The 55,212-nt window shown below is 66.2% G+C and carries 55 protein-coding genes and 1 pseudogene (2 of these 56 only partly in view); 27 read left to right on the plus strand and 29 right to left on the minus strand.

What is annotated here, in order from left to right; all coding sequences use genetic code 11:
• On the plus strand, window positions 1-674 hold the 3' portion of the coding sequence (locus MAAFP003_RS00495) for a zinc-binding dehydrogenase (RefSeq protein WP_096283476.1). The gene continues 406 nt to the left of window position 1, outside the view; only the last 674 of its 1,080 coding nucleotides appear in the window; its start codon lies beyond the left edge, outside the window; it ends in the stop codon at window positions 672-674.
• 26 nt (window positions 675-700) lie between these two features.
• Window positions 701-1,846: an alpha-D-ribose 1-methylphosphonate 5-triphosphate diphosphatase gene (locus tag MAAFP003_RS00500; protein ID WP_165796267.1), complete on the plus strand. Its 1,146-nt coding sequence runs from the start codon at window positions 701-703 to the stop codon at window positions 1,844-1,846.
• 25 nt (window positions 1,847-1,871) lie between these two features.
• Here MAAFP003_RS00500 and MAAFP003_RS00505 read toward each other — a convergent pair whose 3' ends face one another.
• Both MAAFP003_RS00505 and MAAFP003_RS00510 read right to left on the minus strand, forming a co-directional pair.
• Window positions 1,872-2,252 (minus strand): hypothetical protein, encoded by a 381-nt coding sequence (locus MAAFP003_RS00505; protein ID WP_243393722.1) that lies wholly within the window; start codon window positions 2,250-2,252, stop codon window positions 1,872-1,874.
• A gap of 408 nt (window positions 2,253-2,660) precedes the next feature.
• On the minus strand, window positions 2,661-3,260 hold the full coding sequence (locus MAAFP003_RS00510; protein WP_096283482.1) for a TetR/AcrR family transcriptional regulator: 600 nt from the start codon (window positions 3,258-3,260) through the stop codon (window positions 2,661-2,663).
• 190 nt (window positions 3,261-3,450) lie between these two features.
• On the opposite strand from MAAFP003_RS00510, the gene MAAFP003_RS00515 reads away from it, so the two are divergent.
• From MAAFP003_RS00515 to MAAFP003_RS00525, 3 genes are read left to right on the plus strand one after another with little or no spacing between them, the layout of a single operon-like run.
• The gene (locus MAAFP003_RS00515; RefSeq protein ID WP_096283484.1) at window positions 3,451-5,676 is read left to right on the plus strand and encodes an acyl-CoA dehydrogenase family protein; all 2,226 of its coding nucleotides are present in this window, start codon (window positions 3,451-3,453) and stop codon (window positions 5,674-5,676) included.
• A 22-nt stretch (window positions 5,677-5,698) separates the two neighbouring features.
• Window positions 5,699-6,907, plus strand: coding sequence for a thiolase family protein (locus tag MAAFP003_RS00520; protein ID WP_096283486.1), 1,209 nt, complete (start codon window positions 5,699-5,701; stop codon window positions 6,905-6,907).
• Entirely contained in the window at window positions 6,908-7,321 is a 414-nt protein-coding gene (locus MAAFP003_RS00525) for a Zn-ribbon domain-containing OB-fold protein (protein ID WP_096283488.1), read from the plus strand.
• Between the two features lie 90 nt (window positions 7,322-7,411).
• On the opposite strand, the gene MAAFP003_RS00530 is transcribed toward MAAFP003_RS00525, so the two are convergent.
• The 4 genes from MAAFP003_RS00530 to MAAFP003_RS29010 form a co-directional block, all read right to left on the minus strand.
• The gene (locus MAAFP003_RS00530) at window positions 7,412-8,596 is read right to left on the minus strand and encodes a sulfotransferase family protein (protein ID WP_096283489.1); all 1,185 of its coding nucleotides are present in this window, start codon (window positions 8,594-8,596) and stop codon (window positions 7,412-7,414) included.
• Window positions 8,593-9,693: a DUF1214 domain-containing protein gene (locus tag MAAFP003_RS00535; RefSeq protein ID WP_243393723.1), complete on the minus strand. Its 1,101-nt coding sequence runs from the start codon at window positions 9,691-9,693 to the stop codon at window positions 8,593-8,595. The genes MAAFP003_RS00530 and MAAFP003_RS00535 overlap by 4 nt, the downstream gene beginning before the upstream one ends.
• A 63-nt stretch (window positions 9,694-9,756) precedes the next feature.
• A complete protein-coding gene (locus MAAFP003_RS00540; protein WP_096283491.1) occupies window positions 9,757-11,100 on the minus strand; it encodes an acetamidase/formamidase family protein in 1,344 nt (447 codons plus the stop codon).
• Window positions 10,995-11,396 (minus strand): hypothetical protein, encoded by a 402-nt coding sequence (locus tag MAAFP003_RS29010; protein WP_165796258.1) that lies wholly within the window; start codon window positions 11,394-11,396, stop codon window positions 10,995-10,997. The genes MAAFP003_RS00540 and MAAFP003_RS29010 overlap by 106 nt, the downstream gene beginning before the upstream one ends.
• Window positions 11,397-11,413: 17 nt before the next feature.
• On the opposite strand from MAAFP003_RS29010, the gene MAAFP003_RS00545 reads away from it, so the two are divergent.
• Entirely contained in the window at window positions 11,414-12,010 is a 597-nt protein-coding gene (locus MAAFP003_RS00545; protein ID WP_096283493.1) for a TetR family transcriptional regulator, read from the plus strand.
• On the opposite strand, the gene MAAFP003_RS00550 is transcribed toward MAAFP003_RS00545, so the two are convergent.
• Both MAAFP003_RS00550 and MAAFP003_RS00555 read right to left on the minus strand, forming a co-directional pair.
• Window positions 12,007-12,846: an amidohydrolase family protein gene (locus tag MAAFP003_RS00550; protein WP_096283495.1), complete on the minus strand. Its 840-nt coding sequence runs from the start codon at window positions 12,844-12,846 to the stop codon at window positions 12,007-12,009. The genes MAAFP003_RS00545 and MAAFP003_RS00550 overlap by 4 nt on opposite strands.
• A 52-nt stretch (window positions 12,847-12,898) precedes the next feature.
• Window positions 12,899-13,891: a LacI family DNA-binding transcriptional regulator gene (locus tag MAAFP003_RS00555; protein WP_096283497.1), complete on the minus strand. Its 993-nt coding sequence runs from the start codon at window positions 13,889-13,891 to the stop codon at window positions 12,899-12,901.
• 246 nt (window positions 13,892-14,137) lie between these two features.
• Here MAAFP003_RS00555 and MAAFP003_RS00560 point away from each other — a divergent pair, with 246 nt between their 5' ends.
• Genes MAAFP003_RS00560 through MAAFP003_RS00585 form a run of 6 tightly spaced genes read left to right on the plus strand, consistent with a single transcriptional unit; the run spans window position 14,138 to window position 20,439 of the window.
• On the plus strand, window positions 14,138-15,493 hold the full coding sequence (locus MAAFP003_RS00560) for an amidohydrolase family protein (RefSeq protein ID WP_096283499.1): 1,356 nt from the start codon (window positions 14,138-14,140) through the stop codon (window positions 15,491-15,493).
• A gap of 2 nt (window positions 15,494-15,495) precedes the next feature.
• The gene (locus tag MAAFP003_RS00565; RefSeq protein ID WP_096283501.1) at window positions 15,496-17,835 is read left to right on the plus strand and encodes a CaiB/BaiF CoA-transferase family protein; all 2,340 of its coding nucleotides are present in this window, start codon (window positions 15,496-15,498) and stop codon (window positions 17,833-17,835) included.
• Between the two features lies 1 nt (window position 17,836).
• Window positions 17,837-18,178 (plus strand): hypothetical protein, encoded by a 342-nt coding sequence (locus MAAFP003_RS00570; RefSeq protein ID WP_096283503.1) that lies wholly within the window; start codon window positions 17,837-17,839, stop codon window positions 18,176-18,178.
• Window positions 18,179-18,202: 24 nt separating this feature from the next.
• Window positions 18,203-19,372 carry a thiolase family protein gene (locus tag MAAFP003_RS00575; RefSeq protein ID WP_096283505.1) on the plus strand — a complete coding sequence of 390 codons (1,170 nt, stop codon included), beginning with the start codon at window positions 18,203-18,205 and terminating at the stop codon, window positions 19,370-19,372.
• On the plus strand, window positions 19,369-19,785 hold the full coding sequence (locus MAAFP003_RS00580; protein WP_096283507.1) for a Zn-ribbon domain-containing OB-fold protein: 417 nt from the start codon (window positions 19,369-19,371) through the stop codon (window positions 19,783-19,785). Before MAAFP003_RS00575 ends, MAAFP003_RS00580 begins: the two co-directional genes overlap by 4 nt.
• A 6-nt stretch (window positions 19,786-19,791) precedes the next feature.
• Entirely contained in the window at window positions 19,792-20,439 is a 648-nt protein-coding gene (locus tag MAAFP003_RS00585) for a MarR family transcriptional regulator (protein ID WP_096283509.1), read from the plus strand.
• On the opposite strand, the gene fadD1 is transcribed toward MAAFP003_RS00585, so the two are convergent.
• The 4 genes from fadD1 to MAAFP003_RS00605 all read right to left on the minus strand — a co-directional run bounded on the left by fadD1 (window position 20,384) and on the right by MAAFP003_RS00605 (window position 24,246).
• Window positions 20,384-22,018, minus strand: coding sequence for a fatty-acid--CoA ligase FadD1 (gene fadD1, locus MAAFP003_RS00590; RefSeq protein WP_096283511.1), 1,635 nt, complete (start codon window positions 22,016-22,018; stop codon window positions 20,384-20,386). The genes MAAFP003_RS00585 and fadD1 overlap by 56 nt on opposite strands.
• 78 nt (window positions 22,019-22,096) lie before the next feature.
• Window positions 22,097-22,867: an SDR family NAD(P)-dependent oxidoreductase gene (locus tag MAAFP003_RS00595; protein ID WP_096283513.1), complete on the minus strand. Its 771-nt coding sequence runs from the start codon at window positions 22,865-22,867 to the stop codon at window positions 22,097-22,099.
• A 68-nt stretch (window positions 22,868-22,935) separates the two neighbouring features.
• Complete coding sequence (locus MAAFP003_RS00600; RefSeq protein WP_096283515.1) at window positions 22,936-23,373, minus strand: VOC family protein; 438 nt, start codon at window positions 23,371-23,373, stop codon at window positions 22,936-22,938.
• Between the two features lie 42 nt (window positions 23,374-23,415).
• Window positions 23,416-24,246: an alpha/beta fold hydrolase gene (locus MAAFP003_RS00605; RefSeq protein ID WP_096283517.1), complete on the minus strand. Its 831-nt coding sequence runs from the start codon at window positions 24,244-24,246 to the stop codon at window positions 23,416-23,418.
• A gap of 68 nt (window positions 24,247-24,314) precedes the next feature.
• Between MAAFP003_RS00605 and MAAFP003_RS00610 the strand changes: the two genes are divergently transcribed.
• Window positions 24,315-24,929 carry a TetR/AcrR family transcriptional regulator gene (locus MAAFP003_RS00610; RefSeq protein ID WP_096283519.1) on the plus strand — a complete coding sequence of 205 codons (615 nt, stop codon included), beginning with the start codon at window positions 24,315-24,317 and terminating at the stop codon, window positions 24,927-24,929.
• A gap of 7 nt (window positions 24,930-24,936) precedes the next feature.
• Here MAAFP003_RS00610 and MAAFP003_RS00615 read toward each other — a convergent pair whose 3' ends face one another.
• Window positions 24,937-25,881 (minus strand): CE1 family esterase, encoded by a 945-nt coding sequence (locus MAAFP003_RS00615; RefSeq protein WP_096283521.1) that lies wholly within the window; start codon window positions 25,879-25,881, stop codon window positions 24,937-24,939.
• A 75-nt stretch (window positions 25,882-25,956) separates the two neighbouring features.
• Between MAAFP003_RS00615 and MAAFP003_RS00620 the strand changes: the two genes are divergently transcribed.
• The 4 genes from MAAFP003_RS00620 to MAAFP003_RS00635 all read left to right on the plus strand — a co-directional run bounded on the left by MAAFP003_RS00620 (window position 25,957) and on the right by MAAFP003_RS00635 (window position 28,758).
• Window positions 25,957-26,409, plus strand: a complete 453-nt coding sequence (locus tag MAAFP003_RS00620) for a MarR family winged helix-turn-helix transcriptional regulator (protein ID WP_096283523.1) — start codon at window positions 25,957-25,959, stop codon at window positions 26,407-26,409.
• An 80-nt stretch (window positions 26,410-26,489) separates the two neighbouring features.
• Window positions 26,490-27,362, plus strand: a complete 873-nt coding sequence (locus MAAFP003_RS00625; protein ID WP_133160810.1) for a pyridoxamine 5'-phosphate oxidase family protein — start codon at window positions 26,490-26,492, stop codon at window positions 27,360-27,362.
• A gap of 34 nt (window positions 27,363-27,396) precedes the next feature.
• Window positions 27,397-28,071, plus strand: a complete 675-nt coding sequence (locus MAAFP003_RS00630) for an SRPBCC family protein (RefSeq protein ID WP_096283527.1) — start codon at window positions 27,397-27,399, stop codon at window positions 28,069-28,071.
• Between the two features lie 39 nt (window positions 28,072-28,110).
• Entirely contained in the window at window positions 28,111-28,758 is a 648-nt protein-coding gene (locus MAAFP003_RS00635) for a hypothetical protein (protein ID WP_133160811.1), read from the plus strand.
• Here the strand turns inward: MAAFP003_RS00635 and MAAFP003_RS00640 are convergent.
• The 5 genes from MAAFP003_RS00640 to MAAFP003_RS00660 form a co-directional block, all read right to left on the minus strand.
• Window positions 28,726-29,487, minus strand: coding sequence for an HD domain-containing protein (locus tag MAAFP003_RS00640; protein WP_096283531.1), 762 nt, complete (start codon window positions 29,485-29,487; stop codon window positions 28,726-28,728). The two genes, MAAFP003_RS00635 and MAAFP003_RS00640, sit on opposite strands and share 33 nt — an antisense overlap.
• 23 nt (window positions 29,488-29,510) lie before the next feature.
• Entirely contained in the window at window positions 29,511-30,326 is an 816-nt protein-coding gene (locus tag MAAFP003_RS00645) for a polysaccharide deacetylase family protein (protein WP_096283533.1), read from the minus strand.
• 204 nt (window positions 30,327-30,530) lie between these two features.
• Window positions 30,531-31,913 carry an alpha/beta hydrolase gene (locus MAAFP003_RS00650; RefSeq protein ID WP_096283535.1) on the minus strand — a complete coding sequence of 461 codons (1,383 nt, stop codon included), beginning with the start codon at window positions 31,911-31,913 and terminating at the stop codon, window positions 30,531-30,533.
• A gap of 43 nt (window positions 31,914-31,956) precedes the next feature.
• Window positions 31,957-34,236, minus strand: coding sequence for a heavy metal translocating P-type ATPase (locus tag MAAFP003_RS00655; RefSeq protein ID WP_096283537.1), 2,280 nt, complete (start codon window positions 34,234-34,236; stop codon window positions 31,957-31,959).
• A 141-nt stretch (window positions 34,237-34,377) separates the two neighbouring features.
• Window positions 34,378-35,454 carry a hypothetical protein gene (locus tag MAAFP003_RS00660; protein ID WP_096283539.1) on the minus strand — a complete coding sequence of 359 codons (1,077 nt, stop codon included), beginning with the start codon at window positions 35,452-35,454 and terminating at the stop codon, window positions 34,378-34,380.
• A 298-nt stretch (window positions 35,455-35,752) separates the two neighbouring features.
• Here MAAFP003_RS00660 and MAAFP003_RS00665 point away from each other — a divergent pair.
• Together MAAFP003_RS00665 and MAAFP003_RS00670 are read left to right on the plus strand one after the other, a co-directional pair.
• Window positions 35,753-36,229: pseudogene (locus MAAFP003_RS00665) on the plus strand (SRPBCC family protein).
• Window positions 36,230-36,295: 66 nt separating this feature from the next.
• Window positions 36,296-36,799: a YkgB family protein gene (locus tag MAAFP003_RS00670; RefSeq protein ID WP_096283541.1), complete on the plus strand. Its 504-nt coding sequence runs from the start codon at window positions 36,296-36,298 to the stop codon at window positions 36,797-36,799.
• Here the strand turns inward: MAAFP003_RS00670 and MAAFP003_RS00675 are convergent.
• Complete coding sequence (locus MAAFP003_RS00675; RefSeq protein ID WP_243393724.1) at window positions 36,740-37,348, minus strand: TetR/AcrR family transcriptional regulator; 609 nt, start codon at window positions 37,346-37,348, stop codon at window positions 36,740-36,742. The two genes, MAAFP003_RS00670 and MAAFP003_RS00675, sit on opposite strands and share 60 nt — an antisense overlap.
• Entirely contained in the window at window positions 37,345-38,043 is a 699-nt protein-coding gene (locus MAAFP003_RS00680) for a trimeric intracellular cation channel family protein (RefSeq protein ID WP_096283543.1), read from the minus strand. Before MAAFP003_RS00680 ends, MAAFP003_RS00675 begins: the two co-directional genes overlap by 4 nt.
• 79 nt (window positions 38,044-38,122) lie before the next feature.
• On the opposite strand from MAAFP003_RS00680, the gene MAAFP003_RS00685 reads away from it, so the two are divergent.
• The 3 genes from MAAFP003_RS00685 to MAAFP003_RS00695 are packed head-to-tail and all read left to right on the plus strand — an operon-like array spanning window position 38,123 to window position 42,175.
• The gene (locus MAAFP003_RS00685; RefSeq protein WP_096283545.1) at window positions 38,123-38,770 is read left to right on the plus strand and encodes a TetR/AcrR family transcriptional regulator; all 648 of its coding nucleotides are present in this window, start codon (window positions 38,123-38,125) and stop codon (window positions 38,768-38,770) included.
• A gap of 52 nt (window positions 38,771-38,822) precedes the next feature.
• Window positions 38,823-40,616, plus strand: coding sequence for a flavin-containing monooxygenase (locus tag MAAFP003_RS00690; protein ID WP_096283547.1), 1,794 nt, complete (start codon window positions 38,823-38,825; stop codon window positions 40,614-40,616).
• A gap of 53 nt (window positions 40,617-40,669) precedes the next feature.
• Window positions 40,670-42,175, plus strand: coding sequence for a flavin-containing monooxygenase (locus tag MAAFP003_RS00695; RefSeq protein WP_096290785.1), 1,506 nt, complete (start codon window positions 40,670-40,672; stop codon window positions 42,173-42,175).
• A gap of 38 nt (window positions 42,176-42,213) precedes the next feature.
• On the opposite strand, the gene MAAFP003_RS00700 is transcribed toward MAAFP003_RS00695, so the two are convergent.
• The 3 genes from MAAFP003_RS00700 to MAAFP003_RS29015 form a co-directional block, all read right to left on the minus strand.
• On the minus strand, window positions 42,214-43,614 hold the full coding sequence (locus MAAFP003_RS00700) for a DUF2252 domain-containing protein (RefSeq protein WP_096283549.1): 1,401 nt from the start codon (window positions 43,612-43,614) through the stop codon (window positions 42,214-42,216).
• A 216-nt stretch (window positions 43,615-43,830) separates the two neighbouring features.
• Window positions 43,831-45,147 carry a DUF2254 domain-containing protein gene (locus tag MAAFP003_RS00705; RefSeq protein WP_096283551.1) on the minus strand — a complete coding sequence of 439 codons (1,317 nt, stop codon included), beginning with the start codon at window positions 45,145-45,147 and terminating at the stop codon, window positions 43,831-43,833.
• Window positions 45,144-45,314 carry a hypothetical protein gene (locus tag MAAFP003_RS29015; RefSeq protein ID WP_165796268.1) on the minus strand — a complete coding sequence of 57 codons (171 nt, stop codon included), beginning with the start codon at window positions 45,312-45,314 and terminating at the stop codon, window positions 45,144-45,146. The genes MAAFP003_RS00705 and MAAFP003_RS29015 overlap by 4 nt, the downstream gene beginning before the upstream one ends.
• A 117-nt stretch (window positions 45,315-45,431) precedes the next feature.
• Here MAAFP003_RS29015 and MAAFP003_RS00710 point away from each other — a divergent pair, with 117 nt between their 5' ends.
• Complete coding sequence (locus MAAFP003_RS00710) at window positions 45,432-45,761, plus strand: hypothetical protein (RefSeq protein ID WP_096283553.1); 330 nt, start codon at window positions 45,432-45,434, stop codon at window positions 45,759-45,761.
• Between the two features lie 55 nt (window positions 45,762-45,816).
• On the opposite strand, the gene MAAFP003_RS00715 is transcribed toward MAAFP003_RS00710, so the two are convergent.
• Complete coding sequence (locus tag MAAFP003_RS00715; protein ID WP_096283555.1) at window positions 45,817-46,656, minus strand: SDR family oxidoreductase; 840 nt, start codon at window positions 46,654-46,656, stop codon at window positions 45,817-45,819.
• A 41-nt stretch (window positions 46,657-46,697) separates the two neighbouring features.
• The gene (locus MAAFP003_RS00720) at window positions 46,698-47,999 is read right to left on the minus strand and encodes a sodium:proton exchanger (protein ID WP_096290786.1); all 1,302 of its coding nucleotides are present in this window, start codon (window positions 47,997-47,999) and stop codon (window positions 46,698-46,700) included.
• 246 nt (window positions 48,000-48,245) lie between these two features.
• On the opposite strand from MAAFP003_RS00720, the gene MAAFP003_RS00725 reads away from it, so the two are divergent.
• Window positions 48,246-48,854 (plus strand): class I SAM-dependent methyltransferase, encoded by a 609-nt coding sequence (locus MAAFP003_RS00725; RefSeq protein WP_096283557.1) that lies wholly within the window; start codon window positions 48,246-48,248, stop codon window positions 48,852-48,854.
• On the opposite strand, the gene MAAFP003_RS00730 is transcribed toward MAAFP003_RS00725, so the two are convergent.
• The 3 genes from MAAFP003_RS00730 to MAAFP003_RS00740 are packed head-to-tail and all read right to left on the minus strand — an operon-like array spanning window position 48,851 to window position 51,140.
• On the minus strand, window positions 48,851-49,669 hold the full coding sequence (locus tag MAAFP003_RS00730) for an SDR family NAD(P)-dependent oxidoreductase (RefSeq protein ID WP_096283559.1): 819 nt from the start codon (window positions 49,667-49,669) through the stop codon (window positions 48,851-48,853). The two genes, MAAFP003_RS00725 and MAAFP003_RS00730, sit on opposite strands and share 4 nt — an antisense overlap.
• Window positions 49,670-49,678: 9 nt before the next feature.
• The gene (locus tag MAAFP003_RS00735) at window positions 49,679-50,089 is read right to left on the minus strand and encodes a nuclear transport factor 2 family protein (RefSeq protein ID WP_096283561.1); all 411 of its coding nucleotides are present in this window, start codon (window positions 50,087-50,089) and stop codon (window positions 49,679-49,681) included.
• Window positions 50,090-50,096: 7 nt separating this feature from the next.
• Window positions 50,097-51,140: a zinc-binding dehydrogenase gene (locus MAAFP003_RS00740; RefSeq protein ID WP_096283563.1), complete on the minus strand. Its 1,044-nt coding sequence runs from the start codon at window positions 51,138-51,140 to the stop codon at window positions 50,097-50,099.
• A gap of 51 nt (window positions 51,141-51,191) precedes the next feature.
• Here MAAFP003_RS00740 and MAAFP003_RS00745 point away from each other — a divergent pair, with 51 nt between their 5' ends.
• On the plus strand, window positions 51,192-52,151 hold the full coding sequence (locus MAAFP003_RS00745; protein WP_096283565.1) for an IclR family transcriptional regulator: 960 nt from the start codon (window positions 51,192-51,194) through the stop codon (window positions 52,149-52,151).
• A gap of 2 nt (window positions 52,152-52,153) precedes the next feature.
• On the opposite strand, the gene MAAFP003_RS00750 is transcribed toward MAAFP003_RS00745, so the two are convergent.
• The gene (locus tag MAAFP003_RS00750) at window positions 52,154-52,729 is read right to left on the minus strand and encodes a carboxymuconolactone decarboxylase family protein (RefSeq protein ID WP_096283567.1); all 576 of its coding nucleotides are present in this window, start codon (window positions 52,727-52,729) and stop codon (window positions 52,154-52,156) included.
• Between the two features lie 131 nt (window positions 52,730-52,860).
• Here MAAFP003_RS00750 and MAAFP003_RS29840 point away from each other — a divergent pair, with 131 nt between their 5' ends.
• Both MAAFP003_RS29840 and MAAFP003_RS00760 read left to right on the plus strand, forming a co-directional pair.
• On the plus strand, window positions 52,861-53,814 hold the full coding sequence (locus tag MAAFP003_RS29840; RefSeq protein WP_096283569.1) for a LysR family transcriptional regulator: 954 nt from the start codon (window positions 52,861-52,863) through the stop codon (window positions 53,812-53,814).
• A 110-nt stretch (window positions 53,815-53,924) separates the two neighbouring features.
• On the plus strand, window positions 53,925-55,212 hold the 5' portion of the coding sequence (locus tag MAAFP003_RS00760; RefSeq protein WP_096283571.1) for an MmgE/PrpD family protein. Its footprint extends 101 nt past the window's final position; the window shows 1,288 of its 1,389 coding nt (coding positions 1-1,288); its start codon is at window positions 53,925-53,927; its stop codon lies off the right edge, out of view.

Raw genomic sequence — 55,212 nt, forward strand, 5'->3', positions numbered from 1 at the left:
CGCTCAATGGCGGCTTCGCCAGTCACTGTGTGCTGTTGCCGGGCACCACGATTGTCGAGGTACCCGATAGCGTGCCGGATGCCGTGGCCGCACCCGCGTCGTGCGCTACCGCGACGGTCGCGGCGGTGTTCGACGCAGCCGAACTCGATCGCCACCGCGATCCCGCCCGGATCCTGATCACCGGTGCGGGCATGCTGGGAGTCACGGCCGCGGCGATGGCCGATGCAATCGGTGCCTGGGTTGCGGTATGCGATCCGGACCCGGCGCGTCAGGAAACGGCGTACAGCTTCGGTGCCGACCTGGTTGTCGGTGATCCCGAGGACGTGCCGCCGGTGGACGTGGCGCTGGAATTGTCGGGAAGCCCGTCGGCCGTCGAAGCCTGCATCTCCAGCTTGGATGTGGGGGGCCGGGCCGTCCTCGCGGGATCGGTGGCCGCCAGTCAGCCCATATCGATCGACCCGGAGTATCTGGTCCGAAATCTCATGACAATCACCGGAGTGCACAACTATCGCCCCCAACATCTTCGAGCTGCCGTCGATTTCCTCGCCGCTCACCACGACCGCTATCCCTTTGCCGAGCTCGTGTCGGCGGCGGCCGATCTGGATCACCTCGACGACGCGTTGCGCAGTGCGGCAGCGTCGCGATCCCTACGCCAATCGGTTTGCCCCACATAATGATTAGTCTGCGAGCTGCCCGGGTGATGACCGGGACTACGGAACAAGTAGACCGCGACGAAGCCGTCGGGCCCCGTTGGGTGACGATCGAAGACGGCTGCATCAGCTCCGTCGACACCCAGCCACCACCCCATTCGAACCAAGTCGATCTGCGCCCATTGCAGCTTTGGCCCGCGTTCACCGACCTGCACGCGGATTCGTTGCCACGCTTCGAATCACCCCGGCCGGGAACGGTGATACCGCTCGATGCCGCGTTGGAGGACTTCGCGACAGACGCGGTCGCCCACGGCGTCGTGCGTCCCTACTTGTGCATCTCGGTGGGCGAAGGGCCCGATACGGCCGACGGATATCGTCGTGCCCATTGCGTGCTGCAGACCCTGCACCGTGTCGCGGGTGATCTCCCGGTGACGGTGCCGGTCCATCTTCGCGTCGACGTCAGTGATCCCGAATCAGTGGACGGCACAGCCGAACTGCTGCGCCAGCACGGCCGCCGGATCGGGCTGCTGTCGGTGATGGATCACACCCCAGGTCAGGGGCAATATCAAACCGAACGGGCATGGCGCCCGGCGATGGGGACCAGGCTGTTCCTGGACGACGACGAACTCAACCGCTGGCTGGCGACGTTGCATCGGCATGCCACCGGAACCCCGTTGCGCCGCAGACAGATTGCCCGGTTCGCCGCAGCACACAACACGGTCTTCGCGACGCACGACCCGGACAGCGAAGGCGCTGTCATCGAGGCGGCCGCGATGCGGGCCAGCATCTGCGAGTTCCCCCTGACCTTGGATGCTGCTGCGGCAGCGCGCCATAACGGACTTGCCGTCGTCATGGGCGCACCTAACGCGTGGCGGGGCTCCTCGCATTTGAGCAACCTGTCCGCGCGGGATGCCATCGAAGCCGGCGTGGTGGATGTGCTGACCTCGGACTACCACAGCGGGTCACTGGCCCGGGCCGCCGTGGCGATCAGCGAAGCGGGGGTGGCGTCGATCGACTCCGCGGTGGCCATGCTCACCACGCATCCGCGCCACGTCGTCGCATCCTCGAGCTGCGATGCCGGGGGGCTGACACCGGGTCAACCCGCCGACCTGGTCGCGGTCCGCACCGAGCCGATGGCCGCGGTGGTGGCGACCTGGTCATCGGGCCGGCAGGTCAGCGGTCCAGCCCTTTGGTGACGTGCCCCTGCGGATTCGCGACCCGTCAGTACGGTGAGGACTGCTGGGCCAGGTTCAGCAGCGCGTAGGCCGCGCACAGCAGGAAATTCAATGCGAGCAGCGTCATGCCGGCGATCAGTAACGATCGCGCGCCCTCGCGTCTCATCTGGCGGTACTTCGCGGTGCGGGCTTCACGGTCGAGTTCGGCTGCGATCAAAGCGAATCGGAGATTGGCCTCTTCACTCGCCGCACACGGTGCGCCGGCCAGCATCGCGCGCAAGCGGGCCGGCGAAGTTTCGACGCCGACGCGCGCGAAGCGGTGGCAAAGCCGCCGCGCGTGCCGGCGGCCGAGATCCTCACCGCGCATGTCCAACTGATGTGAGAGTTTCGCTCGCTCATTCCCCCACGGACTCGGCCGGTTGGTCATGCTCCGAAGCCTAATTCGCTCGCGCGGGGTTTGGGGTAGCCGCGTGACTACCACCCTCGGTACCGCGCCAATCGGCGATGCAGTTGCTCGGCGTAGCAGTTTGCGAGTTCGGCACCCGCTGAATAGACAGATCCATTGCAGGACTCCTGGATAGTCGTCCGATCGAAGTACTCAACGAATCTTTACATCCGGCCGGATCGAGGTCCAATCCGAATTGGTGATACCGATAATCCGTATAGATGATGCTCTATGCCAGCCACTTTCGCGGCGACCGGCGCGCAGCCACGCAACGTTTGAACGAAGCCGCAAATCTCGCATTGGGCCGCGATATGGCTCGGCGATCTAGCTATTTTTCGGGGCTCGCGGACGGCATTTCAACATGGATCCCGATCACGCCATACCGCGTCTTCAGCATTTGCGCTTCAAGGACTCGACGATGATTTGCGTGGTCAATTCGGCTCGGTGCCGTGAATACTGCCGCGCGTCCGAGAGGATCGGATAAACCACGCCGCCGACAATGGCATCGGCCGCCGACTCGGCGGTGGCGGCATCGATGCCGTCAGCCAACAGCCGGGTGCGAACGCTGTCGTGCAGCGGCAAACTGAATCCGGCGCGCAACTTGACCGCGGTCTCCTCGTGCTCCATGCAGGCGACGGTCAACGTCCGCAGCATCGCCGAACCGCGCTCCGTCGTCAGCGTCGAGGTCAGCTTGCGCACCCACCCCAACAGGTCGGCGGTCAGGTCATCGGTGTGGTCGACCGACGCGAGGATCTTGTCGGCGTCCTCCAGCATGACGTCGGCCACCAACGCCGGACGACTGGGCCACCACCGATAGATCGTCTGCTTGCCCACCCCGGCGCGCGCGGCGACCGCCTCGATCGTCAACCCGTCGAATCCGCGTTCGAGAAGGAGCTCGCGGGTGGCGGTGACGATGGCCGTCCGCGACTTCTCGCTGCGGCGTCGTGGTGAGCCGGCCGGTGGACCCGCCTGGGTGAGATCGGTTGGCATCTGGTGATCCTCGTCTGTCAGGTCCCTCGCCGTCCTCGCCGCGGGCCGCGGGCCGCGGGGCCCGGGGTCGCTTTGCAGATCTCGACCCGCCCCGGTAATCTTCCACAAGACGAGACGGTTCGTCTTGTAAGACGGAAGGATATCAGCCGGTGCGGCCGAAGCCCATGTTCGCCACTGCGCGGACGCGGTCATGACCCTGGGACTGACCCCCGAGCAGCAGGATCTCAGCGAAGCCGTCGGCCAGTTCGCCGCCCGGCACGCACCGATCGCTTCGACACGAGACACCTTCGACGCGCTGGCGGCCGGTCAGCTTCCCGAATGGTGGGACGCATTGGTCGCCAACGGTTTCCACGCCGTGCATCTTCCGGAGAATCTCGGTGGCCAGGACGGGCGGCTGATCGATGCCGCGTGCGTCCTGGAGTCGGCGGCCAAGGCGCTACTGCCCGGACCGCTGGTGCCGACGGTAATCACGGGAGCCGTTGCGCTGCTGGCCGATCCGAAACCGGCGGCGGAATCGCTGCTGCGAGAGCTGGCGTCCGGGGCACCCGCCGCAGTCGTCCTGCCCGACGGCGGAGACTTTCGGGCGCGCCCCGACGGCCAGGGTTGGCTGATCTCCGGGACCTCCGAGGTGACCGCGGGCGCGTGCTCGGCGCGGGTGCTGCTGGTCGCCGCCCGCAGCGACGGTGGTGACGTCGTATGGGCCGTTGTCCGTGGCGGAAAGCCCACGACGACAATAGAATCCGTCCCCGGTACGGACCTGGTCACCGATATCGGAATCGTGCGGCTGGCCGAGTATCCGGTGACCGACTCGGATGTCCTCACCGGTATCGACCCCGATCGCGCCGGATGCCTCGCGGTAGGACTGGTGGCCAGTACCACCGCCGGCATCGTGCAGTGGTGCGTCGAGGCGGTCACCGCGCACCTGCGCACCCGGGAACAGTTCGGCAAGGTGATCGGCACTTTCCAGGCGTTACAGCACAGCGCCGCAATGTTGTTGGTCAACAGCGAGCTGGCCACCGCGGCGGCCTGGGACGCGGTTCGTGCCGCGGACGAGTCACTCGAACAGCACCAGCTTGCGGCGGCCGGCGCGGCGACGATAGCGGTCTCGCCGGTGCCGGACCTGGTGCTGGACGCGTTGACGATGCTCGGCGCGATCGGGTTCACCTGGGAACACGACATGCACCTGTACTGGCGGCGGGCCATCAGCCTGGCCGGATCGATCGGACCCGCGAACCGCTGGGCGCGTCGGCTGGGCGAGGCTACGTGTACCGGGACGCGCGACATGTCGGTGAACCTGGGCGATGCGGAGGCCGAATTCCGGTCGTGGGTCGCCGAGACGCTGGATGCCGCGATGCAGCTGCGCAACGACACGCCGGCCCCGCACGGCGACTACGAGGACCAGGCCTCCGGGCCGCAGCGCACGCTGATCGCCGACGCCGGTCTGATGGCGCCGCACTGGCCGGCACCGTGGGGCGTCGACGCGGATCCGCTCAAGCAGCTCATCATCGACGAAGAGTTCGCCAAGCGACCCGGTCTGGTGCGGCCCTCGCTGAACATTGCCGAATGGATTCTGCCCTCGGTACTGGCTGCCGGTTCAAAAGACCTGCAGGAGCGCTTGATACCGGCGACCCAACGCGGTGAGATCCATTGGTGCCAGCTGTTCAGCGAGCCGGGAGCCGGTTCCGACCTCGCGTCGCTGGCCACCAGGGCGACCAAGGTCGACGGCGGCTGGAAGATCAACGGCCACAAGATCTGGACGTCGCTGGCGCAATACGCCGACTTGGGCGCCCTGTTGGCGCGCACCGACCCGGAAGCCAGCAAGCACCGTGGCATCGGTTACTTCCTGATCGATATGCGCTCGCGCGGCATCGAAATCCAGCCCATCAAGACGGCCACCGGGCAGGCACATTTCAACGAAGTGTTTCTCAACGACGTCTTCGTCCCCGACGAGATGCTGCTGGGCGGTCCGACCGACGGCTGGAGCCTCGCGATTGCCACCATGGCCGAAGAGCGTTCGGCCATCAGTGGATACGTCAAATTCGACCGGGCCATAGCGCTGCGCCGCCTCGCATCGCAACCCGGGCCGGACCGTGACGACGCGCTACGCGAGCTCGGTGAGCTTGACGCCTACACCAACGCCATCCGGGCACTCGGGGTGCGCGAAACGATCCGGCTGCTCGACGGCCAGGCCTCCGGCCCGGCGTCCAGCATCGCCAAGGTCGCGATGAACGTGCTGCTGCGGCGGACCTTCCAGGCGACCCTGCAGCTGACCGGTCAGGTCGCAATGGTCGACGACGACGATGCCGCGGTTGTCGAGCCCTACCTGCATCTGCCGGCCGAGCTGATCGGTGGCGGGACGAGGGAGATCCAGCTGAACATCATCGCGCAGATGATTCTGGGACTGCCCCGCAAGTAAAATCCGAAAATAAGGACACGCCATGGGATTACGCGGAGAGGCCGCGATCGTCGGATACGTCGAGCTGCCTCCCGAGCGGCTGAACAAGGCGTCGCCCGCGCCCTTCGTCCTTGAGCAATGGGCCGAGCTCTCCGCCGCGGCACTCGACGACGCGGGACTACCGGGTGAGGTCGTCAACGGGATCGTCGCGTCCCACCTGGCCGAGTCGGAGATCTTCGTCCCCTCCACGATCGCCGAATACCTCGGCGTGGGTGCACGATTCGCCGAGCATGTCGATCTCGGGGGAGCCAGCGCCGCGGCCATGGTGTGGCGGGCGGCCGCGGCTGTCGAGCTCGGCATCTGCGACGCCGTGCTGTGCGCGTTGCCGGCCCGCTACATCACACCGATGTCGAAGCAGAAGCCCCGGCCGATGGTCGATGCCATGTTCTTCGGCTCGTCGAGCAACCAATACGGCTCTCCGCAAGCCGAATTCGAGATTCCCTACGGAAACCTCGGGCAGAACGGGCCGTATGGCCAGGTGGCCCAGCGTTATGCGGCGATCTACGGCTACGACGAGCGGGCGATGGCCAAGATCGTCGTCGATACCCGCACCAACGCCAACCACACCGACGGCGCGATCTGGAAGGACAAGCCACTCACGGTCGAGGACGTGCTGGCCAGCCCGGTGATCGCCGACCCGCTGCACATGCTGGAGATCGTCATGCCGTGTGTCGGGGGCGCCGCGGTAGTCGTGGCCAACGCCGACGTCGCCCGGCGCTCGCGCCATCGGCCGGTGTGGATCAAGGGATTTGGCGAACACGTGCCGTTCAAGACGCCCACCTACGCCGAAGACCTGCTGTCGACACCGATCGCGGCAGCGGCTGACACCGCATTCGCGATGACCGACCTGACCCGTGGGCAGATGGACATGGTGTCGATCTACGACTGCTACACGATCACGGTGCTGCTGTCGCTGGAGGACGCGGGGTTCTGCGAGAAGGGCACGGGGATGGAGTTCGTCGCCAACCACGACTTGACGTTCCGGGGTGACTTTCCGCTCAACACCGCCGGCGGTCAGCTCGGCTTCGGCCAAGCGGGACTGGCCGGCGGCATGCACCACGTCTGCGACGCCACCCGCCAGATCATGGGCCGCGCGGGCGCGGCGCAGGTCGCCGACTGCAACCGGGCCTTCGTGTCCGGCAACGGCGGAATCCTGTCCGAGCAGACGACGCTCATCCTGCAAGGGGACTGACTGATGAAGTTCGACCGCCCGATGCCCGTCAAAACGCCTACCACCGCGCCGTTTTGGGACGCGCTGGCCCAGCACCGCATCGTGATTCAGTACTCGCCGTCGTCGGACAGCTACGTGTTCTATCCGCGGGTACGCGCCCCGCGCACGCTGGCCAACGACCTGGAATGGCGCGAGATTTCCGGAATGGGGACGTTGTATTCGTTCACCGTGGCGCACCGGCCCGTCAGCCCGCATTTCGCCGACGCCGTTCCGCAGCTGCTCGCGATCGTCGAATGGGACGAAGGCCCAAGGTTTTCCACCGAGATGGTCAACGTCGATCCGGTGGATCTCAACGTCGGCATGCGGGTGCGCCCGGTGTTCTTCGACTATCCCGAGCACGACGTCACGATGCTGCGGTACGAGCCGGCGGAGTAGACCGGCCACGTTGCCGAGTGCCCGGCCAGCCGGGCCCACACGCTCGAGCGCCCGGCTAGCCGGGCGCTCGGCTTGACCAACAGGCGGAAGTTACTTCAGCACCTCGGTCGGCACGTCGTAGCGCTCCTGGTAATCGCGCACCCGCTCCCGCACTTCGTCGGCGTCCAGGCCGGTGTCGGACCAGGTGTAGCGCCCGCGCCCGCCGTCACCGGGGTGGGCGGCCAGGAAGTCACGCATCCTCTGTTCGGCCTCGGGCTTGAGCTCGCGGCCCAGCTTCTGATAAATGTCTCCGATCGTGCGCCACGGGTCCTTCACGAAATCCGTGAACTGAACGTCGATCATCCGGCCCTCGGGCACAACACCCTTGTCGCGCATCGCCATCCCGCGCTCGAGGCCGACGACGATTTCCTCATACGACTGCGCGGCGCACTCGGCGATGTTCGTTTCGTCGCTGCCCATCCGCCGCAGGTGATTGGTCAGCGCGGCGATCGACGAGATGACGTTGAGCGGGTCGCGGTGCGTCTGCACTACCAGCGCGTCGGGGTATTCGGCCATCAACTTGTCCAGCTGCCACAGGTGTGCCGGCGACTTCAGCAGCCACTGCCCGGATACTCCAGACTGTAGGTGCTGCAGGAAGATTCGATGGAAGCGGTAGGCTCCGGTGTGGTCCGCGTCGTACATCAGCCAATGGGCGTAGCTCGGCAGGCGGTACTGCACGGGGAAGATCATGCTGGTGAATTCGCTGGCCGTGATGCGCACACACTCCTGGCCGACGAGCGCACCCATCGGGTGAAACGCCAGGAACCCGGGGATGATCTGCTCGGACATCTCGATCGTGGCCTGCGTCTGCGCAATCCGCGGATCGGTTTGATACGTCTCGGGTTGGGGAACCGGACAGGGCGCGTCGACCTCCCACGTCAACGGTGCCCGCAGCTCGGGGTCCTGGGCCAGCAGGTCGTAGAGGATGGTGGTCCCGGTGCGGGGCTGGCCGACGATGAAGATCGGCGAAGTGATTGTCTCCGCGGCGATTTCGGGGTGCTCTTTGCGCCACGCGGTCACGCCCAGCCGGCTGGTCAGAGCGCGGATGATGTCCAGGTAGGCGACCTCCACGCCGATCGCCGACAATCGCGCCTCGTTGACCAGGCCGTCGGTGACACGCTCCAGCCCGGAGCGCCAACCCTGGTCACTAGAGGTGTCACCGAAGTCGTCACAGCCGGCCTGTTCGCAGGCGGCGGCTATCAGGTTGTCCGGGTCGAACCGCTGCTGCCACGTCATGGCTGCTCCGCGGCCTCACGTACCGACACCTTCACGTCGGGCGCGTTGGGGTTGTCCAGCCAGCGCAGGACAACGAAGCCGCGATGCCGGCCTCCGGTGTCGAGCCAATGCCCAAATCCTAAGTCCTGCGCGGAGATCGCGATACGCACCCGCCCGTCGGCATCCGGGCGCACCCCGCGATTCGTCACCGAACTGTGCCGGCGGCGCGGTTCGAAGCACTCGTGCCAAACACTTTCCAGCGTGACGTTCCAGTAGCGGGTATCGGGCGGCTCGATGTCGAGTACCAGCGCCTGGCCGGGGTCGAGCCGGAAGGTGCCCAGCATGTACAGGTTGTCCGGCGTCGTGTCGGCCGCACCCAGGTCGGCGGCCTCGGCGGTCAACAGTGTGTTCGGCTGCCGCAGCAGCTCCGGCTTGATCGTGCGGTGCAGCGTGGTCAGCTTCATCAGCGACCACGCCATCGCGGTGAACTGTTCGGCCAGTTCGTCATCGGACAGCACGCCCACCGGATCGGGGTCGAGCGCCTCGATGCGCATCGTGGCCGGTTCCTCGGCGTTGCGATCGGCGATGTACTCGCGGACCACGACCGACGACGCGTCATCCGGGATCTGTATCCACTGCGCACCCCCGAGGTCGGCCGGCTCGTCGGCGGACAGCACCAGTGCGAACTGGCCGGAGTTGAGCTCCAGGTTGGTGTCGCCGAGGTAGTTCGACATTCGCCTTGGGGTCAGGCCGGTGCCCGCCAGGACCTGGAAGCCGAGGTAGGTTGTCGTGCCGCGGGTACCGGTGATGCGATAGCGGCGATCGCCTCGGATCATCGCCAGGAAATAGTTGCCGTCGGGGTTGGGCCCGCCGATCATCCGGGTGTCCGAACACATATCGAAGAACGCCGGGCGTGCGGTGTCGGCCTCGACGGCCATCTGTGAACACAGCGACGACACCCGGGCGATCACCCGTAACCCCTCGAGAAGCTCGCGCTCGGTCTCGGCGTCCTCGGTCACGATGTTGGTGACGTCGGTGATCATCTGCTGAAAGAACTGCCACGCGGCACGCGCTTGCGGCGCGCTCTCGGTCGGCGACACTGCCGGATTTTGAGACATAGTCTCATGCTAGGGCTATGGTCAGCCTCCTGAACAGGATTCACGCGAATTGCGCGGCATGGCTCACCTGAAGTGCGACTTGTCGATTTGCGCGTGCACGCCGACCGTGCGGTCGACCACCTGAGAGACACAGAAGTCGGCCGCGGCGGACAGGTATGCGTATGCCGTGGCCCGATCCATCCCCCGGTCGGATTCGAGAAAGTCCAGGGCGTTGACGACCGCCCTGCGCATCGCCACGTTGAGATCACTGATCTGTCCGTTGACGCTGGCATCGGGATCGGACAGCCCGATGGGCACCCAGAGATCGGCGGTCTCGGCGAAGGGGTAGCGGTATGCCACCGAGGGTGCATCGCCGGTTTTCGGTTTGCACACCGTGAGCCGAAAGGTTCCTCGCAGCGATCCTTCCATCGCGGTGAGCGCGACCTCGCCACTGCCCATCGCGTGGTGGGGGTCACCGACGTAAAACAGTGCGCCTTCGGCGAACACAGGTAGGTAGAAAGTGGAACCCACGCCCAGCAACCGGATGTCGATGTTGCCGCCACCCAGGGTCGGCGGTATCGAGTTGGCGCTTGCCGCCGTCAGATCCGAGTCCTGAGAAAAGGCGACGCCCATCATGCCCATGAACGGGTTGAGCGGAAATCGCACCGACGCTTTCCCGTAGCGCATCACGCCACGGCCTTCCTCGATGGACGTGAACGTGAAGGAGTCGCCGTATTTCGTCGGGTCGGGGTTGGGTCGGTGATCGTCGCTGACCGGCGGCATCACTTCCGCGAGGGTGATTCCCGCGGGTGCCTTCCCGTCCGTCGTGCTGGCCAACGCGCCCTTGCCGTGCCGACTCGAGACGACGCCGTAAGGCACTCGCGGCGTCGCCTCCAGCGTCTCGATCTTGAGCACGTCTCCTGGCTGCGCTCCTTCGACGAACACCGGACCGGTCACCACGTGGGGACCGTCCTTGTCGAAATTCCTTGGTGTGCGCCGATATTCCGCAGCGATCGCGATGGCGTCGGTGAGAACCTCGGATTGGTGGACGCCCTTCGACCCGAAGTAGGCGACGGGATTACGTCCCTGATCCTCCAGGATGCCCTCGTGTGAGACGGCGTCGACTGTGAGCGTTTCCCCCGACTTCATCTGCAGCACCGGTTTGGCATGCACGTTGGGGACATAACCCCAGAGCACCTGGTCTGGCGTGGACTGCAGGTAGTGGTTGCCCCCGATATTGCCCTGGCCTGGCTGCAGAACCTGAGTGGCACTGAAAGTCGCCGCCACCGAACGGGTTCTGGTGCAACCGGCTGCGATGCCCGCTACGCCGACACCGGCACCGATTGCCGCGAATGCCCTGACGAAATCGCGTCGGCCAACACCGTCGACGATGGTGTCACGTGCACTCTGCATAAAGGTTTGATCCATCGCTTGGTCTCCAGGAATACGAGTTGGTCGACGTGTTCAACGGATCTTCGCAGCCAGAAATAATTGAGGTCCAATACGAATTCGTGATGAGGGCCATCGGCACCGATGATGCTGTTGCACAACAGCTTTGGATACAAAGCATAAATGCCATCGCCGTGTTCCAGACAAATTAATACTCGGTTACGATAATTTGGATCGGGCCGGATGCGGTGTGTGATGTGGGCCCGGACGGGCGAACCCGCAGCGCCGTCGGCGAAACGCCCGCCGCAGCCGACTGGAGCAACGACACGATTCACCCGGATATGGTGGGCGAATGTCTGCGACGTCTTCGTCGATGTCCCTCGCGGAGCAAAAGCGCACGGCGACACGACAGCGTATCGCCACGGCCGCCGCGCAGCTGGTGATCAGCCGCGGCCTGGCGGGGGCGACGGTAGACGACATCGCCGACACGGCCGAGATCGGACGGGCAACGTTCTTTCGCTATTTCAACTCCAAAGAAGACGCCGTCGCGGAGGGCATGAACACCCATTGGCTGGATCGGATCATCGCCGCGTTGGCTGTCCAACCCGCGGGGTTGGGCGCGGCGGAAGCTGTCATCGGCGCCTTCGGTGACCTCGGCAAGGGATTCGCCGAGATCGAGGACCAGGTGCGCGAGTTGGCCACCCTGACCCGCTCGTCGGAAACCCTGGAGGCATGGACGCATGGACGCATCTACGTGCGCTATGAATCGGCGATCGCCGACCTGATCGCGCCCCGGTTACCCCGGCTGGAACCCCACGACCCCAGGCCCCGACTGATCGGTGCGCTGGCGATGGCGGCCGTGCGCATCGCACTGGACGATTGGCTCAGCGACGGGGGATCGCTGCCCGAGCGGGTGCGCGACGGCCTGGCCGCCATCGCGATCGCTTAAAGCGACGAATTATCTTCCGTCGCTGGCCATTTGAGAATTCGGCGGGCTGTCCCACCAAGAATCCAGGTCTTCTCGTCCTGCGACAGCGACGAGGAGTCGCGGATGCTGAACAGGTTCTCGGCCCAGGTGGCGCGGTGCCGCGTCATTGTGTAGTCGCTGGCCCACATCACGCGCTCGGGTCCGAAAGCGTCGATCACGCGGCGCAGTTTCGGTTCGAGGTCGCCGAAGGGGTAGGGCTCGGTCGACAATAAGGACGGCGCGTGCGCCCATTTGTAGGCCACGTTGGCGTAGCCCGACATCGCCACCGCATCGTCGATGCCGGCTTGGCCGGGTGGCGCATCGAAAGCGGCGCCGCAGTGATCGATGACGAATTGCACGTCGGGAAAGCGCTCCACATATTGCGTCAGGTGCGTCACCTTGCCGGGACACGTGACGAACACCGGCAGGCTGTGCGAGCCCGCGGCTCTCAGTAACCGATCGTGGCCGCCCTGCTCGAACACCGCGGCCTCGGCCGGGGTGAAGATCGTGGTGCGCAGGGCCTTGAACCCGGGTGCGGCGGTCAGCGTTTCAATCCAGGATTCGATGCCCGGATCCCTCGGATCTGCTCGCATCAGGAACGCGAAACGCCCGGGATGGCGTATCGACGCAGCTTCGGCATTGGGCCCCACACAGCGAAAGGCGCCGCTGGCCAGTCGATAGCCCGGCTGCAATCCTTCGTCGGTGAACGTGTCGAACTCGTCGAACAGCACGCCCGCAATGCCCAGGGCGTCCATGATCGCGAGGGTGACCTCGGTGCCGAGCATGTTGGCATGGACCTGGGCGTCGACGATGTCCATCGGATCGCTCCTCTCCGGCGGTGCGCTCAGACCGGAGTATGCCAGCGCGGCGCTAGGTCGAGGAACGCACGATCAGGCGGGCGATATCGGTGGGCTCGCCGGCCGGCGGCGGGGGATATCCCAACCGTTCGAGGAGTGCGCCCAGCGCGAAGTCGGCGACGGCGCGCGGGTCGAACTGCACGGTGGTCAGCGGCGGGCTGCTCACCATACCCATCGGACTGGCGTCGACGCCGATGACGGCGAGATCGCTCGGGCAGCGCAGTCCCGCTTCATGAATGCCGTGCAAGACGAGGCAGGCGATTTCGTCGCTCTGCGCGCACACCGCAGTTACGCCGTCGCCCACCCAGCCCCTGACCACATCCGCGGCGTTGTCCACCGTCACCTCGGCGACGGCCACTCGCGGCAAGTCCCGCGACTTGGCCGCACGCAGCACGCCCTCGATCCAGTAGTCGCCGAGGGCCCGCCATCGCTGAATTGCGGTGTAGGCGAACGCGATCCTCCGGTGGCCACGCGACACCAGATGTTCGACGCGCATTTCACCAATGGCGAGGTGCGGATCGCCGAGTGCGGGCAACGTCCCCATCTCGATGTTGGGTATGCCGGCGGCTTTGACCGCGCGGGCCGCGGCAGCGCTGAGCGGGAACAGGCTGGTGACCGCAATCGGGTCGAGGTTCTCGATCGCATCGACGACGTGCTGATCGTCCTCGGTCTCGAAGATCTGCACCTGAAGCAGGCCCAGGCGCGCCAGCTCGGTGGTCATTCGGCTGCCGGCTTGCATCGGCATGTCGCCCACGGCTACATACGGCACGATGTAGAGCACCACGCCGCTCTTGCCCCGGGCCAGGTTGCGCGCGGCCAGGTTGGGCCGGTAGCCAAGGAGCTCGGCGGCGCGTTGTACCGCCTCGCGTGTTTGCGCCGAGATTCTGCGGCCCGCAGCATTGTTGAGGACATAGCTGACCGTCGCGGTCGACACGCTGGCCAACCGCGCCACGTCCGCGTTGGTGGGCCGCGCCACCTTGTTCGCGTTCGCCTCGGGCCCAGCCATGACCCATGGTGGCATGCGGTGACCAGCGGCAACCACGATCAGGCCATCCCAGGCCGCGTCGGGCGCTGTCAACAGATGGACTATTAGTCCGTCTGTGACCATCGGGTGAGCAAACGACTGCTTGTCCACGACCCGGCGGTATGTTACCGCCGTTAAGCCGGTTTACCACCCGGAGGCAGCAATACCGGGCGTTGACGATGTGACTGGGATCATTGTCTACTAGTCGCTGTATCCAAGGAGTGCGACATGAATAAAGACGACCTGATCCTGATCAGCGTGGATGACCATATCGCCGAGCCGGCGGACATGTTCGACGCGCATGTTCCGGCGAAGTACAAAGACCTCGCTCCGCGGGTGGTCATGGAGCCCGACGGCGTCCAGCAGTGGTACTACGGCGAGGTGCGCGGGCGAAACATGGGCCTGAACGCCGTCGCGGGCAAGCCCCGCGACATGTACAACATCGACGCCTCGCGCTACGACGAGATGCGGCCCGGTTGCTTCAACGTCGACGAGCGGGTCCGCGACATGAACGCCGGTGGGCAGCTGGCGGGGCTGAACTTCCCGAACTTCACCGGATTCTCCGGCCAGGTCCTCAACCAGGGCCCCGACCGCGACGTCAACCTGGTGATGATCAAGGCCTACAACGACTGGCACGTCGACGAATGGTGCGCGGCATACCCCGGGCGGTTCATCCCGTGCGGAATTCTCCCCTTGTATGACGTCGCCGAGTCGGCCAAGGAAGTCAAGCGCCTGGCGGACAAGGGATGTCACGCGGTGACGTTCTCGGAGAATCCAGAAGCGTTGCAAATGCCCAGCATTCACACCGAATACTGGTATCCGTTGTTCGAGGCTGTGTGCGAGAACAAAACGGTGCTGTGCACCCACGTCGGCTCCGCGTCCCGGTCCCCACAGGTGTCGACGGACGCGCCGCCCAGTGTCCAGATGACGGCATCCTCAATGATGAGCATGTTCACCTTCACCGAGCTGATCTGGGCCGAGTTCTGGGCTGACTTCCCGCAATTGAAATTCTCGCTCACCGAGGGTGACGTCGGTTGGATCCCATACTTCCTGTGGCGGGCCGAGCATGTCTACAACCGTCACTCGGGCTGGACACTGGCAAAGTTTCCGCCCGGTTACAGCGGGCCGATAGACGTGTTCAAGCGGCACTTCTACACCTGCTTCATCAGCGACAAAGTCGGCGTGCACAACATGGAATGGTTCAACGCGGACATGCTGTGCTGGGAATCCGACTTCCCGCATTCCGACAGCAACTGGCCGTTCGCGCCCGAAGACATCATCGAGACGATGGGTCACCTCGACGACGCGCTGATCAACAAGATCACGCACGAAAACGCCATGGCTGCTTATTCTTTCGATCCGTTCCGGTACATCCCGAAGGAGCACGCCCGGGCCGGCCAGCTGCGCGCACAGGCCACCGACGTCGACGTGGTCACCCATGTCGGGCGGCAGGCCAGCCAGCGTGACCGTGACGCGTGGACGCGGATGACGCAATTCGCGCTGCAGGCCCAGGCCTCGGCGCAGGTACCGGTGACGGCCGAGGCGTCCGGCATCGCGGGCCGCGCGACCACGCTGGGCAATTGAGCGTGGCGGCCCGGGCACCGTTCACCGATTGGCGGGTGCTGGAGCTGTCCAACGGGATCGCGGTCTCCTACTGCGCCAAGATGTTCGCCGACGCCGGCGCCGAGGTGGTGAAGATCGAATCCCCGCAGGGTGATTCGATGCGGAGATGGTCTGCCGGCGGACCACCGGGGGCATTGTTCGGCTACCTGGCCGCGGGCAAGAAATCGGTGGTGCGCCGCGACGACGCCGAGATCACCGGACTCTTGGCCGGGGCCGACGTCGTGCTCACCGACCTGACCGACGGCTGGGCGCTCGACGACATCACCGCGCACACCGGCTCTTCGGCGGTGGTCGTCGCGGTGACGCCGTTCGGAACGACGGGCCCCTACGTCGACGACCAACTAGTCGCCAACGAGTTCATCCTGCAAGCGCTGTGCGGCTCGACCTCCGGTAGAGGCTGGCCGGGCGACGAACCGGTACAGGCGGGCGGACGGCTCGGGGAGTGGCTGGCGGCCTCGTTCGCCGCTCCGGTCGCCGCCGCCGCGGCCCGTCACGCCGCGCGGGGTGGTGGCGGTGAAGTCATCGACGTCTCGACGTACGAGGCGATGGCGATCGCGATGGGCGGGCTGTCGGCCATGTCGGCCAGCGTCTTGGGCGCGGATTCCCTGCTGCACCAACGCAGTCTGGAACTGCCGTCGATCGTTCCCACGGCCGACGGCAATGTCGGGTTCTGCACGATCACCGCCCAGCAGTTCCAGGATTTCTTGATCATGATCGACCGCGCTGATCTGGTCGACGACGCCGAGCTGGCATCGTTCGTCGGTCGAGTCGAGCGCCGCGACGAGTTCCTGGGCATGGTGACCGACTGGACTCAGACTCGGACCACGCAGGAGATCGTCGACCTCGCGGTGGCGTTCCGTATCCCGGTGGCGCCCATCGGTACTCCCGCCACGCTCTCGACCGTCGACCACTTCGTCGAGCGGGGCGTGTTCGTCGAATCCGAGTCCGGGGTGCTGCAGCCGCGGGTGCCGTACCGCAGCGACGTCATCGCGACGCGGGCACCCGGGCGAGCCCCGCTGCTGGGCGCCGACAACGGCCGCGTGCACTGGCCGCCGCGGCCCGGCCGGCCGAAAGCCGATCATCCTGATGCACTTCCGCTGTCCGACATCCGGATTACCGACTTCACCGCATTCTGGGCCGGGCCGGTGGCCACCCAATTCCTCGGCTCCCTGGGCGCCGACGTGATCAAACTCGAGGGCGTTCGCCGCCCCGACGGCATGCGGTTCTCCGCGGGCCGCCCACCCGATTGGAACCAGTGGTGGGAATGGGGTCCGGTCTTCCTGTGCAGCAACAACAATAAGCGCGGTATCAGTGTCGAGCTCAGCACCGACGCCGGTCGCGAGCTGGCGTTGCAGCTGATCGCGGCAAGTGATCTGGTGATCGAGAACTTCTCCCCGAGGGTGATGGAGAACTTCGGGCTGCAATGGGACGCGGTCCGGGCTGCCAATCCGCGCGCCGTGATGGTACGGATGCCGGCATTCGGTCTCGACGGTCCATGGCGCGACCGCGTCGGGTTCGCGCAGACGATGGAACAGGCGACCGGAATGGCGTGGATGACGGGGCATGCCGACGGGCCGCCGGTGATTCCCCGCGGGGTATGCGATCCGATAGCCGGGTTGCATGCGGCCTTTGCGGCCGTCGCGGCCCTGGTGATCCGTGACCGGGACGGGATCGGCATGCATGTCGAGTCCACGATGGCGGAGTCGGCGCTCAACGTCGCGGCCGAGATGCTGCTCGAATACTCGCGCAACGGCATTCAGATGCGCCGGGCGGGAAACCGGGGTCCCGGCGCGACTCCGCAAGGTGTGTACCGCGCTCAGGGCGACGACGAATGGGTAGCGCTCGCCGCGATGACCGATGCCGCGCGCGCCGCGCTGGCCACGCTGATCGACCGGCCCGATCTCGGAACGGATGAGGCCGGTTGGCGGGAGCGGGCCGACGAGATCGACAAGCTGCTCTCGGATTGGACGGCGCGCCACCAGGTGGACAGTGCGGTCGGCACGCTGCGGGCAGCGGGGGTGCCTGCGGCACGGGTAACGGAGGCCGCCGCGCTGCTGAACGACCCGCAACTGGTTGCGCGGGGGTTCTGGGAAACGGTCGATCACCCCGTGGCCGGCTCGTTCCGTTGTGTAGGAATGCCCTTCGTGCTCATCGGAAAACCGAGGCGCTGGATTCGCCGCTGTTCACCGTTGTACGGGCAGCACACCACCGAGGTGCTGACCGGTGTGCTGGGGAACAGCGAAGAAGATGTGGCGCAACTGCGTGCGGCGGGCGCGAGCAGCACCCGGCCGGCGGGTTTGTGACATGGCCGTCACGCTGTGCGTGCCGCCGCGGGCCGGGGAGCTCTGCGCGCCAGTGCGCTTCCTGGTGCGTCAGGATTCCGTTGTGATGGAACTGACTGCGCGGCACCGGATCACCAGCGTGGAGTGGGATGAGCAGGAGGGCGCGGTGGCCATGATCGTCGAGATCACCGATCCGCAAACCGCGCGACCGGTCGACGTGCGAATCGACGTCGTGGAAAAGGGCGGGACCGCCAGCCCCCCGGGGGTCGACGCCCGCACCCGGACGATCGGCACGGTGCTGCGCGGCGGACGGCAATACCAGGTCCTGGGAACCTATCTCGGGGTAGTAGCGGATGAGAACTGAAGGGCCGTAACGGATGGAACAACGGTGAGTGCGACGAAGCGCACCGCGGCGATCGTCGGGGTGCACAACACCCGGCAGGGACGACGGCTGGACGGCGAAACGTCGCGCGGGCTGGCGATCAAGGCGATTCTCGGTGCACTCGAGGATGCCGGCCTGAGCCTCGACGACGTGGACGGCATCAGTGCAAGCCCGCACTCGACCTCGTTGATCTACGACCTGCGGATCGGCCCGGCATGGCAGGGCTTGGCCTTCGGGGTCGGCATGATCACCGAGGCGGTCACCGCGATCGAGCACGGCATGGCCGACGTCGTGGTCCTGGTCGCCGCCCAGGCCGGCGAATACCGCGACCACGAGGCGACGGCGCCATGGACCAGGCCGGAGAACGAGTTCGTCGCGCCGTGGGGCATGTTCACCACTGCCGAGTTCGCGCTGATCGCCCGGCGGCACATGCACGTCTACGGCACCACTCGCGAGCAGTTGTCGATCGTGGCGTCGACAATCCGTAACAACGGGTCGCAGAACCCCGAAGCTGTTTATTACCAACGCGGTCCGTTCACCCCGGACGACATCACGGCATCCCGGCCGATCGCGGACCCGTTTCACCTGCTCGATTGCGCCACCACCTCCGAAGGCGGCTGCGCGCTGGTGGTGGCGAACATCGACAAGTTCGATGTGGCGAGCCGGCCGATCTACGTGCTGGGCAGCGGCGCGGACTTTCACGGGCCGTCGTATCAGCATCCACCGGCCTGGGACCTCGCCGGGCGGCGCGGTGACCACGCCCGGTACGTCAATGGCGTCGTCGGGCGACGGGCGGCCGAATGCGCGTTCCGCCACGCCGGACTTCGGCCCGACGACGTCGACGTGCTGGAACTCTACGATCCTTTCTCGTTCGAAATCATCCGTCAGCTCGAGGCTTTCGGCTTCTGCGGCGACGGCGAAGGCGGACCCTTCGTCGCCGACGGCCACATCGCCATCGACGGCAGTCATCCGATCACCACCGATGGAGGAACCATGTCCTTCAGCCATGCCGGAGCCAATCCGCAAATGATGCAACGCGCCATCCGCGCCGTGCAGCAACTGCGCGGCGAGGCCGGTGCGCTCCAGGTGCCCGCCGCGCATGTCGCGTTTTGCAGCAACGGCGGGGCGGGCGCCTTGTTCACCACCGTGCTGATCGTCGGAGACGAGCCACGATGACCGAGCTGCAACCCCAGTCCGGGCCGCTGCCGCACGCAAGCAGCCACCTGAGCGTGCCGTTCTGGCAGGGCTGTCAATCGCGGGAACTGCGCTATCAGCGCTGTCAGGCGTGCGGCCAGGCCAACTTCCCCCCGACCGAACACTGCCGCCAATGTCTCTCGAGCGAATTGCACTGGGCAACCAGCGCCGGCTGCGGCGAAATCTACAGCTGGACAGTGGTTTCCCGCCCCGTCACGCCCGAGTTCGAACCGCCTTACGCGCCGGCGATCATCACCCTCGACGAGGGCTATCAGATGCTTACCAACCTCGTCGGGGTTTCACCCGACGAGCTGGCGATCGGTATGCGCGTGCGGGTGGACTTCCAGGTCGTTGACCCGGACTTGACGCTGCCCTACTTCACCAGCCAGAAGTAGCCAGTCGTGAGTCCCCGGCGCAGCACCGATGGCCTACCGGTAACGGCCTACCTGGTGCTGGGCGTGCTGGCGGCAAACGACGAACAACTGACCGCCGGTGAGATCAAGATGCGAGCCGAGCTGACGGTGGGCCACTTCTATTGGTCGCCTTCGGTCAGTCACGTGCGACGCGAACTGAATCGGCTGCTGGAGTGGGGGATGGTCAAAGAGATCGCCGCCCAATCCGGCAAGCGTGCGATCACGTTGTACGAGACCACCGATTCCGGGCTCGATGCTCTTCGCCGTTGGGTCCAGCACTTTCCGGGCGAAGATCAGGTGGTTATCAAGCACCCGGTCATCTTGCGGACCTGGCTGGCGCGGGGCGAGGATCCCGAGCGAGTCGTCGACACGCTGGACCGGCACCTGGAAGCCACCCGGGCCCGCCTCGACGAGGCACTGTGGTCGCGACAGCGTTCCCGCGAACTCGGCATCACCGACGACCCGGACCAGCGCTTCTCGTTTGCCGTGCTGGACTACGCCATTCGCGGGTTGTATGCGGAGATCTCCAATATCGCCCAGCTGCGCGACGAGATCGCCAGCGGTACAGGCAGAGATCCGGTTAAGCGGGTGCCACGGGCGAAGGGGCAGATCCGCCGCCGGGCACCAAGGAACTAGCCGCGTCCCGGTAGGCCGTGCCGCGCGGTTCGCGTACCCACAGGGTTTCGTCCGCGCCGATCGACGTTCCCTGGGTGATCAATTGGCGTTTGAGAACCTTGTGCGTGGCGGTGCTGGGCAGGTCGGTGGCGATCCGCACATAGCGTGGCCGCGCCTTGGGGGACAGGTCGGGTTGCTGGTCCAGGAAGGTTTCGAACTCCTTGGGCTTAAGCGTCCGGCCCTCATTCAGCACCACGGCGGCCATCACCTGATCGCCGACACGCCCATCCGGCACGGCGTACACCGCGGCCCGGTTGATCGCGTTGTGGCGCAGCAGAATTCGCTCGATCGGGGCGGCGGCCATGTTCTCGCCGTCGACGCGCATCCAGTCCGCGGTGCGGCCGGCGAGGTAGATCCATCCGTCGGCGTCGCGGTAGGCGAGGTCCCCGGACCAGTACATGCCGTGGCGCATCCGTTCGGCGTTGGCGTCGGGGTCGTTGTAGTAACCGGTGAAGAAACCCGATCCCGCAGTGTTGACCAGCTCGCCCACCGCCTCGTCGGCATTGGCGAGCGCGCCGCTGGCGTCGAAGCGCGCTATCGCACATTCGGTGACGGTGTCACTGTTGTAGATCGCGATCCCGTCGATGCCCTTGCCGATCGAGCCCTTCGGCGTGCCTTCTTCGCGAATCACGATGACCGCGTTCTCGGTCGAGCCGAAGCCGTCCTCGACCTGAACCCCGAAGCGCCGGCCGAATTCTTCGATGTCCTTGTCGTTGGCCTCGTTGCCGAACGCCACCCGCAGCGGGTTGTCCGCGTCGTCGTCACGCTCGGGCGTGGCCAGGATGTAGGCCAGCGGCTTGCCGACGTAGTTCATGTAGGTCGCACCATGGTGGCGAACGTCGTCGAGGAAGCTGGTCGCCGAAAACTTCGCCGGCACGATCGCGGCGCCGGAACAGACCGCGGGCGCCCAGCCGGCGACGACCGCGTTGGAGTGGAACAACGGCATGGACACATAGCAGGTGTCCTGTTCGGTGAGGCCGAACCGCTGGACCAGATTGGTGCCGGCGAACATCGCCATCAGGTGAGACACCTGAACTGCCTTGGGATTTCCGCTCGTGCCCGAGGTGAAGATCATCATGAACGGGTCCGTCGCGGCGACTTCCCGGCACGGAACGAGTTCGCCTGCGGCACCGATGAATTCGGTCCATTGCGGCGTCGAGATGTCGAAGATCCGCGTATTCCCGAGTTCCAAGCCGTCCAGCAGCGGCCGATGTTCGGCGTCGGTCACGACGAACTGGCAGTCGGCCCGCCGGATGTCGGCGGCCAGCGCCGCACCGCGCCGGGTGTTGTTCAGTCCGCACAGCACGTAGCCGCCCAGCCCGGCGGCCGCCATCTGGTTGACCATCTCGGGGGTGTTGCCCAGCAGCGCACCGACGTGCAGTGGCCGCTGGGGGTCGGCGGCACCGATCAGGGCCGCGGCCCGCGCGGTGGCCTGCGCCAGGTGCTCGCTCCAACTCCATTGCAGATCGCGGTGTTTCACGGCGATATTCGGATCCGAGAGGCGGCGGCGCAGGAATGCCTGCATGGTGTCGTCAGCCATCGAGATTCACCTTCACCTTACGAGACGAGACGGTCCGTCTTATATTAGCCGGTCGATCTCGGCGATCACCGCCGCGGCTTATCCGCCCACCATCATCAGGCCGCCGTCGACGGCGAGTAGCTGCCCGGTGATGAAGCCCGACCCCGGGCCGGCCAGGAAAACCAGCATCGGGCCGAGGTCGCGCGCCGGATCTCCCAAGGTCCCACCGAGCGGAATCATCATCTGCATCTGCTGGTCGATCAGCGCGGCGGCGTCTGGACCGAGGAATTCGCGCAGCCGGTCGGCACCCGCCGTCTGCACCGCGGGCGCCAGCGAGTTGACGGTGATGTTGTCGGAGGCCCAGGCCTTGGCCGCTGATCGTGTCCAGGCCTGCACGGCTCCCTTGGTCGCGGCGTAGACGGCCGAAATCGGGCTGCCCATAATGGCTTCGGAGGATCCGAAGTTGATGATTCTGCCGCCCTTGGGACGCTGCTCTTTCATCACGGCATACGCCGCCTGATTGGTGAGGATGGTCGCCTTGACGTTGGTGTCCAACAGGAACGAAATGTCGTCGGCGCCGACGTAGCCGGGTATTCCCGCTTGCCAGAGTCCGGCGGCATTGACGAGGACATCGAGGCCGCCCAGCTGCTCGGCGGATTGTTGGACCATCGCCGAGACGGCGTCGGCGTCGCGCACATCGCACTGCATCCAGTTGGCGGCGAGGCCCTCGGGCGGCGGCGTCTGGTGATAGGTCGCGGCGACGTCACCCCCCGCCGCGGTGAGAACTTCGACGGCGGCCGCACCGATTCCGGTCGCCCCGCCGGTCACCAGGATTCGTCGGCCGTTGAGCACCTGTGTCGACTCTGACATGGGCGAAACGCTATACGGCCAGGGTAACGGCCCCCACACCGCCTTACCTGACAGCGCCGTGGCGGGCGTCAGTCCTTCTTCAGCTCCTCGGCGAGCATCACGATGATGCCGCTGGGGCCGCGCAGGTACGTCAGCTTGTAGGTGTCCTCATATGTCGCGACGCCGCGCAGTGGGTGGCATCCGTGCCGGGCGGCTACCTGAAGGGCGTGGTCGATGTCGTCGACGGAGAAGGCGACGCGGTGCATACCAATCTCGTTGGGAAGCGTGGGCTTCGAGTCGATCGCTGTTGGGTGGACGTACTCGAACAGCTCAAGGCGACCTCGACCGTCTGGTGTCTGGAGCAAAGCAATGTTGGCGTGGTTGCCGTCGAGGCCGACGGCGGTGTCTGCCCACTCACCGCTGACCGTGTCACGGCCCACGACCGTGAGACCGAGATCGGTGAAGAAGGAGATCGTTGCTTCCAGGTCGCGAACGGCGATGCCGACGTTCTCAAGTTTGATAGCCATGCGTTGCACGCTACGAGAACCTGCGTGCGGGCCGCGGGGCCCCTAGGCGCGCACCGCGATCGTCGACAACAGATCGGCGAGCCGGTCCGGTTGGTCCACCATCGAGAACGTCCGGGCGCCATCGATGACCTCGAACCGGGCGTTCGGGATGACGGCAGCCAGCTTTTCGCCGTCTGCGAGTTCGAAGAACGTGTCGTCGCCCGACCATGCGATCAGTGTGGGCTTGTCGAATTCCGGTAACCGGGCCGCGACGCCCGTGGTCACCTCGGTGCGCAGCGAGAGCGAAAACTGGCGCAGGTCTTCGACGATGCCGGGATCGGATAGCCCTGGGCGCACCCAGATCTCGGTGAGATCATCGATGTTGCGATGCGCCAGGCCGTCAAACGCGCGCTTGCGCGCCGCCGGGACCCGCATCGCCTGGGCCACCGCTTTGAAGGTCGTCTTCGACTTGGCCGCCAAGATCACCGGCTTGAGGATCGGCGGCGGAAAGTGTTCGAACGCATCACAACTCGTCAGCACCAGCGCACCGAGTCGCTCCGGGTAGTGCACCGCGACGAGTTGCGTCACAACTCCGCCGGTGTCGTTGCCGACCAGCACCACGTCTTCGAGGTCGAGGGCGGCCAGCACGTCGGCGACCATGCGGGCCACACCATAGATAGTCCGGTCGGCCCCCGGGCGCAGCGGTTCCGAATGCGCGCCGAGCGGCCAGGTCGGGGCGATGCACCGCAGCCCGCGCGCGGCGAGCTTCTCGCTAACCCTGCGCCAGAGTTCTCGGCCCATCATGTAGCCGTGTACAAAGACGACTGGCCTGCCGTTTTCGGGTCCGGTTGCTTCGTAATGGATGGTCCCGGCACTAATGTCGATCGTCGACATGGATAACTCCTACTCAGCGATGGGCATTTACAAACAGGCTGTCTGTTCGTAAGTTACCAACAGGTTGTATGGAAAGCAAGAGACGGACTCAGGAGGAGCGCTCCGCGGCGACCCGCGAGGCGCTGATCTCGGCTGCCCGCCGGCTGTGGGGCGAGCGGGGCTACGCCGACGTGGGCACGCCGGAGATCGCCGCGACCGCCGGTGTCACCCGCGGCGCGATGTATCACCAATTCGCCGACAAGGCAGCACTATTCGCAGAAGTCGTCGAAGTGGTGGAACAGGACGTGATGGCCCGGATGGCCACCATCGTGGCCACGTCCGGTGCGACGACACCGGCCGACGCGATCCGCGCCGCCGTCGATGCCTGGCTGGAGGTGTCCGGCGATCCCGAGGTCCGGCAGCTGATCCTGCTGGACGCGCCCAGCGTGCTGGGCTGGGCGGGATTCCGCGACGTGGCTCAGCGATACAGCCTGGGGATGACCGAACAGATGCTGGCCGAGGCCATCAAGGCGGGCCAGCTGGCGCGCCAGCCGACCCGGCCGTTGGCGCACGTGCTGATCGGCGCGCTCGACGAGGCAGCGATGGCCATCGCCACGTCCGACGACCCCAAGCGCGCCCGGCGCGAAACCCGCCAAGTTCTACACCGATTGATCGACGGGATGCTGCACGACCCGACGCGGTGACGAGTGTTCAGCGGTGGCTCTGGGTGAAGAACTGCCAGATGGTGCCGGTGGCGTCGAGTGCGGTGGACGGTGCCGGAATGCCACCGACCCGCTCGGCGAGTGGACTCGGCTCGCCGCCGGGCCACTGATGTCCCGCGCCGGCCACCGAGATCAACTCCACGGTCCGCCCGTCCGCGCATCCGGCCGTTTGAGTCGTCACGTCCCCGGCCGTCGTCGACGTCGGCGCGCCGCAGCCGTCGATGGCACGCCAGGTGGCATTGACCGCCTCCGCCGAAGGTCCGTCCACTCGTGGAATTCCGCTGGCGCCAAATGCTTTGCCTGGCCCACCGTTGTACGGCACCCGGTCGTCGGCCGTGCCGTGAATCTGCAGCACCGCCGTCGGTCGGGCCGCGCCACAGTCCGTCAGCAGGGTCCCCGCGACGGGAGCGATCGCGGCGAAGGTGTCGGTCTGACAACCCAGCCGCAGCGCCATCATCGCCCCGTTCGACATTCCGGTGACGTAGACGCGGGCGCGATCGATCGGGATCTCTTGCGCGATGGCTGCGACCATCGCGGTGAGGAATGCGACGTCGTCGACGTTGTCGCGCTGTGGCTGGCCACAGCAAGTGCCGGCATTCCAGGCCCGGTTGAGACCGTCGGGGTAGGCGACCAGGAAATGCCCACCGTTGGCCGCGTCGTCCCAGTGGTAGGAGCGCTCGGCCTGCGCGCCGTTGCCGAAGCCGCCGTGCAGCATCACCACCAGCGGAACCGCTTCGGTCAGGCCTTGCGGCCGATAGAGATGGAAGGTCCTGCTCACCCCGCCCGACTCGATACTCTGCGTGGATTGCCCGACCGGGACCGACTGAGAACCCGGTGTTCCCAACGCATGCCCGCCGCCCACACAGCCGCCGAGCACGACGATCAAAGTCGCGAGAACGCACACCCGCAGCGCGCGGAGGTAGCCGGATTGCATGACGCCATCGTGGCACCCGCGGCAGAATTTGACAAGCAACTTGTCAATCCGGCCACGAATGGCACACTCCTTGTCATGCGACGTGTTGTGGAGGGCGAATGGCAACCGACCGTTCCGGCGCTGGTCAATCTGGTTGCGGCATCGGGCGCACCGCAATTGCGAGCGGCTTTCGCCGCGGCCGGGCTGGACGGGATCCGGCCCGCGCAAGCGATCGCCTTGGTACCACTGGCGCTGGGCGGACTCCATGCGTCGGCCTTGGCCGAGCGGCTCAGGGTGAGCCGGCAGGCGGTGGCCCAGGCGGTAGCTGCCCTGGAGCGGCACGGATACGTCACCCGGGTACCGGACCCGGCCGACGCGCGCGCCCGAACAATCGAGCTGACCCCACGCGGTCGACAGGCTCTTCAGGTAATGCGCTCCCACGCAATCGAATTGGAGCGGCGATGGCAACAGGTGCTGGGTAAGCAGCGGCTGGGCGAATTTCGCGAGACGTTGGTGATGCTGTTGACGGCGGAATCCGGCTCGAACTGACGGCCGGTGAACTCCTGCCGTCGGGCCGCGCGGCCGTCATACTGTCGAATCGGGGCCCGTTCAACGAGAGGGCGGCGGTTGTGATAACTCGTGATGTCAACGTGGGCGCCGTCGCCGATTTGGCGCTTTCTCCACCACGCGCCGCATTGGCCGCCGTCGACGACGGTGAGATCCTTTTGCTTCCGGTGCACGTCACTCTCGAGGAGCCGCCCGATCCAGCGTCATCGACGCGCATCGTGCAGCTGCCCGCCGGCAGCGCAGACCTCACCGATCGGCCCGTCGTGGTGGTCGCCGACGACGGGCCCCAATGGTTTCGACTGCGCTCGCTCACGATCAGAGGGACAGCCCGGGCCTTAGGCAATGACACCTATCGGGTCACCCCTGATCGGATCGTCGCGTGGGATTACGGCGCGCTTCGCGAGGTACCGGATCGGCCCGCAACCCCGGATCGGCAACCCGCAGCGGTTTCGGCCGCAGCCGAACAGGAGGACGGCCCCGCTCTGGACTCCCCGAAACTCCAAGCGGCGGTGGATAAATCGCGGGTCATGGTGCTGGCAACCCGATCACGCAAGGGCACGGCGTTCGCGGTACCGCTCTGGTTCGTTCCCCATCAAGGTCGGCTTTATGCGACAACCTCGGCGTCGTCCTGGACCGTGCGCAATCTGGCTGCTACGTCCCGGGTGGCCCTCTTACTCGGTGGCGAAGGCGGTGACAAAGGCAGTCGTCTTCTGGTGCACGGAAGCGCTCGAGCGGTCCTCGCCATGCCACCGCCGGAGGTGCTCGCCCGGATCGCCTGGCGCTACTATCTGCGACCGCGATTCGCGGCGGTCGAGCTCAGTCACATCGGGCTGTGGCTGCTGCGAATGCGGTATTACGGCCAGTCGCGGCCGGCATACATCGTGATCACGCCCCAGACCGCGACCGAACACGGATTGCCGCAGGCCCAGGTTTAGAGATGAAAACCTTTGTCCGGCAGGCTGTTCCACGATGAGGTGGGGGGTTGCTTCGGCTATCGGGCTGGTCGGCTATGACGTGTTGATCCGGCCGACGCAGTTGGACTGGGGCGCTACAGCTTCCGAGCGGCTGATGCGATTGCCCGGCGATGACATCGTCGGGGACGTCATGAGCCATCACACCAAGGCCGTGACGATCAATGCTGCGCCGGCGCAGATCTGGCCGTGGCTGGTGCAGATCGGTGATTACCGAGCGGGCTTCTACAGCTACGACTGGGTAGAGCGTTGGGTGTTCGCCGGCACCGTGCATTACATCGAAGGGCGCCGTTCCGCGACCCGCATCCACCCCGAACTCCAGGACCTGCGTGTCGGCGACCGGATCGACACCGGGTCGATCGGATCGGTACGGATCGGCAGTGTCGTGACGGTTCTCGAGCCCCAGCGTGCTCTGGTCATCGGAACCTGGGCGTTCGTCCTCGTGCCGATGAGTGACAACCGCACCCGCCTGCTGGTTCGCGAGCGGGACACCGGATGGTTGCGATTGCTGGCCCCGCGAGGCTCCGGGCTGCTTCGCGCATTCGGCGCGGTCATCGATTACACGGTGGGGGAGCCGCTGCATTTCGCGATGGTCCGCAAGATGATGTTGGGCATCAAGCGACGCGCCGAGTCCGCCGCGGTGCCCAGTGTCCCTCGGGAAAAGGACAAGTGACCCTAGGCCCCGGGCCCCGGCCGAATCGACAATCGCACCATGTCAACCATGGGCGCCGAACGCATGCTGATCGAATCGGCGGTTCCGGCTTTCGACGCGATGCTCGATGAGCACGTTGTCGTAGCCGCTGACCCGGCGACCACTTACCGGGCCGCGAGAGGCCTGGACCTGCTCACCGTGCGCACGCCGCTGCTGGCGGCATCGATGTGGCTCCGGAACCTACTGGCCCGCCTGTCGGGTCGGGCCGTGCCCACGCCACCACGCCTGGTGCTTGGTGAGAACGAACTGCCCGGCTGGCTGGTGCTGGGCGACCGGCCGAACCGCGAATTCGCGTTCGGCGCGATCGGAAAATTCTGGCAGCCGGTGATCGAATGGCGCGACGTCACGCCGGCAGATTTCACCACCTTCGCCGAACCCGGGTGGGCAAAAATCGGGGCTAACTTCTCGGTGGCAGCCTACGGGGACAGCCACTCCCTACTCAGCTACCAATGCCGCACTGCCACAACCGATCCCGCTGCACGCCGGAACTTCCTGCGGTACTGGTGGCTGATCCGGCCCTTCGCCGCGCACATCATGCGCGCCACCCTTAAGACGATCAGGGCTAACGCTGAGGCAGCGGCCAGATCGGCTGGCGACCACCCCCCCGCGGTGACCTCAGGAGTCGAAGGGCGCCATCCGCACCGCTAGCGGCAATCCGCAGCGGACCAGGAGCCCAAAGCGTCCGCGCGGCACCGCCGCTGCCTCGGCGCGCATCATGCCCACGAGCTCGCGTTTGAAATCGCCTCGCGGGTAGCGTCGCAACACCTCGGCAACGTTGCCCGGGGCGATCTCCCAGATGCGCAGTCCGGCGCCGTCGACCATCGCGCCCCACTGCAGGTAACAGCCCATCGCGCCGTCGACCTCGACCGTGATGCCCGGTGTCGTATGCACACAGATGCCGTCGGCCAGCAGGTCCGCGCGCTGGTCATCCACTGCTGCCGCCTGGGCGCAGGCGAACATCCGTTCTGCGCTTCCGAGCGTGAAATCGCGCTCCGGCGTCGGCTTTACGATGCCGTAGTCGTGCAGGAGCGCCCCGCAGTAGAAGAGTTCGTCGTCGAGCTCGCAGCCGTCGACCGCCGCGAGGGCATGCCCGAACAGCCAGGTGCGGTAGGAGTGACCCAGCAGCGTCGGCGGCAATTCCGCGCACGCCTGTTCGGCCTCGCGCGCGAACCTGGAGTCCGGTACCCGCAGTGTGTTCAGATCGACGCGCGCGGCCGCCTCCGGAATTCGCCCCAGCGCCAGCTTGACCCGGCCCACCGCGTTGGTCCATTGGCCCGCCGCGGTAGCGAGCAGCAGACGCCGTCGCTGTGCTCCAGACAGCCGCCCGCCGGTGCGACGCGCCCAGCCGAGCCCGCCAAGCCGCTGCGGATCAGGCATGGTCGCGGCCAATTTCGTTGTCGCTAAGGTGTTCTCAAGAACACGTCGTTGAGCGTGACGGTACGCAAGTTTCGATCACGGATCGTGTCGATGAGTTGCGGATACACATGCGTGACCGGCAGGTGGTTGAGGTGACCGATCACAATGGACTGCGGGACGAAGTACTCGTCGATCATCTTGAGGATGTACTCCTCGGTGATCAGTGTGGAGTCCGACAAGGATCCTGACCAAAGGGTCGGCACGGTGTAACCGAGCTCGTTCGCCACGGCGTCGACGGCGGCGTTGTGTTTGCCATACGGCGGCCGGTAATACGGTTTCGCCCCGACGCCGTAGGTCTTCTTTAAGAACTCGTCATTGCGCTTGAGCTCTTCTTCGATCTTGCTCTGCGGCACGGTCGTCAAGTCCGGGTGCGACCAGGTGTGGTTGCCGAGCTGGATCTGCCCGGACTCCACCAGCGGTCGCAGCAGATCCAGGTTGTCGGTCCACGAGTTGTAGATCCCATTGACGAAAAACGTCATTCGCACGCCGGTGTCCTTGGCGAGCTGCGTGTAGGCGCGCACCACGTCGCTGTTCACCCCATCATCGAGGGTCAACGCGAGCAGGTCGCCGTCGCCGGGAAGCTTCATCAGTGCGCCGCCACCCGGTAGCGGGATCCGCGCACTCAGCGGCGGTGGCGGCAACAAGCCCGCCGGTGATGGCGCCGCGGGTCCCGGGGTCGGCATCGAATCCAGGGGCACCTGAGCAAAGGTTCGCGGTTGCGGATCGACGATCAGCCGTGCCGCACCGACGGCCGCGACCGTAGCTGCGGCGAGCGAGCCGAGGAAACGGCGACGCTTCATCTCCGATTCGTTTGCGGTGCTGTGGCGACGAGGCGACCGGGCGTACCGGTCCCCTCTCCTGCCAAACTCCGCATCCACAGCAGCGAACCGTACCACTACCAGCCCAAATATGTCCGTTTCGGGGCGGGAGGGTCAGCTGTGAATTCCCGGGGAAAACGGCGTAGAGCTGCGAAGGTCACGGGTTGGTGACGACGCGCTGTGGGATCAGTTCGGCTGCCCGCTGCCACGCTGCGGTAACGGCACCGGTTCGACATTCGGGGTGCCCAGCGTCGAGGCCAGCCAGGGCAACGATGCCTCGAACGCCTCCGCGGCGAATGGCCAGTCGTGTTTGCCTGGTTGGGTCACCACCGCGCAGTTGATGCCGTTTGCCTCGGCGATCGTGCACAGCGCGTGGGCGGCCGCGTCCTGTCCCTCCGGATTGGCCGCGGCGGTACTCACCAGGGCGGGGTTGGCGCCATGCGCGACGCCGTGCCCACCGGGTGGCGCGGGGATGTCGAACCATCCCGACAGTCCGGTGTAGTGGCCGTGCCGGGTCATCACGGTGAGCGGGTCGTAGTCGGCCCAGGCGGCCGGGTTGCCGCCGAACAACTCGGCGATGGTTTGTTCCTTGCTGCCGATGTTGGGCCGGAAGTCACCGGCGATGTCCACGAAGGCGCTGAACAATTCCGGATGCATGACGGCCAGGGTGACGGCGCAGGTCCCGCCCATCGACCACCCGGCGACGCCCCAGTTCGCCCGGTCGGCGCTGACGCCGAAGTTCGACACCATGAATGGCACCACATCTTTGGTCAGATGATCGGCGGCGTTGCCGCGGCTTCCGTTGACGCATTCGGTGTCGTTGTCGAACGCGCCGGTGGGGTCGGGAAACACGAAGACCGGGGCGAAACCGTGGTGGCGGGCGGCGAAGCCGTCGATGGCGGTGAAGGCACCGCCGGGCCCCAGCCAGTCGCGAGGCAGATTGAACGCCGAGCCGAGCATCATGACCGTCGGTAGCCGGGGCGGCGGGTTGGTGTTGAACCAGGCCGGAGGCAGGTACACGAGTTCCTGGCGGTGCGGGAAGTGCGATGCGTTGGAGTCGATGTTGACCGGCACGACGACACCCTTGTCCGGCTTGGTTCCGGCGACTTGCATCGCGGTGACCTGCAGCCGGTCGATCTGATCAGGAAGCGGCTCGGACGTCAGCTGGTTCCACGCGGCGAGCACGGTGGGGAAATAGCCAACCCAGAGGTTCAAGGACATGCCCGCGCACAACACACACAGCGGGACCGACAGGAACGCGAGTCCGCGTCGCCACCAGCGGGCGCCCTTCCAGCCCAGCACCAACACCGCGGCGGTCAATCCGCTCAGCGCGATCCACAGCCACAGGGACTTGGGTGCCGGGTCACCGGCCACCCCGAGCGATGCGATGTACCAGTAGGCCAGCGCGGCGACCGCGGCCGCGACGACCAGTGCCACGGGCAGCGCGCGGCGAAGCCAGCTCGGCCTGCGCCAGTCGATCACGATCAGCGCCACCAGCAGCGCAAATACTTGCGTCGCGAGGGGCAGCCAGCCGTGCAGCAACGACAGTTGTCCGAGGAATTGGGGCAAACGTGCAGACCTTAAAGCTATGGAACCCGGTAGGCCAGACCAACTATCCCATATCGCCCGGACGGATCGCGCTCGTGAAGGAGCGCAGTCGCAGGCTGTTACCGACGACAAAGACGCTGGAAAAGGCCATCGCGGCGCCCGCGAGCATCGGGTTGAGCAGGCCCAGCGCGGCCAGCGGGATCGCGGCCGCGTTGTAGCCGAAGGCCCAGAACAGGTTCATCTTGATCGTGGCCAGCGTCTTGCGGGAGAGCCGGATCGCGTCGACGGCCGCACACAGGTCGCCGCGGACCAAGGTCAGGTCGGCGGCCTCGATCGCCACGTCGGTGCCGGTGCCCATGGCGATGCCCAGATCGGCGGAGGCCAGGGCCGCGGCGTCGTTGACCCCGTCGCCGACCATCGCGACGACCTTGCCGTCGGACTGCAGACGCTGCACCACGGCGACTTTGTCGGCGGGCAGCACCTCGGCGATGACGTGCGCGATCCGCAGCTCTCCGGCGATCCGGTCGGCCACGATCTGGTTGTCCCCGGTCAGCAGGACCGGTGTCAGTCCGAGTCGCTTGAACTGCCGGATGGCCTCGGCGCTGGTGGGCTTGACGGTGTCGGCGATCACCAGGATGCCGCGGGCGCTGCCGTCCCAGCCCACGGCGACGGCGGTCTTGCCTTCGCTCTCGGCGCGAAGTTTGGCCTCGCAAAGGGTGGGGGTCAGGCCCGCGTCGAGGTACTGCCCCCAATCGGCCAGCAGGCTTTCGCGGCCGACGACGACGGCATGACCGTCGACGGTGCCTTGTACGCCTTTGCCTTGCACGTTCGTGAAACCCTCGGGCGCCGGCAGCGAGCCCAGTTCCGCGGCGGCGGCCTTGGCGATCGCTTGGGCGACCGGGTGTTCGGAGGCGTTCTCGAGCGCTCCCGCCCAGCGCAGCACCGCGGCCCGGTCGGTGCCGGGCGCCGCGATGACGTCGACGAGCGTCATTTTGCCGGTGGTCACGGTGCCGGTCTTGTCGAGAACGATGGTGTCGACCTTGCGGGTGGACTCCAGCACCTCGGGCCCCTTGATCAGCACGCCGAGTTGGGCCGCGCGACCCGTGCCGACCAACAGCGCGGTCGGCGTGGCCAGGCCCAGTGCGCATGGGCAGGCGATGATCAGCACCGCGACCGCGGCCGTGAACGCCGCGGCGACCGGGAATCCGGCGACCAGCCACCCCACCAGGGTGACGACGGCGATCGCGATGACGATCGGCACGAAGACCGCGGACACGCGGTCCGCGAGTCGCTGGACCTTGGCCTTGCCCGATTGCGCGTTCTCAACCAGCCTGGCCATCTGCGCGAGCTGGGTGTCGGCGCCGACCCGGGTGGCGCGCACGACGAGGCGCCCGCCGGCGTTGACGGTGGCGCCGGTGACGACGTCGCCCTCGCCCACCTCGATCGGCACCGACTCGCCGGTCAGCATGGAGGCGTCGACGGCTGACGATCCGGAGACGACGACCCCGTCGGTCGCGATCTTCTCGCCGGGACGCACGACGAACTCGTCGCCGACCTTGAGCTGCTCGACGGGGATGCGGATCTCGATGCCCGCACCGTCGGGGCGCAGAAAATCGGGACGCAGCACCGCGACGTCCTTGGCGCCGAGCTCCACCAGGGCGCGCAGCGCCGCGCCGGCCCGCCGCTTGGACCGGGTCTCGAAGTAGCGGCCGGCCAGAACGAACAGCGTCACACCCGCGGCCACTTCGAGATAGATGTCGCCGGCGCCGACACTCGGCGTCACGGTCAGCGAGAAGCCGTGATGCAGATGGCGGTGGCCGGCCGTCCCGAAGAACAGGGCATACACCGACCACAGGAACGCCGACAGGGTCCCGATCGACACCAGCGTGTCCATCGTCGCCGCGCCGTGCTTGAGGTTCGTCCAAGCGGCGGCATGAAACGGCCAACCCGCCCACAGCACGACCGGCGCGGCCAGGGCCAGCGATGCCCACTGCCAGTTGCGGAACTCCCATGCCGGGATCATCGCCATCGCGATCACCGGGGTGGCCAGCACGATCGCGGCGATCAGGCGGTTACGCAGCGAAGCCAGCTCGTGGTCGTCACCGGCGGCCTCCGCATGCGATTGCGGCATGACGGCGCTATAGCCGGCCTTTTCGACCTCGACAACCAGCGACTGAGGGTCGTATCCGGCCGGCACGGTGACCGAGGCTCGTTCCAGGGCGAAATTCACGGTCGCCGTCACGCCGTCGAGTTTGTTCAGCGCCTTTTCCAGCCGGGCCGCGCAGGAGGCACACGTCATCCCGGCGATGTCCAACTCCAGGTTGCTGACCGCGCTTGTGGTCATGACGCTCCTTCCCTGTACCCCGTGGGGGTATTTAAGCCATACCTCACGTATATACCCCTAAGGGGTATTGGCGTCAAGACGTGTCATCGTGAGATTCTGCCTGTTCGGCGAGGCGAGGGTCGGTGGTGGGGCGTCCGTCCGCTACGGCTGCGACAACAACAGCATGACCCGGCCCTCCGCCGGCGCCTCGGGGAAGGCGCTGAGATCGAAGCCGTAGTACTTGCGCTGGATGTCGGTGATGGCGTCGACCACTTTGCCGCTGGCCGTGAGCTGACCGCCGCGGACGCCGGCCATCATGCCCCTGAAGTCGGGCACCGAGAGCGATTCGGCGAGCAGGAGTGCCTCGCCACCGGATGCCAGAGTGACCAACACCCCGGCGCCGGCGTAGTTATTGCCGCCGCGGCCGGTGCCTCGCGGCGCCCAGTAGACGGGCTGGGACGCCACGGTGCCTTTCACCCGCCGGTACTCGCCCGGGTGGTCGGTGTCGGCGACGGTCACGACGGGCAGCGCGGCGATCGTGCGTTGTTCTTTCAACCACATGGCGCCCAGCGGGATGCAGACGATCGCGTACATCATCACCAGTAGCACCAGCACCGGCTTCCACGCGATCTCCCACCCGAGCCGGCGTTGCGAGATCGGCGAGCCAAGCAGCCGCGCATCGAGTTTGTTGCGCCCGAGGCGAAAGACGTACCACGCCAGAATCCGGGCCAGCGCCATGCAGCCGAGGATGACCAGGCCGACGATGCCGCAGACCCGCCAATAGAACGTGCTGTCACCCTGATTGGTGGTCGCGGCCAGCATCACCGCCGGGATCGGCGCGGTGATCAACAGCAGCAATGCGTACGACGGGTGACTGGTCAGGAACGGGTAGGTCACCGTCCACGCGCGGTTGCCGCCGTAGACGGTCATCCCCCCGATGTCGGCGTGCACCGTCGGAGTCCACGAGCCCTCCACCACCCGGGGCCTAACCAGGCAGCGTACGAAGAAGAATCCGAAGACCACCGAAACCACCAGCGCGCCCCAGAACACCCCGCCGAGCCGTTCGCCCGTTCCGGGCACGCCGAATGCCCCACGGATGTCGATGACTTTGCCGATGAAGAACGTCAACGGCATGACGAAGAAAAACTCGGTGAGCCAAATCTGGATCAGCTGCGGGATGCGCGAGCCGATCCGATCGAACGCCAGCACGCGTTGCCAGATGAAGCGCAGCACGCCCATGGCGGGGACTCTACCTGGGAATTATGTCAGCGATGGTCAGTTGAGCATCATTGCCTTGGGTGCGATCCGCCGCCGATGTACCAACCCCTGCTCGGCGCTCCATCCGGCCTCCTGGTAAGAGCAGAACGTGGTGCGCGCGGCGAGGTCGTCGGGTTTGCCCAGTCGGCTCCCCGGTGAGGACCCCGGTCTGGTGGGCGGACCGGCATCGATCCCTCACCCGCGATCCGGGGTGACCCCAATATCCCGGAGCCACCAGACCGGGCGGGTTTAGGCTTCCGGCTAGGCGAAAGGAGACATCATGACTGTCACCGTTGTCGACGCAGGACCCCGACAAGTGAGCCGATCGGTCGAAGTGGCCGCCCCGGCCTCGGAGCTGTACGCCCTTGCGGCCGATCCCAGGCGCCACCGCGAGCTCGACGGGTCGGGCACGGTTTGCGACAACATCTCCACACCGTCCGAAATGGTTGTCGGGTCCAGGTTTTCGACCAAGATGAAGATGTTCGGGGTGCCCTACCGCATCACCAGCACGATGACCACGCTGAAGCCGAACGAAGTCGTCGAATGGCGACACCCGGTGGGCCACCGCTGGCGTTGGGACTTCGAAGCGCTCTCGCCGACCCTGACCAAGGTCACCGAGACCTTCGACTACCGCGACGCGGGTCCCATCAAAAACAGCCTGAAGTAGTACGAGCGGATGGGGTTCGTGAAGGGCAACGCGTCCGGCATCGAAGCGACTTTGGCCAAGCTGCGCGCCCGGTACGCGGGGAAATCGTGAACGCCATCGCAGCCTGAATCGTGGTCCCTTCGGAAGACCAGCCCGCCCACCGAAGGACGTACATCGATGACCCGCAGCGCCGCCCCCATCGCAGCAACGCGCCACCAGCTCTCGGAATCACTGATTCGCTTGGGCCACCTGATCAGTCGGTACGGGCTGGCCGTCGTCTTGGCCTGGATCGGGTTCGGCAAGTACGTGAAGATGGAATCCCGGGTGCTGATCGAACACAACCCGCTGATGAGTTGGGTCTACGACGTGTTCAGCGTCACGACCGTCGCCCGCGGGCTGGGGACGATGGAAATCGTTGCTGCCCTACTCATTGCGTTGCGTCCGGTGTGGCCGCGGGTGTCTGCGATCGGCAGCGCCCTAGCGGTGGTGCTGTTCTTGGGAACCTTGAGCTTTCTGTTCACCACCCCCGGCGTGGTCTCGACGCACGCCGCCGGTCTGCCCGTGCTGTCGGCACTGCCGGGCCAGTTCCTGCTGAAGGACTTGGTGCTGATCGGGGTGGCGCTATGGACGCTCGGCGACGCGTTGCGTGAACAGCGTTCCCCGGATGAGGCTTTTGGCTGAAGCGAGGGCGGCTCGGTAGGTCTGCGGCGCCAAGCTGTCCGCCTGCTCCGAGAGCCCCCGGGTCAGCGCGCAGATCGCTTCGACGGTCGACCGGGTGTCGGTGTCGCCGGACAGTGTCCCGCGTTGCGCGGCGTCGTCGACGATCTCGAACACGACGTCGTGCAACGCCTTGGATCCCGGCGATCTCGTTGTGCCCGCGGCGCGCAGTGCTCGCAAAAACCCGGTCAGGTAGGGATAGTCGCGGACCAGGTCCGTCGACTCATCGAGCACCGCGTCGAGTCGGTCGGTGACGTTCTCGTGCAGCGCGGCGGCCGCCCGCAGCCGAGGCGCGACGATGGCTTCGATCTCCTCGCCGGTCGCGCTGAGCAGTTCGGACTTGTTCGGAAAGTAGTGATAGAGGCTGCCGCTGGTCATCTCGGCGGCCCGGGCGATCTGGCGAATGGTCGCCTGCGAGTAGCCGACTTCGGCGACGCAGCGCATTGCCGCGGCGATGATCCGGCGGCGCGTCTCCTCGCTGTCCGCGCCCACCGGGCGCCCGAGCTGAGTCACTGGTCGTCGGGGCGGGGCGCTCGTCTGCCGATCCGGATGCGCCACGCCCGCTTCCGCCGTGTTAAGTAGTAGTCGGTGGTCAAACTCTCTGAAAGTCGCCAGCCCCGCCACCGGGCCAGTAGACACAGGCCCGAGCCGACGACGATTCCCGCCAATTCCCCCAGCGGCGCCTGACCGTAACGGGAGAGCAGCACCACGGTGCCACTGGCCGCCACCGCGGGTGTCGCGTAAAGCGTGTTACCCCCGAAGATGGCCGGAGTGCGATTTACCGCCAGGTCTCGCAGCGCCCCACCGCCGACAGCACTGATTGTCCCTAGCAAAATGGCTGGGAGCCAGGACAATCCGGCTGCTAATGTCTTCACCGCGCCCGCCACCGCCCAAGTGCCCAACGCCAGTGCATCGACGACCGGATAGGTCAGCGACCAGACCCGCGCCCGCAGCGGTATCAGAAAAGCGACCGCCGCTCCGGCCAGCGCAACCACGACGTAAAGGGTGTCTGTCAATGCCACCGGCGGCCCGTGCTGCAACAGGGTGTCTCGGATCAAGCCGCCGCCGAGTCCGGACAGAATCGCGAGCGCAACGAATCCCACAGGGTCCATGCGGAATTCGCGCGCCACGACGCCACCGAGTACGGCGTTGACGAATACGCCGGCCAAATCGATAGCGCGCGAGAACTCCCCCAACGCGAGGTTCACGGCCGCTCACCTCCGGATTCATCGGTCGGTCAAATATATTCGACGTTGAACTGCGCCCGGGGTCGAAGGGTGGGCAACCATGCGAGCGAAGACACAGCTGGGTCGCCCTGTCGGCGCCAGCGGCGAAGAGACCCGCCGCCGCATCATCGTCGCGACGATGAGATGTGTGGCGCGGGCCGGCTACGCCAAGGCGACGATCCGTGAGATCGCCCGGATGGCCGACATGACCAGCGCCAGCCTGTACAACTACTTTCCGAACAAGTCCGAACTGATCAAGGCAGCCGTAGCGGCCAGAACCGACACGGCCATGCCCCGGCTGCGCCGGGCCGCGGAAGGACCGGGCAACATCGTCGACCGGATCGAAGCGGTGCTCGACGAATCCGGTCAATTGATGCGTGAGTATCCGGACCTGGCCGCTTTCGAATTTGCGATCCGGGCCGAAACCGGTGCGGCGCCGCTGCGGCCGAAGGCCCGCGGGAAGCCGAAAAACCCGGGGTTCGAAGCATTTCGCGAGATCATCGAGGGCGTCGTCGAGGACGCCTGTCAGGGCGGCGAGCTGGGTGGTCAGCCGGATTCGCGGGCGGTGGTCGCCGCGATCTACGCGTTGGTCTATGGCCTGACGGAGCTGGCAGCCACGCTCGCGCCGCAGGACTACCACGCGGCTTTGAGCTCGGCGAAAGTACTGGTCAGGGGCGCTTTGTTCGAGGAGCAACCGACGAGTCCTTGATACGATCAAGCGATTGATTATAGAGTCGACGCACGAAGAGCGGAGTCGGGTCTTGACCGAAACTGTTGGGTACGCGTTCGACGTCGATGCGCTGCGGCGCAAGTATGCCGAGGAACGCGCGCGCCGGTTGCGGCCCGACGGGATCGACCAGTACGTGGAGATCGCCGGCGACTTCGCTCATTTCGCCGAAGATCCTTGGGTAGACGGGGAATTCACCCGTGAGCCGCGCACCGATGAGGTCGATGTGGCGATCGTGGGAGCCGGCTTCGGCGGCTTGCTGACCGGGGTGCGGCTGCGCGAGCTCGGCGTGAAAAGTGTCCGGCTGATCGACCGGGCGGCCGACGTCGGTGGCACCTGGTACTGGAATCGGTATCCGGGGATCGCCTGCGATGTCGAGTCCTACGTCTACATCCCGCTGCTGGAAGAACTCGGCTACATCCCGGTGGAGAAATACGCCCAGGGGGCCGAGATCTTTGCGCACTGCCAGCGCATCGCAAGAGAATACGACCTCTACCGCGACGCGTGCCTGCGCACCGACGTACAGGAGATACGTTGGGAGTCAGGTGAATCCCGCTGGATCCTTCGTACCAACCGGGGTGACGAGATGCGGGCCAAGTTCGTCTCGATGGCCAACGGTTATCAAGCCAAACCCAAACTGCCCGGCATTCCCGGAATCGGAACGTTTCGCGGCCACACATTCCACACCAGCCGCTGGGATTACGGCTACACCGGCAAGAAGCTGGAGAACCTGGCCGGCCGGCGCGTCGGCATCATCGGCACCGGCGCGACCGCCGTCCAATGCGTGCCGCATCTGGGTGCCGCTGCGCAGCACCTCTACGTCTTCCAGCGCACCCCCTCGTCGGTCGATGTGCGCGCCAATGCGGCTACGGATCCGCAGTGGGTCAACACATTACAGCCGGGCTGGCAGCGTCGGCGCATCCAGAACTTTCAGATCCTGACCGCGGGCGGGCAGGCGCCCGAGGACCTTGTCGCCGACGCCTGGACGAGCATCACCCGCAAGCTGCCGGTGATGCGCCACGACGGAGACGGGTCGGTGGACCCGGAGCAACGTGGCCGCGATATCGAGCTCGCGGACTTTGCCAAAATGGAGGAAATCCGCGCCCGAGTCGAGGGGATCGTCACCGACCGCGCCACCGCCGAGGCGCTCAAACCCTGGTACGGCTATTTCTGCAAGCGCCCCTGCTTCCACGACGACTACCTGCAAACTTTCAACCGGGACAACGTGACACTGGTCGACACTCGCGGTCTCGGGGTGGAGCAAATCACCGAGTCCGGCGTCGTCGTCGACGGTGTGCCCTACGAGTTGGACTGCCTGATCTTCGCCACGGGTTTCGAAGTCGGCACCGATTACAGCCGGCGCACCGGCTTTGAGCTGATCGGGCGCGACGGCGTGAGCCTGACCGAGCGCTGGAGTGACGGCGTGCGAACCTTTCAGGGTCTGTGCGCCAACGGTTTTCCGAACTGCTTCATCGAGAGCATCTCGCAAGCGGGATTGACGGTGAATTTCCCATACCTGCTGGACGTGCAGGCCACCCACGCCGCCTGGATCATCGCGTGGGCTCTTGAGCACGGCGCCACCGAGGTCGAGGCGTCGCCCGCCGCCGAAGCCGCGTGGGTCGACACGGTGGTCGCGCGCTCGACCGCGACCGCCGAGCGCGCCAGGACGTGCACGCCCGGTTACTACAACCGCGAGGGTAAGGCCGACGCGAAGACCCGACAGGGCAGCTTCTTCTTCGGCACGCCAACGGAATACGCCGACATCCTTACGGCCTGGCGGGCACAGGGCGATCTGGCCGGGTTCGACATTCGCCGAGCCGGCCCGTGAAGTACCTGCTCGGTCGGGCCCGCGCGGCGACCCGGCGGCGACGCTCGCCCAGGGTGGCGATCATCGGCGCGGGATTCGGCGGGCTGGGAGCGGCGGTGGCGTGCCGCCGGGCCGGCATCGACGACCTGGTGATCATCGAGGCCGGCGACGGCGTCGGCGGAACCTGGCGGCGCAACACCTATCCCGGCGCCGCCTGCGATATCCAAAGCCACCTCTACTCGTTTTCGTTCGCGCCCAACAGATCCTGGAGCCGGACCTACGCCCGGCAGCCCGAGATTCTCGCCTACCTGGAGTCGGTGGCCGACGATTTCGACCTGCGCCGTCACCTACGGCTCGAGACCAGGGTGCGCTCGGTGGAATGGAATGCGGATACCTGGAGCTGGCAGTGCCGGCTGGAACGCGATGGCCGCGCCAGCACGCTGACCGCCGACGTGGTGGTCTGCGCCGTCGGACTGTTCGGGTCGTTGAAGCTGCCGGATATAATGGGCCTCAAAGATTTTCGTGGCTTCGTCATGCACACCGCACAGTGGGATCACGACTTGGCGGTGGCGGGCAAGAAGGTGGCGGTGATCGGCACCGGCGCCAGCGGGATCCAGGTCGTTCCCGAACTGGCGAAGGTCGCCGGACAAGTGACGGTCTTTCAGCGCACTCCGCCGTGGATGGTTCCCAAGGACGACCGTCCGTACAGCGCATCCGAATTGGCGGAGTTCCGGCGCAACCCATTGGCGGTGCCGCGGACCCGCTGGAAGATCTGGAAGTTCCAGCATGACAACACTGCGACGTTCGCCGACGACCCGGTGGTCGCCGCGCGCACTCAGATCTCCATCTCGTTCCTGGAGCGCACCGTGGCCGACGAACAGCTGCGGCGCGCCCTGACGCCGGATTATCCGTTCCGCTGTAAGCGCGTGCTGCTCGGCGACGACTACTACCGGGCGCTGCAGCAGGACAACGTCGCGCTCGTCACCGACCCGATCGACCGGATCACCGAAACGTCCATCGTCACGACGGCGGGTGGAGTCGTCGATGTCGACGTGATCGTGCTGGCCACCGGATTCGAGACGTCGCGCTACCTGTCGGGGATTGACGTGATCGGCACCGGCGGGCAGCACCTGCACGAACGCTGGGGGGAGGACCCCAGCGCGTACCTGGGCGCGGCAGTCGCCGGCTTCCCGAACTTCTTCATGCTGTACGGACCCAACACCAACCAGGGCGGCAACTCGATCGTCTACATCCTCGAGGCCGGTGCCCGGCTGGTGGCCAGCGCGGTCACCCGGTTGGCGCGGCGCGGCGGCTATCTCGAGGTGCGTCCCGAGGCCGAAAAACGGTACAACGAACTGCTTTCGGCCGACTTGGAGCGCACCATCTGGACTCAGTGTGACAGCTACTTTCGGTCACCTACCGGCCGGATCGTCACGCAATGGCCCTACACCGAACTGGAATACGCGCGCCGGACCTGGCGGCTGCGAACCCGCGACTGGCTGCACCGCACCGGCGTTGCTCCGCGACGGCTATCCGGGGCCGAAATCAATTATGCCGCAGATCAATTCACCGGCGGTTAGGTCGCGGTAGGCTTCGTTGATATCGTCGAGGCCAGGCGCTATCGCGCGGGATCCTCGGCAACCTCGATCTCGCCGGCCGCGGCCGCCGCGCGCAGTTGATGAAAGTCGTCGAGGGACTTATCGGCGTAGGCGTACGACCATTCGGCGACCGCTTCGTGCACCCCATTGCTGGTGCCGACGTAGCCCCGCAGGATCGAGGCATTCGCGCTCTGCGCGTGCGCCCGCGCCAACAGCACCGCGCACGCGGTCACGTAATCGGTAAACGTGGACGGCGACATGCCCTCGGTCTCGATGGTGCCCTTCATGTCGTGGAACTGGCGGACGTAATAATCGCGGCCGTCCTTGCGGGTCGATCCGAGGAAGACGTCCGACATGGCCTGCAGGATCAGTTGCCCATCGGTGACGCGCACCCCTTGGCCATGGGCCTCGATCGCCGCGGTCAGGCTCTCGGGCTGAGGCCACCCGCCGTGTTCGTCGAGCACTGAACGGGTGGCCTCCTTGATCTGCAGGATCAATGGCGTGTCGTTCGGGCCTACCAGTATGACCAGGTAGCAACGGGTCCCGACGCTGCCGACACCAACCACGCGTAGTGCGACGTCGGTGACCCGGAAGTGTGACAGCAGCAGCGCGACGTCGGCAGGCACCGCGGTCAGATACTCCTGAATCGACTCCACCAGCGGGGCCTCGACGTCCTCGTCGACATGTTGCAGCACGGGTGGCGCCTCCCGCAGGCGCGGCGTCCCGTCGGGCCCAATCTCGGTGATTTGCTTGAAGACTCGCGCCGACGTCCGGGTACGCGCCCGCGATATCGTCTTCTGGATCACCGCCTGCAGGCCCTTGGACATCGTCCCGGTGTAGTGCTCGGGCTCCACCCGCAAGTAGTAGCGCTCCAGGACGTCCATCTCCTCGAGCATCGCCTCCAGGCTGCGCTGGTAACCCACCAGCGCCTGCTCGACGCAACGCCGGATGGCCTTGCCGGAGTATTCGGCGTGACGGCCCCCGATGACCGCGCTGGTGATCAGGCGCTTGACATCCCACTCGGCCGGGGCGACGGCGGCCTCGTCGAAGTCGTTCAGGTCGAAGACGATCGAGCGATGCGGGGCGGCATACAGGCCGAAGTTGGAGATATGCGCATCACCGCAGCACATGATCTCGATCCCGGTCGACGGGCTCGCGGCCAGATCGGCCGCCATGACCGCTGCCGAGCCCCGGTAGAAGGCGAACGGGTCGGCGAGCATTCGGGCGAACCGCAGCGGAACGAGTTCGCTTATCCGCCCGGCATTTTGGGCGACGAGAATTTCGGTCGCGGATTGCGAGGCGGGAGTCAGCTGCGCGAGGGAGCGTCGTGGGACGGACTTGCGCAGCGCCCGGCCGCGGGCCACATCTTCGCCCGGAACTTCGAGGTCGATCAAGCGGTCACGCAACACCCGTTGCGGCATGCGCTCAGCATACGTAGGGGGTCGTGGCCGCGATAGATCTGGTGATCGCGAGTCTGCGGCGATCGAACACCAAAGGGCTCCTCGCGTCCCCGAAAGCTCCGTACCGCAACACGTTTCGTCTACTCCGGAGGCCTCTGACGCGGCGAATGGCGCTCCCGCACCCCGTTCGCGCACCGCGGGGTGCGGTTCAGTTCCCCAGCGCGAGATTTATGCGCGTCACCGACGTTGAACCCCATGGTTGATGGCGTGCTCGATTCGTTGCGCCGCCCGCTCCAATTGGGATTTCTGGTTGCTGTCGAAGTCGGAGTGCGCGATGTCGGCCCACAGGCGGTCCCGTTGCGCGCGGATCGGCGCCGTGTCGTCGAGGTGGTAGGCCAATTCCTCAAGCAACCGGAACAGCCGCAACATGACCATGAGGTCGGCCGATCCGTAGTGGCGCGGTTGGGTGATCGAGAGATCGAGCAGCTCCGCCAGGTCGGGCCGGTTCAGCACCACTCTTACTCGGTCTTCGTCGCGCAGTAGGGTGGGGCCAAGGTCGCGGGCGGCGAGCTCACACAGCAGCGCGGAGATGTGCCCGAGTGCGTGGACGGCGGTGGTGGGATCGTTGATGCCCGGAGAGAGCGCCTTGTTCGCAACGTCAGCGAGCTGCCGTAGGCCGTAGCCGACGTCTTGGGCGGCAGTCCGTTCATGACCGGTTTTGATTGCACTGTCAACGGCGTGCTGCAGTTGTTCAATTACCGCGTCGTCCAGCGTGTCGTGGTCCGCCCATGCCATCCCGATCGGTACCCCTTGCACGAGAGAGCTACCCGGGTAACAGTCGATCACCACGTAGGCGTCCGCCTTAATCGCCGCAGAGCGCAGTTCAGCTTGGTCGATGCGGGTCAAGAAACCCGAGGACGGTGCACTCAGGCACACCGCCCGCTCCGGTGTCTTCGGTATCGACGGGCGGCGGTTGGCGTCGTAGTCGCGAGGGGTGGTTGCCAGCCGCAGGGTCGCGCGCGCCTCCTGATGGACGTCACGCAACATGGTCTCCACGCGGATTTTGCGGGCGAGATGAGCCAAAAACAGCACCAAGCACAACATGCTGGCGATCCCGAGAACAAAGGCAACCGTCACCGAGATCCTAGGTACTCCGTCGTTGTTCCGTACCCCACGCAGCACGGTCAGGGCATAGGTGAATGTGGCCAGGAACACGGCGAGCGTTGACTGCACGAAGATGTCGCTGGTGAAGGTGCGCAGCAGGCGCGGGGAGAACTGGCTGCTGGCTAACTGCAATGTCACCACGGTCAGTGAAAATGTCAGCGACGTGACGGTGACCAGCGAGGTGGAGAGCGCGTCGAGCAGCGTGCGGGCCGCCCCGGCATCACCACCGAACAACGCATCGTTCAACCAGGGCGGCAGCGACCGACTCCACTGGGACTCCAGCCGGGGCAGCAGTACTCCCGCTGCCACTGCCGCGACGACTCCCAGGCATGGCAACGGCCACAATTGGGTGCGCAGGGTATCCCGCGCGGACGCGACCGCGTTTCTCATCGGCGGCCGTGCAGTTTCTCGTACGAGGGCATGTCCGGCGAATCGATACCGTCGCGGTCGACGATACCCAGTGCGGACTGCAGGGTCGATGCTCGGCTGGTCTCCGAGCCCAGCCGGCGTGGTCCCGCGGTCGGTGCGCCATCACGGTCGGTTGGCTGTGGGGCCATGGAGCGCAGACTCCCTGAGAAATATGTGTGGATAGTGAGCCCTTGTTTACAGCGTCGGCAGACGGCTATGCAACCAGGGAACTGCACATCCATCACCGCACTAGGAGGTGCTTCGCCATGTTTGTCATCATCGGGTTGATCGCCTTGGCTGCCGCGACAGTCGTCGGCGTCGCCGGGGTGCTGGCCGATGCGGGATCGGCCCATTTGCTTACCGATCACTTCACACTGCTGGGCTACCACGTCACCGGGTCGACCGGCACGCTGTTTCTCTACGGAATTGTCGTCGGTGCGGTGGCCGCGATCGGACTCGCGGTGCTGCTGGCCGGCGCCCGCGGTAGCACCGGTCGTAGCCGCGCCGCCGGCTCTGGTCGGCACCGTTTTTCCTTGCTGGGGCGCCGAGCCGCGGGAAGCCACACTGGCATGTTTCGCCACGCCGCCCGACACTGATCGCGCGCGGTACTGGCGCAGTGCTGGCAGCACGTGACTTTCGGCGAAATGAGCGTCAGCAGCTGCCGGCGGACACCCGGGCCCGCTCGGTCATCGAGGCGATCACCCCGCCGTCGTTGAGGATGTCGGTACCGGTGAGGTAGCCCGCTCTGGCACTGGCACAGAAGGCGAGTAGCTCGGCCATCTCCTCCGGCTTGCCCCACCGCGGGACGGCGGCGTTGGCCACCATCGCCCCGGCCCCAGCCTGTTCCTCGAGCCGGCCCATCTCGGTGTCGATGGACCCCGGAGACACCGAGACGATGCGCAATCCGCGCGCGTTGAAGCGCTCGGCCTGAGACTGGCTGTACCACTTCACGAAACTCTTGCTCAACGCGTACGCGTAGCCGGATCGAGCTTCCTCCGGTATCGGGTCACACGCCGCCATCATCGCGTCCCAGAAGCCGCCGCCGTCCTCGAGCGCCGACGAGAACTGGGTCGTCGGAATCATTTCCGCGGGCAGCATGTGGGCCGCCATCGATGCCACATTGACGATCGCAGCCCCTTCGGCTGCGGTGGCATAGAAAGTCTCGTTGACGTTGACGGTGCCGATTGCATTGGTGCGCATCACGTACTCGGCGGAGCCCATGCTCGGGCTCACGCCCGCGGTGTGGATCACGGAGGAGAGGGTGCCGAGGCCGTTCGCGGTGTCGAGCAGTTCGCTGACGGCATCCCGGTCTGTCACGTCGCAATTGATCGCGGTAACGGTGACCCCGAGGTCTTGGAGGGTGGCGGCCGCATTATCGAGCCGGTCCTGCCTGATGTCGCAGAGGACCAGCGTGTGGTCGGCGCCGACAATTTTTGCGGTGGCCAGACCCATGCCGCCCGCGCCGCCCGTGATCACCGAGACTCGATTCATACCGCGACGTTATACGCAGCCCTTCGAGCCACGATCGCGTCCTACGTCGGGAGCGCCGCTTCCTCTGCCAGGTGGTGCGGATGACCGGAGTGCCGGACGGCCGTTCCGAGGAAAGGCGCCTTCAGCGTGGCCGTCAGGTAGCGGCGGTTGACGACCAGTCCGCCGACGGCGATCGCGGCGTAGACACCGCACAGCACCAGGCGCTCCGGGGTGGAGGTGAGCGGGAACTGGACGATGAACAACCCCAGTAGCGTCCAGGCGGCGGCGCGGCGGAAGCGCAGCGCCAGGATCACCGCGACGCCCATCAATGTCTGGCTGGCGGTCAGCAAGACTTCCTCGACCTGGCGGGAGTCGAGCTCCAGGGAGAAGCCGCCGCCGCCCAGCAGGTGGGCCACCGGCAGCGATCCGATCAGCAGCGTCCACTGGTTGACCTTGGACGAGATCAGCGTGGCGATGGCCGCGGTGCCCTTGCCGCGGCTGGCGAAGATCGTCGCGATGATGAACTCGGGTGCCTCGGAGGCCAACGGAGCGAGCCATTGCACCAGCAGGAATCGGTCGATGCCCAGCTCGGTGCCGGCCGAGACCAGATTGTCGGCAAAGGGCTTGGCGCACAGCAGGATCACGGCGCCGGACACCGCGAACAGGCTGACGACGATGATGCGGCGGGTCCGGTCCGAGAGCTCACCGAGAGCGGCGGCGGTACCGACCAGATCGGGCTCTTCGACGTCGCCGTGGCTGACCTTGTACAGGTAGAAGCCGAACCAGGCGAGCAGTGCCAGCCCCATCGCGAGATGGATCTCGCCGCCGACCGGGATCGCGAACGCGGCCAGTCCGGCGATCAGCAGGAATCCGAGTTCGACGCGATTGCCGGGCTCAAGCGTCAGGCCGGTGCTCTTGCCGGCACCGACCCGGCGCGCCGCGACGACGCTGACCAGCACCACGACCGGCCACCCCAGGCCCATCAACAGCCGATTGGATCCGGTCATATTGGCCGCCGCGTACTGCGTGTATTCCGGGTTGTGACCGGACACAAACGCGTAGTAGAGGTCCACCGCGTATTCGGGCAGCACAGCGACCATAGCGAGCACCGCGATCGCCAGGCCGCCGGAGACGTCGATCTGCGCGGCCTCGGCGGCCCAGGCCAGCAGGAAACTGGCCGAGACCACCGCGGCGCCGAAGATCAGCAGGGCGACAACCGGGTCCGGATGCAGGCCGACGATCCGGACCACGACCGCGGGGGCAACGAAGATGCCGGTGATCAACGTCGAACGGAGGAGCGTCCGCCGCGGCGATCGTGCCGCCGCCGTCGGAGTCGAGCCGGCGGGCCTGTCAGTGGCGAGCATCGTCGTCCTTCGCTCGGGCTTCATCGCAATCTGGCTCGCGGCCATGGCTTGACCTGCGCGCCAAAGTTACCCTGCCTACCCTTATCCAGCAACGTTATGAGAGTGCCAATCGATGCCGATCGCTCGCCTATATTTGCTGGATAGAGGCATCAATCTAAATTGTTAGGCTCGACTAACTTCAGATTGTGGCAAACCGATCTAGTGCTCTTACGGGAACTCTTTGGGCGGTGGGCTAGGTTCGGGGGAGTGTCTGGTGCGTCTGTACGGCAGCCGTGGAACATCAACATCCACTACGACGCATTGCTGGAGTCGGGGGTTCCGCGTGACGCCCGCCGGGTCCTCGATGTCGGATGTGGCGACGGCTTCCTCGCCGCGCGGCTGGCCCGCCGAGTCCCTGAGGTCACCGCGCTGGATGTCGATGCTCCCGTGCTGCGCCGTGCCCAGGCCCGGTTCGCCGCGGCGCCGGTCCAATGGATGCACGGTGACGTGATGACGGCGGACCTGCCCGGCTTCGATGCGGTGGTGTCCAACGCCGCACTACATCATCTGGGCGACACCGGTCCGGCACTGCACCGGTTCGCCGACCTCATGCGCCCCGGCGGCACGCTGGGCTTGGTCGCGTTCGTGCGGCCGTCGCCGCGAAACGGCGTGTGGCACCTGACGTCGTGGGTGGCGTGCGCGGTTGTGAATCGCGTCAGGGGCAAGTGGGAGCACACCGCGCCGATCAACTGGCCGCCGTCGGCAACGCTGCGTCGGCTTCGGGCCGACGCCCGCACGGCGCTGCCCGGGGCGACGGTTCGCCGGCTGCTCTACGGTCGCGTGCTGATCACCTGGGTCAAACCCGTGGGCAGTTAACGATCCGGCCCCATCGCCGCGGCCGCGGCTGCGGTGAACATTTCGACGGCCTGCTTGCGGGTCAAGGACGCCATGAATTGTGCGGCGGCCTTCATGACGTCACCTGCCAGCAAGGTCGGGCCGTTGGCCAGGTTGTCGAAGGCCTCCGTGATGATGTCGTCGACCGAGGCGGCACCCGCGGGCACCTCATCCGGCGAACCGATGTTGCCGCGGCTGTATTCGAGTTCGCGCAAGGCGGGAGTGTTGGTCTTGCCCAGAATGAGTCCCAGGACGTCAACGCCCTTGTCGTGCAACTCGGCCCAGAGCGCTTCGGCGAAAACCATGTCGAACGCCTTCGTCGCACCATAGGCGACCATGTTGGGTCCGCCGGCCAATCCCGCGCCGGACCCGAAGATCACGATACCGCCGCTGCCCCGCTCGACCATCGCCGGAGCGAAATGATGGCACAGCTGCATCGGCACCATGCAGTTTCGGTAGACCATCGCCTCGGCGGCACCGATCGGATTGTCCAGGAACGGCTGGTAATTGGGATCCGCGCCGGCGCAGTACACCAGGAAACCGATCTCCAGGTCTCTGGTGGCTTCGACCACTTTGGCGGCCGCGTCTCGCTCCGCGAGATCGACTGCGAGAGTGCGGGTTTGGGCATCGGTCTCGGATTCGATCTCGCCGGCAACCTGCTCGAGCACCGCTGGGCGGCGCGCAACGAGTACGACGTTGACGCCGCGTTCGGCCAGTCCTGCGGCGAATGCCGCACCCACGCCGTCGGAGGCGCCGGCGACCAGCGCCCACGGGCCATACTTCGTGGCGAATGTCATGATTGCTCCCTACGGGCCGAACGTCGTGATGCGAACCTGCGTGAACCGGCGTCGGGCGATGCGCCAGCCATCGGCGGTCCGGACGATCTCGTCGTCGTAGAAGCCCCACGCGTTGACACCGGATTGGTTGTCGCCGAACATGATTACCGCATCGACGTAGGTGCGGGCGGATGCCTTGTCACCGTCGAGTGTGACTGCCTGATTGGACAGACGATGCAGGGTGTGGCCCGCCAAGGCGTGCGTGGTGTCCATAAATTCGGTCACTTCGTCCACGCCGTGCCAGCTGCCGATCTCGCCGTAGTCGAGCTCGCAGTTTTCGGTGAAGACGGTGCGAAACAGCGGCCAGTCGCGGCGATCGATCCCGGTGGCGTAGCGCACCAATAGATCGCAGATGTCCTGACGGTCTTCTCGTTCGGTCACGCCTGCCTCAATTCGGGTCTCCGTTCGGGTGGACCACGATGCGCGGCGGCCCGTCGGATCGGCGGGCGAGGTCCAGCGCGTCGGGTACGTCGTCGAGGCCGATGACCTTCCCGATGCTGGGGAGCGGATCCAGCGTGCCCGCCGCGACGGCCTCGAGGGTTCCGTACCAGTCCTGGGGATGCGGGCCGCCGCCGAATTGGATTGTGACGCCTTGGCGGGTCGCGGTGGTGATGTCCAGGGTGTCTCCGGTGTACCAGCCGCCCGCACAGTAGATGCGGGTCATCATCTCGGCGGACTCGACGATGTTCTGAATCAGGCCGGCGGCGCCCACACATTCGAATACCACAGCCGGCCCGGGCAATCCGCGCTCGCCGCGAGCCTCTCGGAATGCGTCCACCCATGACTTCTCCGCGGGGTCGACGACCACGTGCGCGCCGAAGCGGGCTCGGGCGAGTTCGCGGCGGTCGGCCTTGAAGTCGGCCACGATGATCGGTTCGACGCCGCGGGACGTCAGGGCGGCAACGGCCGACAGGCCGATCGCCCCAGCACCGACGACGACGGCGACCTCGCCCGGCTGGATGTCTGCCGATCGCACATAGAACTCGCCGACCGCGAAGGCGTCGACCAGCGCGACAGCGTCGCTGGCGACGTCACCGGAGACGGCCTTGGCCGCCGCCTCTGAAACCACCAGCAGCTCACCGAAACTCCCTGGTGCCTCGGGGTGTTGGCCGATGATCCGCACTCCGCCGGCGCCACCGTCGACCAGGCGTATCGGTATCGAGGTCACCCGGGTGCCCACGGCGAACTGATCCGAGCAGCCGGGTCCGTGCCCGATGACCTCGCCGACGAATTCGTGACCGAGCACGATGTCGCGATCGGTGTCGTACAACGAGCGTCCGGTCGGATCGTCGATGGCGAGCTCGGGGTGGTCCATGAAGTGCACATCCGAGGCGCAGATCGCGGTGCTCAACGTGCGCAGCAGCAGTTCACCGGGCCCGGGCTCGGGGTCGGCCGTCTCGCGGACCGTCAGCCGACCGTCTCTCAAAACCACAGCGCGCAAAGCGTCTACCTATTTTCTCGAATAATCGAGTTAATCTGTCGAATGTTCGCTATAACTGTAGGAATTCGGTCGCAAAGGAGTCAAGCCATTCGCGGATCCACCTCGGCGCCGACCGCGCGGGTACTCGATGTCGTCGAGTTGCTGGCACGGTCCGGAAACACGCGGATGCGTTTCTCCGACATCGTGCGTGAACTCGGTCTGACGCAGGGCACGGTGCACGCGATCCTCAAGACACTGTGCGATCGCGGCTGGGCGAGCCGCGACCCCTTCGCCAAGACCTTCTCGCTGGGCCCGGCGCTCGCCGTCGTGGGTGCGCGAATGGATACCGCTCGGCCGCTCGCGCACGCCGCGCGGTCGGCGGCGCTGCGAATTTCCCGCGAGGTCGGCTACGCCGGCTCGGTGGTCGAGCGGTTCGGTGACTCGTTGGTAGTCACGGCTTTTGAGGGCGATCCCGCCACCCAGCCGGCGGGGATACCGGGCGACCGAATCCCCTACGCGCCGCCGTTCGGCGTCGCGTTCGCCGCCTGGGACACCGACGAGGAACAGCGCGCGTGGATTCGCCGCGGCGCGGGCAGCAACGCCGATCGCGTCCAGCGCCTGGAACACGTCTTGGCGCACACCCGCGAGCGTGGGTTCGACGTCGACTGGACAACGCCCGCGCTGGCGCAGGCCGTCCAGGTGGTCGGCACGCTGGACAGCGACGAGATGCCGACCCCGGTGCGCCATATCCTCGACCAGCTGCTCGTCGAGTTCACCACGATCGGCTTCCTGTCCGACGACAACCCCGGTCGCCGCAAACAGCCCGTCGTGACCATCGCCGCACCGGTTTTCGACCACCGCGGCCACGTCGCCATGATGCTCGCCGTGCACCCACTGTCTCCGCTGAGCGCGCGACAGATCCAGGTCATCGGCAACAAGCTCACCGCGGAGACCACGGCGATCAGCGAAGCCCAGCAACATCCGCCGGTCGTGGACCTTGAGGAGCGTCGTACCGCGCGGTAGTTTCAGGCCGTTTCGTCGCGGCCCGGCACTCCGGCGTCGAACGCGTTGAGCGTGACGGCGACCATCGAGAAACAGCCCACCAGAAATACGATCTCGGCCGCCCCGTGCTCACCGAAACATCCGACGGCGACGCGATAAGTGGTCTCGGGCAGGGCGCCGCCGCGGCTGAGGGCGGCGGCCATGTCGTAGGCGACCCGCTCGTCGTGGGTCAGATCGGCGGGGCGTTCGCCGGCGGCGATGGTAGCGACCTTGTCCTCGGGCAGCCCGGCGCGCTCGGCGAAGTACTCATGCCCGTAGATCGCATAACGCGCCTTGAACTTCGCGACGGTGACCAGGATGACGAGTTGATGGACCCGGCCCGGCAGCCGGCCATGCTCCCAGAGTGATCTGTTGAATGCCCAAGCCGGCGAGCCAAATTGGGGATAGTGCAGCCAGCCGTTGAACGGACCGATCAGCGCACCGTCGTTGCGATGGGCGACGAGTTCACCGAAGTCGCTGTCGATCGCGGCTCGCATGTCGGCGTACAGCAGCTGCTGTGCGCCGGTCAAACCGGTCGGCGGCAATGGGGCAAGGCGCACGGCTTTCTCCTCACGCGATCGCACTGACTGAGTCCAGTGAAGTGCCGGCACGCGTCCGCGTCCACGACCGGGTTGCGACCACTGCTAAGTTCCGCTTTCTACCGCAGGTCAAGCCCGCTTAAGCTCATTTCATGGAACTGCGGCAGTTGCGCTACTTCGTGGCGGTTGCCGAAGAGTTGCACTTCGGACGCGCTGCAAAACGTATCCACATCTCGGGACCGGCTCTGTCGCAACAGATCATCACGCTGGAGCGAGAGATTGGAGCCGAACTTTTCGTGCGCGACCGGCGCAGCGTCCGGTTGAGCGAGGCCGGACGCGCCCTACTGCCCGATGCGCGCAGGATGCTGGCCCTGGCCGATGACGCCAGGCGTCGGGTGCAACGGGCGGCCGCCGACAGCGTTCCGGTGCGGCTGGGCTACGTCAGCTGGCTGCCGGACGACCTCACCGCGGTACTGGGGGCAGCCATATCCCTGCGACTCGACGAGTGGGTGCTGCCATCGCACGTGCAGGCCGATCGAGTTGCAGAGGGTGCCTTGGATATCGCGCTGACCTGGGTGACCGCCCAGCAGGCAAGTGAGCGCGGACTCACGACATATCTGGTGCGCGCCGAACCACTGCCCGCGGTACTGCCCGGGGTGAGCTCGGCTGAACCCATTGCAGCGCAACAGCTTACAGTTCTCATCGACGCCGACGAGTCGGCCTGGTCGTCGTGGAACCGCTTCGCCGGGGAGTTCGCGGACGCAACCGGTGCGCGCATCGTGCGCATCGACGACGGCGGTGTCACCGGGGATGCGTACTACGCCCATGTGCGCCGGATTGCCGCGCCAATTCTCGCGTCGCCCAAGCGGCACACCGCGGTGCCGCCGCCAAGTCTGGGGCAGCGCCCGGTCACCGATCCGGTGCCGCTTTGGACATGGTCACTCGTGCGCCGGGAGAACGACGACCGGGCCGGGGTCATGCGGGTGGTCGAGGCACTGCTGACAGTGGCGCAGAGAAGCAGCTGGCGCACCCCTCCTGCGCAACGATGGTGGATTCCCGCCGACGATCCACACCGCGGCGTGCTCGACGGTTCTGAGCGGCGGTAGGAAGCCACGCCGAACACACCTAAGCGACTGGTCCTGGACGGCTGATCCGGGCCGCGCTTGAGTGAGAGGCAGCAGCGGAAGGACGAAAAGCCATGGCACATCGGTATGTTGTGGACGAACTGGCCGAGTTCGTCGTCGGCGCCACGCAGTCGGATCTCAGTACGCATCCGCGGGAATTGCTCAAACGCAACGTGCTGGACAGCATCGCCTGCGCGATCGGTTCGCTCGACGGTGAACTGATCCCGGCGATCCGGGAGCACGCCGGCCAGTTCAGCGGCGGCACCTCGGCGACGCTCGTCGGTGGCGGCCGCGCCTCGGTGGACCAGGCCGCCTTCTTCAACACCGTGCTGGTGCGCTACCCCGACCTGCTCGACACGTATCTGACCATGGGCGGCCTATGCCACCCGGCCGACAACTTCGGTGCGGTCCTGGCGGTAGCCGAGCACGTCGACGCCACCGGGGCCGACTTCCTGCTCGCCCTCGCGGTCGCTTACGAGGTCCAATGTCGTTTCAGCGCACAAGTTCCGGTGATGGCACGTGGCCTCAACCATGCGCTGCAGCTGGCGATGTCGGTCGCGGCCGGATCGGCGAAGTTGCTGGGGCTGGACGCGCAGCGCACCGCGCACGCCATCGCGGCCGCCACGGCCGACAATGTCTCCCTGGCCGTGGTGCACGCCGAACCGGTCTCGAACTGGAAGGGCATCTCCCCGGCCGTCACCGCCATGCGCGCGGTCTACACCACGATATTGGCCAGCCGTGGGATCACCGGGCCCAAGTCGTTGTTCGAAGGCCCGAACGGGCTCGTCCAACTCTTCGATCAGTCAATCGATTTCAACACCGCCGACCGCGGACTGACGGCGGTCGAACAGACCTATCTCAAGCAGTACTGCGCACTGATCCACGGACAGGCCATCATCGATGCGCTCTTGGCGATCCGGGCGGACAACAAGCTGCGCGGCGACGACGTCGCGCGGGTGACGATCGAGGTGTTTCAGACCGCCTACGACATCGCCGGTGGGGGAGCATACGGCGACAAGGATCATCCGCGGACCAAGGAGCAGGCGGACTACAACCTCAAGTACCTCAGTGCCGTAGCACTGCTCGACGGAGGAGTGGGTCCCGAACAGCTTGAGAACGAACGTGTTCTGCGCGGGGACGTGCAGGAGCTGCTGGCGCGAGTGGATGTCGTCGCGGCGGCCGACCTGACCGCGGACTATCCGCGCCGCACCGCGACGCGCGTACATGTCCATACCCGGGACGGACGGGAATTCAGCCGCGAGGAAAGCGATTACGAGGGATCACCGACCCGGCCGATGACGTGGCAGCGCGTGGTGGACAAGTTCGGATGGCTCGCCGAACCGTTCTGCGAACCCGCGCTACAGACCGACATCGTCACCG

Origin of the sequence: Mycobacterium ahvazicum (assembly GCF_900176255.2) — a bacterium.
Classification (GTDB): Bacteria; Actinomycetota; Actinomycetes; order Mycobacteriales; family Mycobacteriaceae; genus Mycobacterium; species Mycobacterium ahvazicum.

What these genes read in the sequence shown, in the direction of transcription:
- MAAFP003_RS00700 (WP_096283549.1), bottom strand. Translation starts at nt 43,614, where the DNA reads ATGCCGCAACGGGTGTTGCGTGACCGCTTGATCGACCTCGAAGTTCCG.
- fadD1 (WP_096283511.1), bottom strand. Translation starts at nt 22,018, where the DNA reads ATGGCTGACGACACCATGCAGGCATTCCTGCGCCGCCGCCTCTCGGAT.
- MAAFP003_RS00730 (WP_096283559.1), bottom strand. Translation starts at nt 49,669, where the DNA reads ATGACATTCGCCACGAAGTATGGCCCGTGGGCGCTGGTCGCCGGCGCC.
- MAAFP003_RS00710 (WP_096283553.1), top strand. Translation starts at nt 45,432, where the DNA reads ATGTTTGTCATCATCGGGTTGATCGCCTTGGCTGCCGCGACAGTCGTC.
- MAAFP003_RS00670 (WP_096283541.1), top strand. Translation starts at nt 36,296, where the DNA reads ATGACCCGCAGCGCCGCCCCCATCGCAGCAACGCGCCACCAGCTCTCG.
- MAAFP003_RS00630 (WP_096283527.1), top strand. Translation starts at nt 27,397, where the DNA reads ATGAGGTGGGGGGTTGCTTCGGCTATCGGGCTGGTCGGCTATGACGTG.
- MAAFP003_RS00745 (WP_096283565.1), top strand. Translation starts at nt 51,192, where the DNA reads ATGTTCGCTATAACTGTAGGAATTCGGTCGCAAAGGAGTCAAGCCATT.
- MAAFP003_RS00640 (WP_096283531.1), bottom strand. Translation starts at nt 29,487, where the DNA reads ATGCCTGATCCGCAGCGGCTTGGCGGGCTCGGCTGGGCGCGTCGCACC.
- MAAFP003_RS00515 (WP_096283484.1), top strand. Translation starts at nt 3,451, where the DNA reads ATGACCCTGGGACTGACCCCCGAGCAGCAGGATCTCAGCGAAGCCGTC.
- MAAFP003_RS00605 (WP_096283517.1), bottom strand. Translation starts at nt 24,246, where the DNA reads ATGTCGACGATCGACATTAGTGCCGGGACCATCCATTACGAAGCAACC.
- MAAFP003_RS00560 (WP_096283499.1), top strand. Translation starts at nt 14,138, where the DNA reads ATGAATAAAGACGACCTGATCCTGATCAGCGTGGATGACCATATCGCC.
- MAAFP003_RS00705 (WP_096283551.1), bottom strand. Translation starts at nt 45,147, where the DNA reads ATGAGAAACGCGGTCGCGTCCGCGCGGGATACCCTGCGCACCCAATTG.
- MAAFP003_RS00580 (WP_096283507.1), top strand. Translation starts at nt 19,369, where the DNA reads ATGACCGAGCTGCAACCCCAGTCCGGGCCGCTGCCGCACGCAAGCAGC.
- MAAFP003_RS00520 (WP_096283486.1), top strand. Translation starts at nt 5,699, where the DNA reads ATGGGATTACGCGGAGAGGCCGCGATCGTCGGATACGTCGAGCTGCCT.
- MAAFP003_RS29840 (WP_096283569.1), top strand. Translation starts at nt 52,861, where the DNA reads ATGGAACTGCGGCAGTTGCGCTACTTCGTGGCGGTTGCCGAAGAGTTG.
- MAAFP003_RS00610 (WP_096283519.1), top strand. Translation starts at nt 24,315, where the DNA reads ATGGAAAGCAAGAGACGGACTCAGGAGGAGCGCTCCGCGGCGACCCGC.
- MAAFP003_RS00715 (WP_096283555.1), bottom strand. Translation starts at nt 46,656, where the DNA reads ATGAATCGAGTCTCGGTGATCACGGGCGGCGCGGGCGGCATGGGTCTG.
- MAAFP003_RS00545 (WP_096283493.1), top strand. Translation starts at nt 11,414, where the DNA reads ATGTCTGCGACGTCTTCGTCGATGTCCCTCGCGGAGCAAAAGCGCACG.
- MAAFP003_RS00535 (WP_243393723.1), bottom strand. Translation starts at nt 9,693, where the DNA reads ATGTCTCAAAATCCGGCAGTGTCGCCGACCGAGAGCGCGCCGCAAGCG.
- MAAFP003_RS29015 (WP_165796268.1), bottom strand. Translation starts at nt 45,314, where the DNA reads ATGGCCCCACAGCCAACCGACCGTGATGGCGCACCGACCGCGGGACCA.
- MAAFP003_RS00555 (WP_096283497.1), bottom strand. Translation starts at nt 13,891, where the DNA reads ATGGCTGGGCCCGAGGCGAACGCGAACAAGGTGGCGCGGCCCACCAAC.
- MAAFP003_RS00685 (WP_096283545.1), top strand. Translation starts at nt 38,123, where the DNA reads ATGCGAGCGAAGACACAGCTGGGTCGCCCTGTCGGCGCCAGCGGCGAA.
- MAAFP003_RS00570 (WP_096283503.1), top strand. Translation starts at nt 17,837, where the DNA reads ATGGCCGTCACGCTGTGCGTGCCGCCGCGGGCCGGGGAGCTCTGCGCG.
- MAAFP003_RS00505 (WP_243393722.1), bottom strand. Translation starts at nt 2,252, where the DNA reads ATGACCAACCGGCCGAGTCCGTGGGGGAATGAGCGAGCGAAACTCTCA.
- MAAFP003_RS00635 (WP_133160811.1), top strand. Translation starts at nt 28,111, where the DNA reads ATGTCAACCATGGGCGCCGAACGCATGCTGATCGAATCGGCGGTTCCG.
- MAAFP003_RS00620 (WP_096283523.1), top strand. Translation starts at nt 25,957, where the DNA reads ATGCGACGTGTTGTGGAGGGCGAATGGCAACCGACCGTTCCGGCGCTG.
- MAAFP003_RS00655 (WP_096283537.1), bottom strand. Translation starts at nt 34,236, where the DNA reads ATGACCACAAGCGCGGTCAGCAACCTGGAGTTGGACATCGCCGGGATG.
- MAAFP003_RS00595 (WP_096283513.1), bottom strand. Translation starts at nt 22,867, where the DNA reads ATGTCAGAGTCGACACAGGTGCTCAACGGCCGACGAATCCTGGTGACC.
- MAAFP003_RS00510 (WP_096283482.1), bottom strand. Translation starts at nt 3,260, where the DNA reads ATGCCAACCGATCTCACCCAGGCGGGTCCACCGGCCGGCTCACCACGA.
- MAAFP003_RS00500 (WP_165796267.1), top strand. Translation starts at nt 701, where the DNA reads ATGACCGGGACTACGGAACAAGTAGACCGCGACGAAGCCGTCGGGCCC.
- MAAFP003_RS00720 (WP_096290786.1), bottom strand. Translation starts at nt 47,999, where the DNA reads ATGCTCGCCACTGACAGGCCCGCCGGCTCGACTCCGACGGCGGCGGCA.
- MAAFP003_RS00615 (WP_096283521.1), bottom strand. Translation starts at nt 25,881, where the DNA reads ATGCAATCCGGCTACCTCCGCGCGCTGCGGGTGTGCGTTCTCGCGACT.
- MAAFP003_RS00660 (WP_096283539.1), bottom strand. Translation starts at nt 35,454, where the DNA reads ATGGGCGTGCTGCGCTTCATCTGGCAACGCGTGCTGGCGTTCGATCGG.
- MAAFP003_RS00645 (WP_096283533.1), bottom strand. Translation starts at nt 30,326, where the DNA reads ATGAAGCGTCGCCGTTTCCTCGGCTCGCTCGCCGCAGCTACGGTCGCG.
- MAAFP003_RS00600 (WP_096283515.1), bottom strand. Translation starts at nt 23,373, where the DNA reads ATGGCTATCAAACTTGAGAACGTCGGCATCGCCGTTCGCGACCTGGAA.
- MAAFP003_RS00530 (WP_096283489.1), bottom strand. Translation starts at nt 8,596, where the DNA reads ATGACGTGGCAGCAGCGGTTCGACCCGGACAACCTGATAGCCGCCGCC.
- MAAFP003_RS00550 (WP_096283495.1), bottom strand. Translation starts at nt 12,846, where the DNA reads ATGGACATCGTCGACGCCCAGGTCCATGCCAACATGCTCGGCACCGAG.
- MAAFP003_RS00540 (WP_096283491.1), bottom strand. Translation starts at nt 11,100, where the DNA reads ATGGATCAAACCTTTATGCAGAGTGCACGTGACACCATCGTCGACGGT.